Source organism: Streptomyces sp. NPDC055239, from assembly GCF_053606205.1.
In genome coordinates this window covers 1-54,854 of the sequence record NZ_JBSGRD010000015.1, presented here as the reverse complement: position 1 = coordinate 54,854, position 54,854 = coordinate 1, and the positions used below count along the sequence as shown (strand labels likewise).

General features: G+C 69.8%; 55 protein-coding genes, 1 rRNA gene, 2 pseudogenes and 1 riboswitch (1 of these 59 running past the window's edge). Of the genes and pseudogenes, 22 read left to right on the top strand and 36 right to left on the bottom strand.

Features of this window, described 5'->3' with window-relative positions; translation table 11 throughout:
- Positions 1–325: the end of an MFS transporter gene (locus ACWFRJ_RS36455; RefSeq protein WP_453541057.1), read on the top strand. 1,052 nt of this gene lie to the left of the window's left edge; 325 of the gene's 1,377 nt are visible here — the last part of the coding sequence; its start codon lies off the left edge, out of view; the stop codon is at positions 323–325.
- On the opposite strand, the gene ACWFRJ_RS36450 is transcribed toward ACWFRJ_RS36455, so the two are convergent.
- From ACWFRJ_RS36450 to ACWFRJ_RS36440, 3 genes are all read right to left on the bottom strand, one after another.
- Entirely contained in the window at positions 287–1,120 is an 834-nt protein-coding gene (locus ACWFRJ_RS36450) for a spermidine synthase (RefSeq protein WP_453541573.1), read from the bottom strand. The genes ACWFRJ_RS36455 and ACWFRJ_RS36450 overlap by 39 nt on opposite strands.
- Positions 1,121–1,210: 90 nt before the next feature.
- Positions 1,211–2,389, bottom strand: coding sequence for an elongation factor Tu (gene tuf / locus ACWFRJ_RS36445; protein WP_453541054.1), 1,179 nt, complete (start codon positions 2,387–2,389; stop codon positions 1,211–1,213).
- Between the two features lie 378 nt (positions 2,390–2,767).
- Positions 2,768–3,466, bottom strand: coding sequence for a DNA alkylation repair protein (locus ACWFRJ_RS36440; protein ID WP_453541051.1), 699 nt, complete (start codon positions 3,464–3,466; stop codon positions 2,768–2,770).
- A gap of 49 nt (positions 3,467–3,515) precedes the next feature.
- Here ACWFRJ_RS36440 and ACWFRJ_RS36435 point away from each other — a divergent pair, with 49 nt between their 5' ends.
- Entirely contained in the window at positions 3,516–4,220 is a 705-nt protein-coding gene (locus ACWFRJ_RS36435; RefSeq protein WP_453541048.1) for a TVP38/TMEM64 family protein, read from the top strand.
- Between the two features lie 194 nt (positions 4,221–4,414).
- On the top strand, positions 4,415–5,290 hold the full coding sequence (locus ACWFRJ_RS36430; RefSeq protein ID WP_453541045.1) for an undecaprenyl-diphosphate phosphatase: 876 nt from the start codon (positions 4,415–4,417) through the stop codon (positions 5,288–5,290).
- 55 nt (positions 5,291–5,345) lie between these two features.
- Here ACWFRJ_RS36430 and ACWFRJ_RS36425 read toward each other — a convergent pair whose 3' ends face one another.
- Positions 5,346–6,242, bottom strand: a complete 897-nt coding sequence (locus tag ACWFRJ_RS36425; protein ID WP_453541043.1) for a hypothetical protein — start codon at positions 6,240–6,242, stop codon at positions 5,346–5,348.
- A 213-nt stretch (positions 6,243–6,455) separates the two neighbouring features.
- Between ACWFRJ_RS36425 and ACWFRJ_RS36420 the strand changes: the two genes are divergently transcribed.
- Complete coding sequence (locus ACWFRJ_RS36420) at positions 6,456–6,770, top strand: DUF6401 family natural product biosynthesis protein (protein WP_453541040.1); 315 nt, start codon at positions 6,456–6,458, stop codon at positions 6,768–6,770.
- A gap of 12 nt (positions 6,771–6,782) precedes the next feature.
- Here the strand turns inward: ACWFRJ_RS36420 and ACWFRJ_RS36415 are convergent, their stop codons facing one another.
- A complete protein-coding gene (locus ACWFRJ_RS36415) occupies positions 6,783–7,622 on the bottom strand; it encodes a mechanosensitive ion channel family protein (protein WP_453541037.1) in 840 nt (279 codons plus the stop codon).
- A gap of 260 nt (positions 7,623–7,882) precedes the next feature.
- On the opposite strand from ACWFRJ_RS36415, the gene ACWFRJ_RS36410 reads away from it, so the two are divergent.
- The 3 genes from ACWFRJ_RS36410 (at position 7,883) to lnt (ending at position 10,781) form a co-directional block, all read left to right on the top strand.
- Positions 7,883–8,062: a hypothetical protein gene (locus ACWFRJ_RS36410; protein WP_453541034.1), complete on the top strand. Its 180-nt coding sequence runs from the start codon at positions 7,883–7,885 to the stop codon at positions 8,060–8,062.
- 330 nt (positions 8,063–8,392) lie between these two features.
- Positions 8,393–8,935, top strand: coding sequence for a nuclear transport factor 2 family protein (locus ACWFRJ_RS36405; protein WP_453541031.1), 543 nt, complete (start codon positions 8,393–8,395; stop codon positions 8,933–8,935).
- A gap of 133 nt (positions 8,936–9,068) precedes the next feature.
- Positions 9,069–10,781 (top strand): apolipoprotein N-acyltransferase, encoded by a 1,713-nt coding sequence (gene lnt / locus ACWFRJ_RS36400; RefSeq protein WP_453541028.1) that lies wholly within the window; start codon positions 9,069–9,071, stop codon positions 10,779–10,781.
- Here lnt and ACWFRJ_RS36395 read toward each other — a convergent pair.
- Entirely contained in the window at positions 10,705–11,610 is a 906-nt protein-coding gene (locus ACWFRJ_RS36395; protein WP_453541570.1) for a Gfo/Idh/MocA family protein, read from the bottom strand. The genes lnt and ACWFRJ_RS36395 overlap by 77 nt on opposite strands.
- 77 nt (positions 11,611–11,687) lie before the next feature.
- Entirely contained in the window at positions 11,688–12,908 is a 1,221-nt protein-coding gene (locus ACWFRJ_RS36390; protein ID WP_453541026.1) for an FAD-dependent monooxygenase, read from the bottom strand.
- Between the two features lie 120 nt (positions 12,909–13,028).
- Here ACWFRJ_RS36390 and ACWFRJ_RS36385 point away from each other — a divergent pair, with 120 nt between their 5' ends.
- The 3 genes from ACWFRJ_RS36385 to ACWFRJ_RS36375 all read left to right on the top strand — a co-directional run bounded on the left by ACWFRJ_RS36385 (position 13,029) and on the right by ACWFRJ_RS36375 (position 14,841).
- Positions 13,029–13,655, top strand: a complete 627-nt coding sequence (locus ACWFRJ_RS36385) for a TetR/AcrR family transcriptional regulator (RefSeq protein WP_453541023.1) — start codon at positions 13,029–13,031, stop codon at positions 13,653–13,655.
- Between the two features lie 64 nt (positions 13,656–13,719).
- Positions 13,720–14,274, top strand: coding sequence for a DinB family protein (locus ACWFRJ_RS36380; RefSeq protein WP_453541567.1), 555 nt, complete (start codon positions 13,720–13,722; stop codon positions 14,272–14,274).
- 105 nt (positions 14,275–14,379) lie between these two features.
- Positions 14,380–14,841, top strand: coding sequence for a hypothetical protein (locus ACWFRJ_RS36375; RefSeq protein ID WP_453541020.1), 462 nt, complete (start codon positions 14,380–14,382; stop codon positions 14,839–14,841).
- On the opposite strand, the pseudogene ACWFRJ_RS36370 reads toward ACWFRJ_RS36375, so the two are convergent.
- The 7 genes and pseudogenes from ACWFRJ_RS36370 to ACWFRJ_RS36340 form a co-directional block, all read right to left on the bottom strand.
- A pseudogene (locus ACWFRJ_RS36370) lies at positions 14,829–15,382 on the bottom strand (hypothetical protein). The gene ACWFRJ_RS36375 and the pseudogene ACWFRJ_RS36370 overlap by 13 nt on opposite strands.
- A 302-nt stretch (positions 15,383–15,684) precedes the next feature.
- On the bottom strand, positions 15,685–16,368 hold the full coding sequence (ung, locus tag ACWFRJ_RS36365; RefSeq protein WP_453541017.1) for a uracil-DNA glycosylase: 684 nt from the start codon (positions 16,366–16,368) through the stop codon (positions 15,685–15,687).
- A 129-nt stretch (positions 16,369–16,497) separates the two neighbouring features.
- Positions 16,498–18,105 carry an ABC transporter substrate-binding protein gene (locus ACWFRJ_RS36360; protein WP_453541564.1) on the bottom strand — a complete coding sequence of 536 codons (1,608 nt, stop codon included), beginning with the start codon at positions 18,103–18,105 and terminating at the stop codon, positions 16,498–16,500.
- Positions 18,106–18,272: 167 nt separating this feature from the next.
- Positions 18,273–19,028 (bottom strand): SDR family oxidoreductase, encoded by a 756-nt coding sequence (locus ACWFRJ_RS36355; RefSeq protein WP_453541014.1) that lies wholly within the window; start codon positions 19,026–19,028, stop codon positions 18,273–18,275.
- Positions 19,029–19,104: 76 nt separating this feature from the next.
- Positions 19,105–19,866, bottom strand: a complete 762-nt coding sequence (fabG, locus tag ACWFRJ_RS36350; protein WP_453541011.1) for a 3-oxoacyl-ACP reductase FabG — start codon at positions 19,864–19,866, stop codon at positions 19,105–19,107.
- 135 nt (positions 19,867–20,001) lie between these two features.
- Positions 20,002–20,427: a DUF3037 domain-containing protein gene (locus ACWFRJ_RS36345; protein ID WP_453541008.1), complete on the bottom strand. Its 426-nt coding sequence runs from the start codon at positions 20,425–20,427 to the stop codon at positions 20,002–20,004.
- Complete coding sequence (locus ACWFRJ_RS36340; protein WP_453541005.1) at positions 20,424–21,215, bottom strand: HipA family kinase; 792 nt, start codon at positions 21,213–21,215, stop codon at positions 20,424–20,426. Before ACWFRJ_RS36340 ends, ACWFRJ_RS36345 begins: the two co-directional genes overlap by 4 nt.
- Before the next feature lie 90 nt (positions 21,216–21,305).
- Between ACWFRJ_RS36340 and ACWFRJ_RS36335 the strand changes: the two genes are divergently transcribed.
- Positions 21,306–21,821, top strand: a complete 516-nt coding sequence (locus tag ACWFRJ_RS36335) for a Rieske (2Fe-2S) protein (protein ID WP_453541002.1) — start codon at positions 21,306–21,308, stop codon at positions 21,819–21,821.
- Here ACWFRJ_RS36335 and ACWFRJ_RS36330 read toward each other — a convergent pair.
- Positions 21,808–22,455 (bottom strand): cysteine hydrolase, encoded by a 648-nt coding sequence (locus ACWFRJ_RS36330; protein ID WP_453540999.1) that lies wholly within the window; start codon positions 22,453–22,455, stop codon positions 21,808–21,810. The two genes, ACWFRJ_RS36335 and ACWFRJ_RS36330, sit on opposite strands and share 14 nt — an antisense overlap.
- A 197-nt stretch (positions 22,456–22,652) precedes the next feature.
- Between ACWFRJ_RS36330 and ACWFRJ_RS36325 the strand changes: the two genes are divergently transcribed.
- Positions 22,653–23,132: a pyridoxamine 5'-phosphate oxidase family protein gene (locus ACWFRJ_RS36325; protein ID WP_453540996.1), complete on the top strand. Its 480-nt coding sequence runs from the start codon at positions 22,653–22,655 to the stop codon at positions 23,130–23,132.
- A gap of 31 nt (positions 23,133–23,163) precedes the next feature.
- Here ACWFRJ_RS36325 and ACWFRJ_RS36320 read toward each other — a convergent pair whose 3' ends face one another.
- Complete coding sequence (locus ACWFRJ_RS36320) at positions 23,164–24,066, bottom strand: LysR family transcriptional regulator (RefSeq protein WP_453540993.1); 903 nt, start codon at positions 24,064–24,066, stop codon at positions 23,164–23,166.
- Between the two features lie 74 nt (positions 24,067–24,140).
- Between ACWFRJ_RS36320 and ACWFRJ_RS36315 the strand changes: the two genes are divergently transcribed.
- Positions 24,141–25,121, top strand: a complete 981-nt coding sequence (locus ACWFRJ_RS36315; protein ID WP_453540990.1) for a DMT family transporter — start codon at positions 24,141–24,143, stop codon at positions 25,119–25,121.
- 21 nt (positions 25,122–25,142) lie between these two features.
- On the opposite strand, the gene ACWFRJ_RS36310 is transcribed toward ACWFRJ_RS36315, so the two are convergent.
- Complete coding sequence (locus ACWFRJ_RS36310) at positions 25,143–26,474, bottom strand: aminotransferase class I/II-fold pyridoxal phosphate-dependent enzyme (protein WP_453540987.1); 1,332 nt, start codon at positions 26,472–26,474, stop codon at positions 25,143–25,145.
- Positions 26,475–26,509: 35 nt separating this feature from the next.
- Between ACWFRJ_RS36310 and ACWFRJ_RS36305 the strand changes: the two genes are divergently transcribed.
- Together ACWFRJ_RS36305 and ACWFRJ_RS36300 are read left to right on the top strand one after the other, a co-directional pair.
- Positions 26,510–27,232 (top strand): pyridoxamine 5'-phosphate oxidase family protein, encoded by a 723-nt coding sequence (locus ACWFRJ_RS36305; RefSeq protein WP_453540984.1) that lies wholly within the window; start codon positions 26,510–26,512, stop codon positions 27,230–27,232.
- Positions 27,232–27,867, top strand: a complete 636-nt coding sequence (locus ACWFRJ_RS36300) for an FMN-binding negative transcriptional regulator (RefSeq protein ID WP_453540981.1) — start codon at positions 27,232–27,234, stop codon at positions 27,865–27,867. Before ACWFRJ_RS36305 ends, ACWFRJ_RS36300 begins: the two co-directional genes overlap by 1 nt.
- A 57-nt stretch (positions 27,868–27,924) precedes the next feature.
- Here the strand turns inward: ACWFRJ_RS36300 and ACWFRJ_RS36295 are convergent, their stop codons facing one another.
- From ACWFRJ_RS36295 to ACWFRJ_RS36285, 3 genes are all read right to left on the bottom strand, one after another.
- Positions 27,925–28,875 (bottom strand): DMT family transporter, encoded by a 951-nt coding sequence (locus ACWFRJ_RS36295; RefSeq protein WP_453540979.1) that lies wholly within the window; start codon positions 28,873–28,875, stop codon positions 27,925–27,927.
- A 197-nt stretch (positions 28,876–29,072) separates the two neighbouring features.
- Positions 29,073–30,035 carry an EamA family transporter gene (locus tag ACWFRJ_RS36290; RefSeq protein ID WP_453540976.1) on the bottom strand — a complete coding sequence of 321 codons (963 nt, stop codon included), beginning with the start codon at positions 30,033–30,035 and terminating at the stop codon, positions 29,073–29,075.
- A gap of 106 nt (positions 30,036–30,141) precedes the next feature.
- Positions 30,142–30,759, bottom strand: coding sequence for a Clp protease N-terminal domain-containing protein (locus ACWFRJ_RS36285; RefSeq protein WP_453540973.1), 618 nt, complete (start codon positions 30,757–30,759; stop codon positions 30,142–30,144).
- 226 nt (positions 30,760–30,985) lie between these two features.
- On the opposite strand from ACWFRJ_RS36285, the gene ACWFRJ_RS36280 reads away from it, so the two are divergent.
- Complete coding sequence (locus ACWFRJ_RS36280) at positions 30,986–31,174, top strand: hypothetical protein (protein ID WP_389905351.1); 189 nt, start codon at positions 30,986–30,988, stop codon at positions 31,172–31,174.
- A 40-nt stretch (positions 31,175–31,214) separates the two neighbouring features.
- Here the strand turns inward: ACWFRJ_RS36280 and ACWFRJ_RS36275 are convergent, their stop codons facing one another.
- Entirely contained in the window at positions 31,215–32,030 is an 816-nt protein-coding gene (locus ACWFRJ_RS36275) for a putative protein N(5)-glutamine methyltransferase (protein WP_453540970.1), read from the bottom strand.
- Positions 32,031–32,334: 304 nt separating this feature from the next.
- On the opposite strand from ACWFRJ_RS36275, the gene ACWFRJ_RS36270 reads away from it, so the two are divergent.
- On the top strand, positions 32,335–32,763 hold the full coding sequence (locus ACWFRJ_RS36270) for a type II toxin-antitoxin system Rv0910 family toxin (RefSeq protein ID WP_453540966.1): 429 nt from the start codon (positions 32,335–32,337) through the stop codon (positions 32,761–32,763).
- Positions 32,764–32,864: 101 nt separating this feature from the next.
- Here the strand turns inward: ACWFRJ_RS36270 and ACWFRJ_RS36265 are convergent, their stop codons facing one another.
- Positions 32,865–33,494, bottom strand: a complete 630-nt coding sequence (locus tag ACWFRJ_RS36265) for a PadR family transcriptional regulator (protein WP_453540963.1) — start codon at positions 33,492–33,494, stop codon at positions 32,865–32,867.
- Positions 33,495–33,885: 391 nt separating this feature from the next.
- Here ACWFRJ_RS36265 and ACWFRJ_RS36260 point away from each other — a divergent pair, with 391 nt between their 5' ends.
- Positions 33,886–34,707, top strand: coding sequence for a PhzF family phenazine biosynthesis protein (locus tag ACWFRJ_RS36260; protein ID WP_453540960.1), 822 nt, complete (start codon positions 33,886–33,888; stop codon positions 34,705–34,707).
- Positions 34,708–34,782: 75 nt separating this feature from the next.
- Here the strand turns inward: ACWFRJ_RS36260 and ACWFRJ_RS36255 are convergent, their stop codons facing one another.
- The gene (locus ACWFRJ_RS36255) at positions 34,783–35,583 is read right to left on the bottom strand and encodes a CPBP family intramembrane glutamic endopeptidase (protein ID WP_453540957.1); all 801 of its coding nucleotides are present in this window, start codon (positions 35,581–35,583) and stop codon (positions 34,783–34,785) included.
- Positions 35,584–35,749: 166 nt separating this feature from the next.
- On the opposite strand from ACWFRJ_RS36255, the gene ACWFRJ_RS36250 reads away from it, so the two are divergent.
- On the top strand, positions 35,750–37,522 hold the full coding sequence (locus tag ACWFRJ_RS36250; protein ID WP_453540954.1) for a substrate-binding domain-containing protein: 1,773 nt from the start codon (positions 35,750–35,752) through the stop codon (positions 37,520–37,522).
- Positions 37,523–37,569: 47 nt separating this feature from the next.
- Here the strand turns inward: ACWFRJ_RS36250 and ACWFRJ_RS36245 are convergent, their stop codons facing one another.
- On the bottom strand, positions 37,570–39,087 hold the full coding sequence (locus ACWFRJ_RS36245; RefSeq protein WP_453540951.1) for a glutamate--cysteine ligase: 1,518 nt from the start codon (positions 39,085–39,087) through the stop codon (positions 37,570–37,572).
- A 486-nt stretch (positions 39,088–39,573) separates the two neighbouring features.
- Here ACWFRJ_RS36245 and ACWFRJ_RS36240 point away from each other — a divergent pair, with 486 nt between their 5' ends.
- Both ACWFRJ_RS36240 and ACWFRJ_RS36235 read left to right on the top strand, forming a co-directional pair.
- Positions 39,574–40,158 carry a hypothetical protein gene (locus ACWFRJ_RS36240; protein WP_453540948.1) on the top strand — a complete coding sequence of 195 codons (585 nt, stop codon included), beginning with the start codon at positions 39,574–39,576 and terminating at the stop codon, positions 40,156–40,158.
- A gap of 304 nt (positions 40,159–40,462) precedes the next feature.
- Positions 40,463–40,669 carry a DUF5999 family protein gene (locus ACWFRJ_RS36235; RefSeq protein WP_323178639.1) on the top strand — a complete coding sequence of 69 codons (207 nt, stop codon included), beginning with the start codon at positions 40,463–40,465 and terminating at the stop codon, positions 40,667–40,669.
- A gap of 109 nt (positions 40,670–40,778) precedes the next feature.
- Here the strand turns inward: ACWFRJ_RS36235 and gcvP are convergent, their stop codons facing one another.
- Positions 40,779–43,664, bottom strand: a complete 2,886-nt coding sequence (gene gcvP / locus ACWFRJ_RS36230) for an aminomethyl-transferring glycine dehydrogenase (RefSeq protein WP_453540945.1) — start codon at positions 43,662–43,664, stop codon at positions 40,779–40,781.
- Positions 43,665–43,860: 196 nt separating this feature from the next.
- Positions 43,861–43,958, bottom strand: a riboswitch (glycine riboswitch).
- Between the two features lie 144 nt (positions 43,959–44,102).
- Between gcvP and ACWFRJ_RS36225 the strand changes: the two genes are divergently transcribed.
- On the top strand, positions 44,103–44,486 hold the full coding sequence (locus tag ACWFRJ_RS36225) for a PRC-barrel domain-containing protein (protein ID WP_453540942.1): 384 nt from the start codon (positions 44,103–44,105) through the stop codon (positions 44,484–44,486).
- On the opposite strand, the pseudogene ACWFRJ_RS36220 reads toward ACWFRJ_RS36225, so the two are convergent.
- The 11 genes and pseudogenes from ACWFRJ_RS36220 to rrf all read right to left on the bottom strand — a co-directional run.
- Positions 44,399–45,962, bottom strand: a pseudogene (locus ACWFRJ_RS36220) (DNA polymerase IV). The gene ACWFRJ_RS36225 and the pseudogene ACWFRJ_RS36220 overlap by 88 nt on opposite strands.
- A gap of 84 nt (positions 45,963–46,046) precedes the next feature.
- Positions 46,047–46,682, bottom strand: coding sequence for a MerR family transcriptional regulator (locus tag ACWFRJ_RS36215; RefSeq protein ID WP_453540939.1), 636 nt, complete (start codon positions 46,680–46,682; stop codon positions 46,047–46,049).
- Between the two features lie 183 nt (positions 46,683–46,865).
- Positions 46,866–47,339 carry a bifunctional nuclease family protein gene (locus ACWFRJ_RS36210; protein ID WP_006123076.1) on the bottom strand — a complete coding sequence of 158 codons (474 nt, stop codon included), beginning with the start codon at positions 47,337–47,339 and terminating at the stop codon, positions 46,866–46,868.
- 53 nt (positions 47,340–47,392) lie between these two features.
- Complete coding sequence (ftsR, locus tag ACWFRJ_RS36205) at positions 47,393–48,136, bottom strand: transcriptional regulator FtsR (protein WP_453540936.1); 744 nt, start codon at positions 48,134–48,136, stop codon at positions 47,393–47,395.
- 16 nt (positions 48,137–48,152) lie between these two features.
- Positions 48,153–49,121, bottom strand: a complete 969-nt coding sequence (locus tag ACWFRJ_RS36200) for an FHA domain-containing protein (RefSeq protein WP_453541561.1) — start codon at positions 49,119–49,121, stop codon at positions 48,153–48,155.
- 82 nt (positions 49,122–49,203) lie between these two features.
- Complete coding sequence (locus ACWFRJ_RS36195) at positions 49,204–50,058, bottom strand: DUF881 domain-containing protein (protein WP_453541558.1); 855 nt, start codon at positions 50,056–50,058, stop codon at positions 49,204–49,206.
- A gap of 5 nt (positions 50,059–50,063) precedes the next feature.
- Positions 50,064–50,396: a small basic family protein gene (locus ACWFRJ_RS36190; RefSeq protein ID WP_344529508.1), complete on the bottom strand. Its 333-nt coding sequence runs from the start codon at positions 50,394–50,396 to the stop codon at positions 50,064–50,066.
- Entirely contained in the window at positions 50,393–51,292 is a 900-nt protein-coding gene (locus tag ACWFRJ_RS36185; protein WP_453540932.1) for a DUF881 domain-containing protein, read from the bottom strand. Before ACWFRJ_RS36185 ends, ACWFRJ_RS36190 begins: the two co-directional genes overlap by 4 nt.
- An 88-nt stretch (positions 51,293–51,380) precedes the next feature.
- A complete protein-coding gene (locus ACWFRJ_RS36180; protein WP_453540929.1) occupies positions 51,381–53,876 on the bottom strand; it encodes a sugar phosphate nucleotidyltransferase in 2,496 nt (831 codons plus the stop codon).
- Between the two features lie 114 nt (positions 53,877–53,990).
- Positions 53,991–54,599: a CDP-alcohol phosphatidyltransferase family protein gene (locus ACWFRJ_RS36175; protein ID WP_453540926.1), complete on the bottom strand. Its 609-nt coding sequence runs from the start codon at positions 54,597–54,599 to the stop codon at positions 53,991–53,993.
- 161 nt (positions 54,600–54,760) lie between these two features.
- Positions 54,761–54,854 (bottom strand): 5S ribosomal RNA (gene rrf / locus ACWFRJ_RS36170); the annotation flags it as partial.

The following is a 54,854-nucleotide window of genomic DNA, read 5'->3' as shown; positions in this document are numbered from 1 at the left end:
CGACTGGTTCGGCTCGGTCGCGATGGTCCCGCTCGCCACGGCGCTCGCGGGCCCCACGGAGCTCGCCTTCGGCCGTTCGGCCTCGCTGTGGGGCTGCGCGGCGCTCGTGGTCGTGGTGACGGCGCTCGTGCTGTTCGTCCCTGACGTACGCAATCTGACGCGGCGCACGGCGTCGACGGAGATCGCCAAGGCGACCGCTTCTCCCCCCGCTACTTCCCCCGCTACTTCCCCCGCTTCTTCCCCCGCTTCTTCCCCCGCTTCTTCCCCCGCTCCCCCGGTCGAGCCGTCAGCCGATACTGAAGGCCCCGTCGGGCGGCTCGGGTGACGCGACCGCGTCCTCGTCGCGCACCGGCTTCGCGTCACCTATGAACAGGCGCAGCGCCGCCCCGTGCTCGACACGCGCCGGAAAGACGTCGGCCGCCGCCCGCCGGGCAAGGGCCTCGATCTCGATCTCCTCGCGCGAGGCGACGAGCACCGCGTTGCCGAAGCGGCGTCCGCGCAGCACGGTCGGTTCGGCGATCAGCACGACCTGCCCGAACACCTCGGCGAAGGTGGCGAGCTGGGAGCGCAGGAAGCCGAACGGCGCCCCGTCCGCGAGGTTCGCCGCGTAGATGCCGCCTGCGCGCAGGACCCGGTCGGCGGCGCGCGCGTAGGCGAGCGACGTCAGATGGGCGGGCACCCGTGAGCCGCCGAACACGTCGGCGACGAGTACGTCGGTGCTGTCGGGCGCCGCGGCTTCCAGCCACTGCCGGGCGTCCGCGCCGTGCACGGTGATCCCGGAGCCCGTCGGCAGCGGCAGGCGCTCGGCGACCAGTTCGAGCAGCCCCCGGTCCGCCTCCACCACGTCCTGGCGCGAGCCCGGCCGGGTCGCGGCGACATAGCGGGGCAGGGTGAGCGCGCCACCGCCGAGGTGGATCACGTCCAGCGGACGGTCGGGATCGTCGGCGGTGTCAAGGACGTGGGCGAGCCGCTGCGCGTACTCGAACTCCAGATGCTTGGGCGCGTCCAGATCGACGTAAGACTGCGGCGCCCCATCGACCGTGAGCAGCCAGGCGCGAGGCCGGTCCACGTCCGGCATCAGCTTGGCTGTGCCATGGTCCACGTCCTTGATGACGGCCATGGTCTCGTCCGCGCGTTCGTCGTCGGTCACCGCTCCATTGTGCCCGCCTCCCCCGGGGCTGGATCCCCCGAGGGAGGCGGGCATCGGGCGTCAGCCGACCTCGGTCACCGTGCCCGCGCCGACGGTGCGGCCGCCCTCGCGGATCGCGAAGCCGAGCCCCGTCTCCAAGGGCATGTCACGGCCGAGCTCGACCGTCATGGTGACGGTGTCGCCGGGCCGGGCCACGGCGGTGTCGCCGAGGTCGACGTCGCCGACCACGTCCGCGGTGCGGAGGTAGAACTGTGGCCGGTAGCCGGTGGCGATCGGCGTCGACCTGCCGCCCTCCTTGGTCGAGAGGACGTACACCTGAGCGGTGAAGCGGCGGCTCGGACTGACGCTCCCCGGCTCGGCGACGACATGCCCGCGGCGCACGGCGTCGCGTGGCACACCGCGCAGGAGCAGCGCCACGTTGTCGCCCGCCTGCGCGGACTCCATGGGCTTGCCGAAGGTCTCGAGCCCGGTGACGACGGTCTCCGTCTCCGCGCCGAGGACCTCCACCCGGTCGCCGATCCGTACCGTGCCGCGCTCGACGGCTCCGGTGACGACGGTTCCGCGCCCGGTGATGGTGAGCACGTTCTCCACCGACAGGAGAAAGGGCGCGTCGACGTACCGCTCGGGCATGGGCACATAGGTGTCCACCGCGTCGAGCAGCGCCTCGATGGCGGCGGCCCACCGCGGGTCGCCCTCAAGCGCCTTGAGACCCGAGACCCGTACGACGGGGACGGAGTCGCCCCCGTACCCGTGCGCGGAGAGCAGCTCACGCACTTCGAGCTCGACGAGGTCGGTGAGCTCCTCGTCGCCCGCGTCGGCCTTGTTGAGGGCCACCACGATGTGGTCGACGCCGACCTGCCGGGCGAGCAGGACGTGCTCGGCGGTCTGCGGCATGATCCCGTCGAGCGCGGAGACGACGAGGATCGCCCCGTCCAGCTGCGCGGCGCCGGTGACCATGTTCTTGATGTAGTCGGCGTGGCCCGGCATGTCCACGTGCGCGTAGTGCCGGGTGTCCGTCTCGTACTCGACGTGCGAGATGTTGATGGTGATGCCGCGCTGCGCCTCCTCGGGGGCGCGGTCGATACGGTCGAAGGGAACGTACTGGGTACTGCTGCCGGTGCCGCGCTCGCTGAGGACCTTGGTGATGGCGGCGGTCAGGGTGGTCTTGCCGTGGTCGACATGGCCCATCGTGCCGATGTTGAGGTGCGGCTTCGTGCGGATGTATGCCGTCTTGGACATGGCGGTTCCTTCTGGGGAACTCGAAGCTGAAGTCCTGGGCGTACGTCGTCGCGTGCGCGCTCGGGACGGGGACCCCGGGGCCGAACCGACCCTCCCCCTATGGGGTCCGCCGGAGTGTCCGGGGAGGGTCAGCGTCGGGCGCCGTCGACAGAAAGTGCGGCGCAGAGGAGGACGGCAGCCTTCGCAGCGCCCGCGACCGCGGGCGGAGCTGTGTGGAAGGCGTACCGGAACATGTGGCAGATCTTCGCCGACGGGCGGGGGTACGTCGAATGGTTTTCGCCGGGTGGTCCGTGAAGTCCGGTTCGGCGTGCAGTGCAGTGCGGTGCGGTGCAATGTAAGGCGGTGCGGTGCGCCCAGTGGTCGTGAAGTCCAGTGGACTCAGAGGTTCTTCGTGGCCTCGCGCGCCGAGAGCGGTGCGAGCCGCCCGCGTTCCCGCTCGACGAAGTCGCGTACCGCGTCCGGATCGGTCTTGGCGTACTCCCGCAGACACCAGCCGATGGCCTTGCGGATGAAGAAGTCGGGGTGTCCCGACTGGCGCAGGCAGTAGGCGAAGAGGCGTTCGATGTCGGTGGCGTCCTTGTACCGGAGCTGGTGGAGGAGGGCGGTGCGGGCCACCCACAGGTCCTCGTCCCCGATCCAGGCGTCCATCTCGGCCTTGAGTCTCGGGTCGGCGGCGACCAGGCCACCGACGACGTGCGCGGCGAGCGCGTCGACCGTGTCCCACCAGGGGACCGTCGTCACGAGGTGGCGGACGACCGGCAGGAAGCCGGAGGAGCAGCGCTTCACGTGACGGCGCAGATAGTCGACGGCGAAGTAGGCGTACTCGCGCTCCGGCAGCTCCCAGCAGCGCAGCGCGATCGCCGTGCAGTCGCTCTCGTCGGGGCGAGGGAGCCCGGCGAGGACCGTGCGGGACAGTTCGCGGCGCAGCGGTGTGGGAACGCCGAGGAAGGGAGCGACGTTCTTCATGTACGCCCGCGCCCCCACGGCCCGCTCCGGATCGGCCGCCGTGGGGTAGGTCGTGGTGAGCCGTTCCATGACGCTGTCCGCCAAGTCGCTGCGCGGGACTGTGACGTTCATGAGACGCACCATACGGCGATCACACACATATGTCGGTTAGTCTCCCCGGATGCTCGACACCGCCGCCGCCCGCCCGCAGGGCTTCGCCGTGCGCTGCTCCAGGGTGCTGCTCTCGCCCTGGTCGCGGCTGTCTCTGCTGGTCATGCTGCTCGCGGCCGCCGGTACGTGCGTGCTGCTCTTCGAGCCGCAGCGGCTCCTTTCCGACGGGGGCCTTCGCCAGCTCGGCGGCGCCGCCGCCGTGATGGTGTTCGCCGCCGCGTACGGCCTGTGCACCGCCGCGTTCGTACCGCGTCCGCTGCTCAATCTGGCGGCGGGCGCCCTGTTCGGATCGCAGGCGGGGACGGTCGCGGCGCTCGCGGGCACGGTCCTGGGCGCCGGGATCGCCTTCGGGCTCGGCCGGATGCTGGGGCAGGACGCGTTGCGCCCGCTGCTCCGCGGGCGCTGGCTGAAGGCGGCCGACGGGCAGCTGAGCAAACACGGCTTTCGGTCGATGCTGGCGGCGCGGCTGTTTCCCGGGGTGCCGTTCGCGGCCGCCAACTACTGCGCGGCGGTCTCCCGCATGGGCTGGCTGCCGTTCCTGCTCGCCACCGGCCTCGGCTCGATCCCGAACACCGCCGCGTACGTCATAGCGGGCGCCCGCGCCTCGACGCCGACGTCTCCCGCCTTCCTCGTCGCGATGGGCTTCATCGCGGTGACGGGTCTGGCGGGGGCGGTGGTGGCGTGGTGCAAGCGCCACCACCTGCGCGGTCACTGAGGACTCGCCCTCGGCACCGCCGCTTCTTGTCCTGTCCGCCGCTCGCGGACAGCGGCCCTGCCACTGTCTCGTAACCAAGTGGCGCTACGCTGCCCCACGGCAGGGGAGTGATCACCCCTCGCGCTCACTTTCCCTATCCCCATCACATGACCGCACCCGCAGCCCATGATCCGTACTTGGACGGCGCAGTTTCCATGTCTTGGCTTGAATCCTTCATCCTCGGGCTCGTCCAGGGACTGACCGAGTTCCTCCCGATCTCCTCCAGCGCGCATCTTCGGCTGACCGCGGCGTTCGCGGGCTGGCACGATCCGGGGGCCGCGTTCACCGCGATCACCCAGATCGGTACCGAGGCCGCCGTGCTGATCTACTTCCGCAAGGACATCGCGAGGATCCTCTCCGCGTGGTTCGGCTCGCTCTTCGGCAAGGTCCCGCGCTCGGACCACGACGCGCAGATGGGCTGGCTCGTCATCGTCGGGTCGATCCCGATCGGCGTGCTCGGTGTCACGTTCAAGGACCAGATCGAAGGCCCGTTCCGCGATCTGCGGCTCATCGCCACGACGCTGATCGTCATGGGCATCGTCCTCGGCATCGCGGACCGCCTCGCGGCCCGCGACGAGACGGGCGGCAAGCACCGCGCCATCAAGGAGCGCAAGAGCCTGAAGGAACTGGGCGTCCGCGACGGCCTGATCTTCGGCATCTGCCAGGCGATGGCCCTGATCCCCGGCGTCTCCCGCTCCGGCGCCACGATCAGCGGCGGCCTGCTCATGGGCTACACCCGCGAGGCAGCGGCCCGCTACTCGTTCCTGCTCGCCATCCCGGCGGTCCTCGCCTCCGGCGCCTTCGAGCTCAAGGACGCGGGCGAGGGCGGGCATGTGTCCTGGGGCCCGACGATCTTCGCGACGATCATCGCCTTCATTGTCGGATATGCCGTAATTGCGTGGTTCATGAAGTTCATCACGACCAAGAGCTTCATGCCGTTCGTGTACTACCGGATCCTGCTCGGCATCGTTCTGTTCGTGCTGGTCAGCATGGGTGTACTGAGTCCGCATGCGGGTGAATCAGCCGGGTGAGACGGCCGCGGAGAGGGTGCTCCGGCACAGCGCACCTTGAGTGGATCCTCCTGGATCACCGAGGTGGCGAGGTCGGTGGACCATGCCCTGGACCGGTTCGCACCTCCCGAATGGCGAACTTGTTGAGGGGAAGCAGCTCCACCCTGAGTCCGACGGCGTTGGCGTGCGGGGAGACTGCGTTGACACTGGCCGCGACCGCGTTGACGAACTCGACGTAGGAGCAGGCGGCTTGGAGGGCGTACTGCGCTTCCAGGATCTTGCCCACCTTCCGGCGGGCGACCACTGCCATGCCGACCGGGGGGAACGTGAGCGCGGTCGCCGCTATGCCCCACTTCCTCCATGGAGCGCTTCCCTCGTCGGGGGCTGCTGCAAGGACCTCGATGGCTTCGCGGGCGCAGCGGTAGCTTTCCGTCAGCCAGTGGGCGGCGTCCTCGCGCCGGTCGAGCAGCAGGCTCATCTGACCCAAGTGCATCTGGACGACCGCTCGGCTCTGTGGCGAGTCCGCCAGGCCGTACGCATCGAAGAATCGATCCCATGCCTGCTGAAGCGTGGTGACATACCGCGGATCGGACAAGCCGATACGTTCCGCCTCGTGTACCAGTAGCTGGGCCGTGCGCAGTGGACCGTCCAGGAGGAGCGAGGCCTTCTTGTCGAGCGACTCAAGCATGGCCGCTTGGGCATCTTCGACATCAGCCAGGGCGGCATACAGGCTCATGATCCCTTCAGCAGGCAGGCCGGTCTGGGAGAGGCCCAGCACGATGGTGGCGCGCCCGACCGCGCCCCACTTTCCTGCTTCCGGACCCGCGTCGCGACCGGCGCCTTCGTCGCCAGGCGCCCCGCGGGAGCGAATTTGATACCAGCGGACGAACTCCACCAGGCGCGCGTCGACTCGCTCTCCGGCCTGAGCCAGACTGTCCCTGATGCGACGGTCCGAAGGATCTGGTCGTGTCATGACTACCACCCCGTGTGGTGCGGAGCGTAGTGCTGACCGGCCGTGTCGTCACGGCCGAGTGTGGCCCTCTCTCGCGGAAAGCGTCGGCGGGCTGCGGCCCGGCCACTGCCTGGTCTCGGTCGGGCCGCGGGGGTGGACCTCAGCCGGGCCGCTGTGACCAAGGGCATGCCGAAAGGCCCTGTTCAGGGCATTTTGCCCGCCTAGGCTGAAGAGATGTCGCCCCTCGCCCGCATCAGCGCCTCGTACGCGCCGCGCTTCGCCGAGTTCGCCTTCGAGCCCGGCTTCACGGCCGCCGTGGACCAGCATGTCGCGGAAGTGCGGGAGCGTCTGGAGATGTGCGGGGCCGGGCTCGTGCCGCCGGCGCCGGACCCGGAGCTCCTCTCCGACTACGCCCTGGGGTTCCTGGACGGTCTTTCCGAGAACGGGTGGCGGGAGCCTGTGGGCCATGACTACGCGGTGTGCCGCCTCACCGCCATCTCCTGGCTGGTGAAGCGGCACGACTTGGTGCCGGAGTCCGCCGGGTCCTGAGACCCGGCCCGGTCACATGTCGTTGCGCATGTCGCGCATGTCGTTGCCCGTGTCGTCGTCGCGCATGTGGCTGCCCGAGCCGCCCGTCCCGCCACGCGTGCGCTCTCGCACGGGCTGGTTGGTCATCGCGTCCTCGCGGCCCGCCTGGTAGGCGCCGACACTGCTGCGGGCCTTGGCCGTCTCCTGCTCGGCCGTGTTCAGCCAGCGCTCCCAGCGCTCCCGCATCGGGCCGATGAGGCCACCGCCCACACCGACGATCAGGATGCCTGCACCGGCCGCGAGGGCCGCGTAGAGGACGGGCTGGGTGACCGTGGTGGCGATGCCCGCCTGACCGAGGGCCGCGATCACGCCGAGCGCGACGATGCAGGCCCAGACGATCGTGCCGATGGTCTTCCCGTACGACATCGAGGACAGGGCGCTGGTGACGATGTCGCGCACGATGTTGGCCACCGCCATGGCGACGACCATCAGGATGATGGCGACGACACCGCGCGGGATCCAGGAGACGATCCCGTTGAGCATGTCGGAGACCGGGTTGCTGCCGAAGACACCGAAGCCGATCTGCAAGGTGATCAGGAGCAGGGCGAAGTACACGACCTTGCAGACGATCCCCGTCGTGTCGTACTTGGAGTTCGCCAGCATGCGGTCCGCGCCCGCCCGCTCGGCGAGCTTCTCGGAGCCGACCTTGCGCAGGACCCGGTCGAGGACCTTGGCGATCATCTTCGACACGAACCAGCCGATGGCCAGGACGACCAGGAAGCCGATGAGTTTCGGCACGAACGTCGCGATCTTCGACCAGGCGTCGTTGAGACCTTGGGTGAAGTCCACGGAGAGGCTTATGTACTGGGACATGAGTGGTCCTCCACTCGATGGGCCCCGGGCGCCACTGCGGCGTCAGGGCGATGAATCCCCCACGACGCACGGCTTCCGGCGCGTCCCTCCTCCCTGGATACCAGGAGTCACCACCTGAGACTCCGCGGTGATGCGCCGTACGGGTGACGCACGGGTGACGGGCGCGGGAGGCGGCCTGCCGCTGTGCGAATGCTCACTTGGGGGATCTGCCCAGTAGCGGACAGTTCCGATTGTCGTAGCCATCCCCTAGGCTTGACCACATGCCCTTAAGCCCTCAGCCCCGTGGTTCCGCACGGTCTGCCGCGGAATTGAACGAGCGGATCCGCGGCTTGTGGATGCGCACCGGAGGCCGCCTCTCGGCCGAACAGCGCAGCGAATATGAACAGTTGGTGACGGAGTGGGCGGCCGCCGTCCGCGAAGAGGTCGTGAAGGCGGCCTAGTCGGTGGCCCGGCGTTTCTGTACGCCGAGCCACCCACCAGGCCGTCGACGACTACCGCGTCAGCCCTTGCCCTGACGCTCCTTCTTCGCGATGCGCCGCTTCTGGCGCCCCGTCAGCTCCTGGCGATTGCCCTGGCGTTTGTACGCTTCGATGCGCTGCTCGTTCTTCACCGGGCCTCCCGTCTCGGGGGTTCCTGTCCCCTGCGGACCGTCAACTGAGCCGTATCGTAAGGCAGTTCATCCGTACGTGACCCGTACTCGAACCGGGTGCGAACCGGGTCTTTTGTGCACGCCTCTTGGCTCGGTACTCCCCGTGCCCAACACTGACCCGATGACGCAGCGCGTGGAACTCGCCGCCGTGATGGACCGGTTGGCCATCGACTCCCTCATCACCGAGTACGCAGTGACCGTCGACGACGGCGACTGGGACGCCTACCAGCACCTCTTCACTCCGGACGGACGCGCCGACTACAGCTCGGCGGGCGGCATCGACGCGAGCGCCGCCGAGGTGGCCGGATGGCTGGCCGGGACGATGGAGCTCTTCCCGATGCGCCAGCATCTGATCGTCAACAGGAGGCTCCGGTTCGGGACGCTCGACCAGGACATCGGCGACATCGCACACGTACAGGCCGACTACGTGAATCCGATGCGCTTCGCGTCCAGCGGTGGCGAGGCGGGAAGGGGGGACGGCGAAGGCGGCACGGAACCCTCGGCTCCGGACTTCATATGCGGTGGCCGCTACGCCTTCACGGCGCTGCGTACGCATGAGGGCTGGCTGCTGCGTCAGGTGACCGTGCAGGAGAAGTGGCGCCAACTCCAGCAGCGCTCCCCCAACCACACGCCCCATCACACGCCCGATCGCACACCCAACTGAGAACCCACTGAGAACCGGCCGGGAGCCGATCGGGAGCCTGCCGGGAAACGGCTCGGCAGGCACACTGTCGTAGATCGTCCGGGGCGCGCACACTGGGGGAACGACCGGGCGTCGAGGCCGAGGGAGGCGCTGCATGGATCAACTCAGCGACGACCGGGACCGGCGGCGGCCACGCCTTTCGGCCGCCTCGACGGCGGGGCTGCTCGTTTCGGCCCGATGGCGCGGCGCACTGGCCGTCCTCGCCGGCGCCCTGCCCGCCCTCGCCTTCCCCGCCCCGTCGCTGTGGTGGTTCGCGTACGTGGCGCTCGTGCCCTGGATGCTGCTCGCGCGCTCGGCACGGACCGGGCGCAGGGCGGCGCTCGACGGCTGGCTCGGCGGCCTCGGGTTCATGGTGGCGGTGCATCACTGGCTGCTGCCGAGCCTGCATGTGTTCACCGTCCTGATCGCCGCGCTGCTCGGTCTGCTGTGGGCGCCGTGGGGCTGGCTGGTGCGGCGGCTCCTTGGCGGGGTGGCGTCACCCTGGCGGACCGCGGCCGCCCTTGTCGTGCTGCCGTCCGGCTGGCTGATGGTCGAACTGGTCAGATCCTGGGAGGGGTTGGGCGGGCCCTGGGGGCTGCTCGGCTCCAGTCAGTGGCAGGTCGGGCCCGCCCTGCGCCTCGCGTCGGTCGGCGGGGTGTGGCTGGTCAGCGCCCTGATCGTCATCCTGAACACGGGCATCACGGTGCTCGTGGTGGCTTTGGCCGTACACCGGTCCGGGACGTCAGGAACATCAAACACATCAGGAACATCAGGGACATCCCGTACGGCCGTCGCCCTGGCCGTCCCCGCCACCGCCGGGCTCGTGGCCGTGGCCGCCGTGACCACCTCCGCCTGGGCCTGGGCGCCGCGCCCCGAGCCCGCGGGCCGCATGCGCGTGGCCGTCGTCCAGCCCGGTGTCATCGACGGGGTGGGCGGCGCGGACAAGCGGTTCGCGCGCGAGGAGGCGCTGACGCGCGGCCTGGCCGGGCGGGATCTGGACCTCGTCGTCTGGGGCGAGAGCAGCGTCGGGTACGACCTCGCGGATCGCCCCGACGTCGCGCGCCGGATAGCCGCGCTGTCCAGGGAGGTCGGGGCCGACATCCTGGTGAATGTGGACGCCCGCCGCTCCGACGAGGCGGGCATATTCAAGAGCTCCGTCCTCGTGGGCCCCAACGGCCCGACCGGCGATCGCTACGACAAGATGCGGCTCGTCCCTTTCGGCGAGTACGTCCCCGCCCGCTCGCTCCTCGGCTGGGCGACGTCCGTGGGCAAGGCGGCGGGCGAGGACCGCAGGCGCGGTGAGCGTCCGGTCCTGATGAACGTCGGGAACGGCCTGAAGGTCGGGCCGCTGGTGTGCTTCGAATCGGCGTTCCCCGACATGAGCCGCCATCTGACGCGTGAGGGTGCCCAGTTGCTGCTCGCGCAGTCGTCGACCTCGACGTTCCAGTCCAGCTGGGCGCCCGAGCAGCATGCCTCGCTCGCTGCGCTGCGGGCCGCCGAAACGGGCCGCCCCATGGTGCACGCCACACTCACCGGCGTCTCGGCGGTGTACGGCGCGGACGGCGAGCGGGTCGGGGCGCCGCTCGGCACATCGGCGAGCTCGACGGCGACGTACGACATTCCGCTGGCCAAGGGCGTCACGCCGTACGTCAGGTTCGGCGACTGGCCCGTGCACGCGGCCCTCGGCGTGCTCGCGGTGCTGTGCGCGGCCCTGGGCGTGCGTTCCCTGCGAGGACCTGCGAAGGGACGGTTCAGGCGGCCTGCTCCTGAACCGCACGGACCACGCGCTCGCACAGCTCATGGGTCGCCAGCGCATCCTTGGCGCTGAGCACCTTGCCCGCGCGCACGGCGTCGAGGAAGGCGAGCACGACCTGTTCGATGCCGCGCTGCCTGGCCACCGGCACCCAGTCGCCGCGCCGCCGCACGCTGGGCTGGCCCTTGTGGTCGACGACCTCGGCGAGGTTGAGCACCTGCCGCTTGGTGTCCTGACCCGAGACTTCGAGGACCTCCTCGGTGGAGCCGCTCATCCGGTTCATCATGCCGATCGCGGTGAACCCGTCCCCGGCGAGCTGCAGCACGATGTGCTCCAGGAGGCCGTCCTGGACGCGGGCGCGCACGCCGACGTGGTCGATCGGCCCCGGCGCCAGGAAGCGCAGGGTGTCCACGACGTGGATGAAGTCGTCGAGTACCAGCGTGCGTACGTCCTCGGGCAGGCCGACGCGGTTCTTCTGCATGAGGATCAGCTCGCGCGGGTGCTCGGCGCACTGCGCGTAGCCAGGTGCGAAGCGGCGGTTGAAGCCGACGGCGAGGCTCGTCGCGCGCTCCTCGGCGAGGCGCACGAGCCGCTCCGAGTCCCCGAGTTCGTACGCGAGGGGCTTGTCGACGTAAGTGGCCACACCCGCTTCGAGCAGCCGCGTCACGATCTCCGGGTGGGCGGCGGTCGACGCGTGCACGAAGGCGGCGTCGATGCCCCGGGCGAGCAGCGCGTCCAGGTCGGTGTGGCAGCGCTCGTCGGGGATGTGGTGGACGGCCGCGACGCGCGCGAGGGTCGCGGGCGTGCGCGTCTGCAGGTGCAGCTCGACCCCCGGCAGAGTGGTGAGCACAGGCAGGTACGCCTTCTGCGCGATGTCACCGAGTCCGATACAGCCGACCTTCACCACTGTCCCCTGTCTCCTCTACCACTGTGCTTCTCTGCTGCGCGCTTCTCGACTGCGCGCTTCTCGACAGCTGTGTTCTACCGCTGTGCGAGTTCTGTTCCCGCAGCATACGGCTGCTGCGGCGGTCGCCAGTCGGCGATCGAGGCGAAGCTCCGCAGGATCAGGTCCGGGCCGAGGCGTGCCGCCGCGGCGATCAGTTCGTTGCGTACGGCGATGAGCGGGGCGCTCGTCAGATGGTTCATGCGGGCGGCGCGCGCCGCCTGCCGGACGATCGCCGTGGTGCGCGGCACCCGCACCGCGCTGTAACCGGCGAGCCCCGCGGCCAGGTCGCCGCCCGGGGCCACGTGGTGGGCGAGGACGACGCCGTCCTCGATGGCCTGGTTGCCGCCCTGGCCGAGGGTGGGCGCCATGGCGTGCGCGGCGTCGCCGATGAGGGCGACGCGGCCCCGGTGATAGTGGGTCAGCGGCGTACTCATGTGGCGCACGTCGTTGCGCAGGATGTCCTCGGGGCGTGCGGAGGCGATGATCGCGGGGATCGGGTCGTGCCAGTCGGCGAAGCGGCGCGCCAGCTCGGCCCTCTCGCCGTCGGGGCTGTGGCCGCCTTCGGGGACGGTGGCGGTGGCGTACGCGTAGATCCTGCCGTCCTTGAGCGGATGGGTGCCCCAGACTCCGCCGCGCCCCCAGGTCTCGTGGGGTTCGAAGTGGCGGCCGGGTGCGGGGACGATGAGGCGCCAGGCCGTGAATCCCGTGTACGTCGGCTGCGGATGGGCCGGGAACAGGGCCGAGCGCACGGCCGAGTTGATGCCGTCGGCGCCGACCACGAGGTCCGCGTCGATGTCACCGTCGTCGGTACGGACGACGGCCCTGCGGCTCTCCGTTCCCCGATCGGCGAGCTCGGCATGCGCTCCGGTGCGCAGGGCGTCGGCGGGCAGCGCGGAGACGAGCAGGTCGACGAGGGTCGCGCGGTGCACGAGGACGAGCGCGCCGCCGAACTCCTCCGAAGTCGCCGAGGCGCTGGTCCGCACGAGCCAGCGCCCTCCCTGTGCGCGCATCCCGCCTCCGCCCTCCCAGGCTGCGAGCTCGCGGACCCGATCGCCGAGGCCGAGGACGTCGAGGGCGCGCTGGGAGTTGGGGGCGAGTCCGATGCCGGAGCCGACGGGCTCCAGGGTGGCGGCCCGCTCCAGGACGGTGACCCGCCAGCCCGACTGGTGCAGGGCGATGGCGGAGGTGAGGCCGCCGATGCCGCCGCCGATGACGACTGCGTGGGGCGTGGGGTCCTGCTGGGGCTTTGGTGCCATGACTCCTCCTGGAGGCGAGAGGTCCGTCCGCGGGCCTTTCCGCGAGCCCTTCACTACACCTGTAGTGCGCGATACGTCGACCGTACTACACCTGTAGTGAACGGCGGTAGGCTGGACCGCATGTCCGTACGCAGCGCGGGGCCGCCCCGCACCGAACTGATCGCCGACACGGCGCTCGCCCTGCTCGCCGAGCGCGGCATGCGGGGCCTCACGCACCGGGCCGTGGACGACGCCGCGGGGCTCCCGCAGGGTTCGACGTCGAACTACGCCCGCACCCGGCTCGCGCTCCTGGAGGCAGTGGTGCGCAGACAGGCCGAGCGTGAGGCGGTGGTGCTCGATCCGGGCGAGCTGCCGGACGCCGCGGGCGGCCGCGAGCCCCTCGTCGCCTCGCTCGCCCTCGCCCTGCACCGCTACCTCGCCGAAGGCTCCCGCCACCTGCTCGTCTCCCGTTACGAGCTGGCCCTGGAGGCGACCCGCAGGCCGGAGCTGCGCGCCTACTACGACGCGGCGGGGGCGCAGTTCAGGGAGCCCTTGACGGCCATGCTGCGGGCCGCGGGGTCGACGGATCCCGATCGGCACACCCTGGCCCTGGTGGCGTGGTGCGACGGGCTGCTCTTCTCGTGCGTCGCCGGTTCGTACCACGCCGCCGTACCGAGCGAGGAGGAGCTGCGGGCCGGCTTCCGGGAGTTGCTGCGCGGGATGCTGGGGGATCCGGGGGATCTGCGCGATCTGGGGAATCAGGCCTGACGCGCTCCGGGAATCTCGCTGGCGCGGTGCCGCGCGCCGGGCGAGGATGCCCCGCATGACAACGATGCAGACACCCGAGCCGAGGCAGGGCGCGACGCTGCCCATCGACCCCGCCCACCGCGCCGAGCCGTCCCTCACCTCCGACGAACGCGCGTCGATCGAGGGCTGGCTCGACTACCACCGCGCGACGCTCCTGTCGAAGTGCGCCGGCCTCGACGACGAGCAGCTGCGGCGCGCCCCCGTCGCGTCTTCGAGCCTCTCCCTGATGGGTCTCGTGCGGCACCTGTCCGAGAACGAGCGGTACTGGTTCCGCGTCATCGCGTCCGGCGAGAACCTGTCGGAGATCTACTGCACCGAGGAGGAGCCGGAGCGCGACTTCAACCCCGCCGAGGAGGACACCTGGGCGGAGGCCGAAGCGACCTGGCAGGCGGAGATCGCCGCGGCCCGTGAGGCGACGGCGAGGTTCGGCCTCGACGACCTGTCCGTCGGCAAGAGCCTCCACCGGGGCAAACACTTCAACCTGCGCTGGATCTACACCCACATGATCGAGGAGTACGCCCGCCACAACGGCCACGCGGACATCGTCCGTGAGCTGGTGGACGGTGCGACGGGCGACTGACGCGAAGGGGCGTGGACGGCAGGACGGACGAGCCCTTCACCCATGCGGGGCATCCTGGGCCCATTCCCTTCCCGAAGGGCGATGTGACGCACCAGAGTTGCGCGAATGCACAGAACCACGACCACCGCGACGCTCCTGGTATCCGTGGCGGTCACCGCCGTTTCCGGGTGTGTCAGCGTCGAGCGGCATCCCGCACAGGGACCCACCGCCGCGCATGCCCGGCCCCCGGCGCCGCGCCCGGACGGCAGCGCGCACCCACGGGTCGTGGAGGCCCCGGCGCGGGAGGCGCTCGAGCTCATCGGGCCGCCCCGCGGTCCGGCGCCGAGCACCACGGGCAGCGCGTCGCCGGTGCCCGCGGCGCCGCCCCGCTCCCCCCGTCCCGAGCGGCCCGAGCGCGCCGACGCTCCCCCGCACCGCCACGGCGACCGCCCCGAGGCCGCCGCTCTGCCCGCGCTTCCTTCCGCGGCACCCACGGTCCTTGACGTCTGCGCCATGGGTGAGGAGTACGGCAGGTGGAAGCCGGGCAGCCCCGAGGCCACCATCTGCGAGGGAACCTACGGGCGTTGACGCGGCGCTCCCCGGCCTCCGGATCCGCCCCCGCCCTCGGTTCCGCCCCGGCTCACTCCACCTCGCTCCCCTCACCCAGCCGCAGCTCAAGCCTCCCGATGGCCGCCCGGATCCCGTCCCCGTACCCGTCGTCGCCCAGCGCCCCGATTGCCCCACGCGCCCGCCGGATGTGATTGCGTGCCGCCTCGGGGCGCCCCAGCTTCGCGTAGTCCGCGGCGAGGTTGAGGTGCAGGGAGGGGTAGAAACCGCGGACCGCGATCGAGTCGTGGTGTTCGTGCAGCCGCTCGTCCGTGAGCTCGTCCGCCGCCGACAACGCCCGCAGGTCCCACGCCAGTTCGTCCGAGGCGTCCTCCTGCGTGTCGGCCATGTAGTGCGCGAGTGTGCAGCGGTGCAGGGGGTCGCCCTCCTCGCCGATCTCCGACCACAGACCGAGGAAGCGGCCCTGAGCTTCCTCACGGTCGCCCCCGTGGTGCAGCATGACCGCCTGCCCGATCCGGGTCATCATGGCGTCTTCCGCCGACTGCTCCTGCTGCTCCGCCACCGGGTCCTCCACACTCGTACGCCCATCGTGCCCACCGCTCTCGACGCTATCGGCCCCCACTGACAATCGCGGTCAGGCGCGATGGGCCGCGAGGCGCTCACGCGTACCGCTGGGCCAGGCCGGTGACGGTCCTTGCCAGCTCGGCGTGGAGTTCGGGCGGGCCGGGCACCTCGGCCTCGAGCCCGAGCCTGAGGCGCCCCCGCCGACGAGCCCCGCACCCGCGCCGTGCCGTACACCGTCACGTACACGATCGGCTGAGGTCGGCCGAGGTCAGTCGGCCGAGGTCAGTCCGCTCAGGCCAGTCAGCCCAGGTCCGGGATGCGCCAGTCGATCGGCTCGTGCCCCTGTGCCGCCACCGCTTCGTCGATCTGCGTGAAGGGGTGCGAGCCGAAGAACTTCTTCGCGGAGAGCGGCGAGGGGTGCGCGCCCTTCACGACCACGTGCCGCTCCTCGTCGATGAGCGGCAGCTTCTTCTGGGCGTAATTGCCCCAGAGGACGAAGACGGCGGGGTCGGGGCGGTCGGCCACGGCGCGGATCACCGCGTCCGTGAACTTCTCCCAGCCCTTGCCCTTGTGGGAGTTGGCCTCTGCCGCGCGGACCGTGAGCACCGCGTTCAGGAGCAGCACACCCTGCTGGGCCCACGGCATCAGATAGCCGTTGTCCGGCACGGGGTGGCCGAGCTCCTCCTTCATCTCCTTGTAGATGTTCCGCAGCGAGGGCGGGGTCTTCACGCCGGGCCGCACGGAGAAGCAGAGGCCGTGCCCCTGGCCCTCGCCGTGATACGGGTCCTGGCCGAGGACGAGGACCTTCACCTGGTCGTACGGAGTCGCGTCGAGTGCGGCGAACACCTCGTCACGCGGAGGATAGACAGGGCCCTTCTCACGCTCTTCCTCGACGAACTCGGTGAGCTCCTTGAAGTAGGGCTTCTGCAGCTCCTCGCCGAGGACTCCGCGCCAGGACGCGGGCAGCATGGCGATGTCGGTCACGTCAACAACCTCCGGTGTGCGGTCACTTCTCACCACAGAACCTACCGGCGGCCACTGACAATCGGCTCGATCCCCGCTGCCCACGATCCCCCCGCTGTCAGCTGGTCCTGCACTACCAGCCGGTCCTGCCTACCAGCTGGTCTTGCGCTCCAGCTCCCACATCATCATGATCGCCGAGGGGTCGAGCGCACGTTCGCCGCCCGCGATCTCCTCGCTCGCCATGATGTACTGCTTCCCCTGCCACAGCGGGAGCAGCCGCGCGTCGTCGACGAGGACCTTCTGGGCCTGCTCGAAGTCGTCGGCCAGCGCCCCCCGGTCGGCCTCACGGCGTGAGCGCGGCAGCACCTCATCGGTGATCTCCCGCGACGGATACGGCGTGTTGAGCACGTTCTTCTCGCCGACGAACGGCGCGATGAAGTTCTCCGCGTCGGGGAAGTCGGGGAACCAGCCACGGCCGAAGACCGGGTACTCGCCCTTCTTGGTGCCCGCGTCGAACTCCGTCCAGGGGCGGCCCTTGAGCGTGATCTCGAAGAGGCCGGATGCCTCGAGCTGCCGCTTGATCTCCTGGAACTCCGCCTCGGTCGCCGAACCGTAGCGGTCCGTCGTGTACCAGAGCGTGAGCGGCACCGGCTTGTTGATGCCCGCGCCCTTGAGGATGCTCGCGGCCTTGGATTCGCTGGGGTCTCCGTAGTCGTCGAAGAAACCGGTGCCGTGCCCGATGAGCCCCTGGGGGACCATCGAGTACAGCGGCTCGACCGTGTCCTGGTAGATCTTGTGGGCGATGGCCGGGCGGTCGATGACCTGGGCGAAGGCCTGCCGGACCGCCTTCTTCCTGGCCCAGGGGTCATCGGGGTTGAACACAAGGTAGCGGATCTCGGTGCCCGAGCCCTCGACGAGCTGGATGCCCTCCTGCTCGTGCTTGTTCGCCTGCATGTCGACGATGTCCTGGGCCGCGAGCCCACGGAAGGTGACGTCGATCTGCTTGTTCCGCAGCGCCTCGACCATGGTCGAGGACTTCTTGAAGTAGCGGATCGTGACGGCGTCGTTCTTGCGGTCGGCCGCACCCTTGTACTGGGTGTTCTTGACCAGCTCCGCCTTCTCACCGGCTCTGTACGACTGCAGGGCGTAGGGCCCGGAACCCGCGATCGAGGTGCCGTCGCGGAGCTTGTCCGCCGGGTACTCGCGGGGGTCGACGATCGACATGGCGGGCGTGGAGAGCACGAACGGGAAGGTGGCGTCCGGCTTCTTGAGCCGGAACGTGACCGTCCGGTCGCCCTTCGCCTCGACCGAGTCGAGCGATCCGAGCAGTCCCGTCGGGCCGCCCTTCACATCGATGCGCCGCATCCGGTCGAAGGTGTACTTGACCGCATCGGCGTCGAGCTCGTGGCCGTCGGAGAACTTGAGATCATCCCGCAGCTGACAGGTATAGACTTGGTTCGCCGCGTCGGTGAACTTGCAGGACTCGGCCGCGTCCGGTTCGGGCTCGGCCGCCCCGCTGGGGAAACTCAGGAGCGTCTGGAAAACGTTGCGGTAAAGCTCCCAGGAGCTGTCCCATGCGGCCGCGGGATCGAGAGTGCTGGGAGCACTCATCGTGCCGACGGTGATCTGCTTGTCCTCGTCGGAATCGTCCGACGAGATGGCTCCGCACCCCGCGAGCAGGGATACGGACACCAGCGCCGCCGCCGGTCTCAGGCCACGGCGGGGCAGCCCGGCCAGGCCACGGGCACCCGCCGACATCACCAGGCGAACATCACTGAACACGCGCACGCTCCTCGCTCGTCCATGCCATGGGTCGGCAGACCCTACCGCAATGCCCCGCCAGGCCAACTTGCGGCGCCGACGGGGCACTTGATGCGTATGTACGTCCCTCTAGATGGTCGTACCTGGCGATTGCGCGGCCTTCGTCAGCTCACGCCCGCATTGAGGAAGATGCCGCCATCGACCACGAGTGTCTGGCCCGTGATCCAGTCGGACTGGCCGGACGTGAGGAACGCGGCGGCGCCCCCGATGTCCTCGGGCACACCGAGCCGCCCCAGGGGGTACGCGGCGGCGGCCTCCTCCTCACGGCCCTCGTACAGCGCCTTGGCGAACTGGGTCTTGACCACGGCCGGCGCGATCGAGTTGACCCGCACCTTCGGCGCGAACTCGTGCGCGAGCTGCAGCGTGAGGTTGACCATGGCGGCCTTGCTCATCCCGTACGCGCCGATGAACGGCGAGGGAGCGACACCCGCGACGGAGGCGATGTTCACGATCGCACCGCCGTTCTGACTCTGCCAGGCCTTCCAGGTCTGCTGGGCGAAGCCGAGCGCCGAGATCACGTTGGTCTCGAAGACCTTGCGCGCCACATTGAGGTCGAGCTCCGCCATCGGCCCGAACACCGGATTCGTACCGGCGTTGTTGATGAGGAAGTCGACCCGCCCGAAGGCCTCCATGGCGCGCTCGACGGCGACCGCCTGGTGGGCCTCGTCGTGTGCCTTGCCCGCCACGCCGATGACGCGGTCGGCGCCGAGCTTCTCGACGGCCTCCTTGAGCGCGTCCTCGTTGCGGCCGGTGATGCACACACGGTCACCGCGGGCGACGAGCGCCTCCGCGACGCCGTACCCGATGCCGCGGCTCGCGCCCGTGATGAGCGCGGCCTTTCCACTGTCCTGCACTGCCATCTCCGCAACCCTCCGGAACAGAACTACCGGGCCGGAACTACCGGACCGGAACTCGTCGAGAACTAGTCGAGCGGAACTAGTTGAGCGGCCCGCCGGCCACGTACATGACCTGACCCGACACGAAGCCCGCGGCGTCGCCCGTGAAGAAGGCGATGGCGTTGGCGATGTCCTCGGGGCGACCGACGCGCTGCACCGGGATCTGCGTGGCGGCAGCGGCCTGGAAGTCCTCGAAGCCCATGCCGACGCGGTCGGCGGTGGACTTGGTCATCTCGGTGACGATGAAGCCGGGGGCCACGGAGTTGGCGGTGACGCCGAACTTGCCGAGCTCCTTGGCCAGGGTCTTGGTGAAGCCCTGCAGGCCGGCCTTGGCCGCCGCGTAGTTGACCTGGCCGCGGTTGCCGAGCGCGGAGGACGAGGAGAGGTTCACGATCCGGCCGAACTTGGCGTCCACCATGTGCTTCTGGATCGCGCGGGACATCAGGAACGCACCGCGCAGGTGCACGTTCATGACCGTGTCCCAGTCGGTCGCGCTCATCTTGAAGAGGAGGTTGTCGCGGAGCACACCGGCGTTGTTCACGAGGATCGTGGGCGCGCCGAGCTCGTCGGCGATCCGGGCGATGGCCGCCTCGACCTGAGCCTCGTCGGACACGTCGCAGCCGACGGCGATCGCCTTGCCACCGGCAGAGGTGATCTGCGCGACGGTGTCCTTGCAGGCGGCCTCGTCGAGGTCGATCACCGCGACGGCGCGGCCTTCGGCGGCCAGACGCACGGCGGTCGCCGCGCCGATGCCTCGCGCTGCTCCGGTCACGACCGCGACGCGCTGCTCAGTGGTGGACATGCTGGTTCTCCTCGCCCTTGGGATGCGGCTCTACGGTACGCCCCGATGGTGAGCGACCGCTTAGTACCTTCAGCTGAACGAGACGCTAGAAGCCCTGGCACCCGGTGTCAACGGCGCACAGGGGGCTGTGATTCTTTACCTCACCAGGAGGTCGAGGAGCCGGTCCACCTCTGCGACAGGATCCGCCGTGAGACCCGTGTGCACAGGCCCCGGCTGCACCACGGTCGAGCGCGGCGCGATCAGCCACCGAAAGCGCCGCCCCGCATCGTCCCGCTCGGCCTGACCTGCGCCTTCGCCACCCGCGCAGATCCGCTCGACGGCGCCTAGCGCGGCCCTGATGCCGGGCAGGTCGGCCGCCGGGTCCAGGGCCCGCAGCTTGTTCTCGTCGAGATGCGTACGGGCGGATACGAAGGACTTGGCCCGGCAGTAGACCACCACGCCCGCGTTGAACTGCTCACCGCGCTCCACACGCGGCACGACACGCACCAGGGCGTACTCGAAGACGTCCCGCTCTATGACGTCGTGCTCGATGACGTCGTGCTCGATCGGCTGCTCGGTCACTGTCCTGCGCCCTTCCGCTGCGGCTCGGGCAGCTGGATGCGTTCGTGGATGGTCTTGGCCCTCGGAAGGAGTGCCGCCACATAGGCGCGGCGCACGGCGTCGGGGCTCTCGAAGCCCGGCTCGTCCACCAGCCATACGTCGGGCACGTCGGCCGCGGCGGCGGCGAGGAGCTCCTCGGTGACGAGCGGTGCGAGCTCGGCGGCGGCCGTGGCGACATCGGGGCCGAACGGGGCGAGGGCGTGGTCGGAGGCGTCGTACGGCTTGGTGGCCGCGGTCTCGGCGGTGCGCCAGTTGTGGTGCCAGATCATGCTCGCGCCGTGGTCGATGAGCCACAGGTCGCCGCCGACCACGAGCATGTTCGGGTTGCGCCAGGAGCGGTCCACGTTGTTGATGAGCGCGTCGAACCACACGACACGGCCCGCCTCGGCCGGATCGACGTCGAACGCGAGCGAGTCGAAGCCGAGCGCCCCCGAGAGGTACTCCATCCCGAGGTTCAGCCCGCCGCTCGACTTGAGCAGCCCCTGCACCTGCTGGTCGGGCTCGCCGAGGCCGAGCACCGGATCGAGCAGGACCTGCGTGAGCCCCGGCACCCGCAGCCCCAGGCCACGCGCGAGCTGCCCGCAGATCACCTCGGCGACGAGCGTCTTGCGGCCCTGTCCGGCCCCGGTGAACTTCATGACGTACGGCGCGTACGTTCCCCGGCCGTCGGCGGCCTCGACGAGGCCGGGGAGCGATCCGCCCTCCCGCAGGGGCGTGACGTAGCGGACCGCGGTGACTTCGGTGAGCATTGCCCCAGGTTAATGCCGGTCCGAACGCGGCTCGCGCAAGAAGTGCTTGAGCGTTTGAACATATCGGCGCGCGGCCTCGTACCACCGGTCATGACCATCTCGAAGGAACCCTCGAAGGAACTTCTGCCCGTCTCCAGGGAACCGCTGCCCGCGCTCTCCCGCCGTTCGGTCGTCGCGGCCGCAGGCGTCGTCAGCCTGGCCGCCGCCCTCGTGGCCTGCGGTGAGAGCGGCGACAGCGGCGGCGACAACTACGGCTCCGCTCCGGACGCGAAGAAGACTCCCGACGACTCCAAAGCATCCGGTGGCGGGGGCGCCGCCGGGGCCGTGCTCGCCAAGACATCGGAGATCCCGGTGGGCGGCGGCAAGATCTTCAAGGAGGAGGGGGTGGTGGTGACCCAGCCGACCAAGGGCGAGTTCAAGGCCTTCTCGAACCGCTGCACCCATAAACAGTGTCCGGTGACGAGCGTCGAGGGCGGCACCATCAACTGCCCCTGCCACGGCAGCAAGTTCGCCATCACCGACGGGAGCGTGAAGGCCTCTCCGGCGCCGAAGCCACTGCCCGCCGCACAGATCAGTGTGGACGGGGACTCGATCAAGCTGGCCTAGGGGGCTGCCGCTTCCAGCTGCCGAGGACGTCCTCGGTGGTGGCGATGGTGGCCACCAGGGCGAGCGTGTTGCGGATCATCGCGGGGGCGTAGTCGGAGGGGACTCCCGCGATGGCGTCCGACGGCACGACGGCGGTGTAGCCCAGGTTCACGGCGTCGAAGACGGCGTTCGGTATCGCCACGTTCGCCGAAACGCCGGCCACCAGAAGGGTGCGGCACCCCAGGTTGCGAAGGAGCGGGTCGACGTCCGTGCCCGCGAGCGGCGAGAGCCCGTGCAGCCGCCGTACGACGAAGTCCTCCTCGGCCACCTCGATGGGCGGCGCGATCCGCACGGCCTTCGTCCCGGAGAGCTGCTGCACGGGCAGCCGTCCCGCGGCACGGAAGAGGCGGGCGTTGTGGTTGGCCCCGCGCCCGTCGGGCCGCCGTTCGGCGACGGCGTGCAGAACCTGGACCCCGGCCTGGTGGGCGGCGGAGACGAGCCGCGCGACATTGGCGAGCGCGCCCGACGAGCGGGCCTCGGCGGCGAGTTCGGGCAGCGCGCTCTCCGTCCCCACCACACCCTGCTGGCACTCGACGGTCATCAGTACGGTGGTGGCGGGATCGAGGAGTTCCCTGAGCTGTTCGTACGACGGCATCGCTCCCCCTGTCCGATTCATTCGGGTCGGCGGGGTCGTCCGGGACAGCGAAGGCGACCGGCGACGACCGGGATGCGCGGAGGTTAGCGGCCATTGCGCCACGGCGGAAGAGACCGCATGCTTTCCTGACGGACAGATCTGACGGCTTGTCAGTTCTGGCCGTGCGCCCACTGTTTCCACTTGTCGCGGGAGGACCGATGGCCGTCACACAGCGCCGGGGCCGCAGGATCATGATGTCGCCGGACGAGCTCGACGCGTTCCTCGGCGCCGAACGCACCTGCCGGGTCGCGACCGTGTCCGGGGACGGCGCCCCGCACGTCAGCGCGCTCTGGTTCGCCTGGGACGGCACGTCCTTGTGGCTGTTCTCGATCACTCGCAGCAAGCGCTGGGCGGACCTTCGGAGCGACCAGCGGATCGCCGTGGTGATCGACTCGGGCGTCGAGTACGGGGAGCTGCGGGGCGTGGAGCTCTCCGGGACGGCGGTCTTCGTGGCCGAGTCGCCGCGCGTGGGCGAGCCCTGCCCCGAACTCGACGTACCCGAGAGGCTGTTCACCCAGAAGTACTTCGGGATGGACACGATGCCGTACGACGGGAAGCACGCGTGGATCCGGCTCACGCCCGACGCGATCGCGTCCTGGGACTTCCGGAAGCTGGCGGAGCTGCAGGCCCGCCCCTGAGCGGGGCGGATGCGCACCCCTTCTCCGAGCGCTAGCCCAGCCCGGCCCCCGCCCCCTGGAGCGCCTCGACCGCCGCCCTGATCGAGGGCCGGCGGTCGGCGTCCGCGCGCCACACCGCGTACACATGACGGTGCACCCGATGCCGCACCGGAACCGTCCTGACCCCGGCAGGCATCGGATCGCGCCCCAACTGGGGCGCCACGCACACGCCGAGACCCGCTGCCACCAGGGCGAGCTGCGTGTGATGCTCCTCCGCGCGGTGCGCGATCCGCGGCTCGATGCCCTTGGCGCGCAGCGTGAACATCAGCCACTCGTGGCAGAACTCCCCCTCCGCCCAGGCGATCCACTCGTCGTCCGCGAACTCCTCCAGGTCCACTTCGACGCGGTCGGCGAGGGGGTGGGCCGCGGGCATGGCGACATCGGCGGGGTCGTCCAGGAGGGGCGCCCTGACCAGGCCTTCTGGCATCGGCAGCGGCTTGTTGTACCAGTCGAGGACGACCGCCATGTCGATGTCGCCGCGCACCACGGCGGCCACCCCGGGCTGGGCCTCCATCTCCTGGGATCGGACGCGCAGGCCGGGATGGTCGCCGCGCAATGCGCTGAGCGTGGCGGGCAGCAGGCCGCGCATCGCCGTGGGGAAGGCTGCGATACGCAGCTCCCCGACGGCCTTGCCGCGCTGCTCCTCCAGGTCGGACTGCGCGAGCTCCACCTGGGAGAGGATGCGCCCGGCATGCTCGGCGAGCAGCCGTCCGGCATCGGTGAGGCGCACGCCCCGGCCGTTCTTGGCGAGGAGCTGCTGGCCCACCTCGCGCTCCAACTTGGTCATCTGCTGCGAGACGGCCGACGTCGTGACATGCAGGCCCGCCGCGGCGCCGCTGACCGAGCCGTGCCGGGCCAGTGCGTCGAGCGTGCGCAGGCGTTCCAGGTTCAACACATAAGCAATGCTACGCGATACCAGGCAGTTTATTTCGCTTGTTCTACGACGTCTGCGGCCTCAAGGTGACGTACATGAGCGTCACCTCCACCCCTCAGGGCTCCCTCGCCGCTGCTTCTCCCCCGCCCGCCCCCGTCGATCCGAAGCCCCGCCGCGCCCTCGGCTGGCGCCTCCGCTTCGGCCTCCTCTCGCTGATCTGGGGCTTCAGCTTCCTCCTCATCAAGGTCGGCACGGAGAGCTACGCGCCGTTCCAGGTCACCTTGGGGCGCCTGTTCTTCGGCACCGCGGTCGTCGCGGTCGTCCTCGTGGTCAAGCGCGAGCGGCTGCCGCGCGGGGCGCGGACGTGGGCGCATCTCGCGGTCGCGGCGCTCCTGCTCAACGCCCTGCCGTTCTCGCTGTTCGCGTACGCGGAGCTGACGATTCCGTCCACGCTCGCCGGTATCTGCAACGCGACCTCGCCCCTGTGGGGCATGGCGCTCTCCCTGGTCGCGCTCTCCGAGGACCGCCCGACGCGGCGCAGGGTCGCGGGACTCGGCATCGGGTTCCTCGGGGTGCTCACGGTCCTCGGCGCCTGGCAGGGCTTCAGCGGCCTCGACTTCCGCGGCACGTCGATGGCACTGCTCGCCGCGCTGTGCTACCCGATCGGCTGGATCTACGTGCGCCGCACTCTGGCCGGCTCCGGTCACTCCAACCTCTCGCTGACCGGCGCCCAACTGCTGATCGCGACCGTCGAACTGGCCGTGGTGACGCCGCTGTTCACGTCGCTCCCCACGCACTTCCCCGTCGTGCCGCTCCTCGCGATCGTGGCACTGGGTGCCGTCGGCACCGGGCTCGCCTTCCTCATGCAGTACGACCTCGTCTCCGAGGTCGGGCCGACGACGGCCCAGATGGTCACGTACTTCGTCCCGGTCATCGCCACCACGGCGGGCGTCGCCGTGCTCGGCGAGTCCCTGAGCTGGTCGACGCCGGTCGGCGCGGTGATCGTCCTGGCAGGCGCCGCACTCACGCAGTCCAAGCCGCGCGAACGCGCGCGAAACCGCCCCGGTCACCCATAGCGCCGCGCGAAGCCGGCCCGATCACTCATAGCGCCGCGCGGGAGCGGGCCCGGTGGCGGAGGCGACGGCGTCCGCCACCGCCTCGATGTCACCGTCCCCGAGCGTCGACACCGTGATCCGCACCCCGGGCCGCGCACCCATCCGGAAGCGCGCCCCCGGCGCTACGGCCCACCCCGCGTGCAGCAGCCTGGCGACCGCGCCGGTCTCGTCCGGCACGGGCACCCATACGTTCATGCCGCTGCGCCCGTGCGCCGCGACACCCCGCTCGGCGAGTGCGGCGATCAGCGCGTCACGTCGCTTCCCGTACGACGCCGACACCTCGGCGGTGTTCACCGCCCCTTCCGTCCACAGCCGCACCACGGCGCGCTGCGACAGGTGGCTCACCCAGCCGGGGCCGAGCCGCTGCCGCCCCTGTACGCGATCGACGGTGACGGAGTCCCCGGTGAGGAGGGCCAGTCGCAGGTCAGGGCCGTATGCCTTGGCCGTCGAGCGGATGAAGGCCCAGCTGCGGGTCACGCCCGCAAGCGGGTGCAGCGGCAGGTCGACGATGGCGTGGCCGTGGTCGTCCTCCACGAGAAGCACATCCTTGTGCGCGGAGAGCACTTTTCGCAGCGCACGCGCGCGTGGAGCACTGATCGCGGCGCCCGTCGGGTTCTGGGCGCGGTCGGTGACGATGAGCGCCCTGGCTCCGCCGCGCAGCGCCACCTCCACGTCGGCGGGCAGCGGCCCGTCGTCGTCGACGCCCACCGCGACCGTGCGCAGCCCGAGCACCGGCATCAGATCGAGCAGGCTGCCCCAGCCGGGGTCCTCGACCGCCACCGCGTCGCCGGGCTTGAGATGCGCGGCGAGCACACGCTCGATGGCGTCGAGAGACCCGGAGGTGACGGCGACAGGGCCGTCCGGCACGCCGTCCTCGTCGAGGGCCACGCGCGCGTGGCGGGTCATTCCGGGGTCCACGGCCTCCTCCCCGTACAGCACAGGGCGCAGGTCGCCCTCCGCGGCTGCGGCCGCGAACACCCCGGCGAGCGGCGGAAGCAGCGCCGTGTCCGGATTGCCGTTCGACACGTCACGCACACCGGCCGGCACGTCCACGCGGATCAGCTCGCGCACGGTCGTCGCGGGCTTGGGGCGCACGCGACTGCCGCGCCGCCCCGCCGTCTCGATGACGCCGCGTTCACGCAGCGTGCGGTAGGCGGCGGCCACCGTATTGGGATTCACCCCGAGCTGCTCCGCCAACTCACGCATCGGCGGGAGCAGTTGACCCGGCTCCAGGTCTCCGCCACCCACCGCGCGCTCCACGCTGGCAGCGATCTCAGCTGCACGTCGGCCTTCGATCCGATACTCTCCTAGCACAAAGCAGATTATGCACTAGTGCAATGGAGAAGGCAATGAGCGTCGCATCCGAGTCCGGCATCGAGACCGGCGTCGAGACCGCCACCGACACCGCCTCGTACGCGCCGACCGACCTGACCGTGCCCACCCGCGGGCGGGACCGTGCCGCGTACGACCAGGAGTTGGTGCACGCGATACTCGACGAGGCCTACGTCTGCCACCTCGGTTTCCTGCGGGACGGAGCTCCGATCGTCCTGCCGACGCTGTACGGCCGGGTGGGCGAGCGCCTCTACGTGCACGGCTCGACGGGGTCCCGGCCACTGCGGATGGCCGCCGACGCCCGGAAGCAAGAGGAGGACCCGGGCCTGGCGGTCTGCCTGACCGTCACCCACGTCGACGGCCTCGTCCTCGCCCGGTCGGCCTTCCACCACTCGATCAACTACCGCTCCGTGGTGATCCACGGCACCGCACACCAGGTCACCGACCTCGAGGAGAAGCGCGCCGCCCTCGACGCACTCGTCGACCACGTCGTGCCTGGCCGCTCCGCCGACTCGCGCCCCGCGAACGCCAAGGAACTCGCGGCGACCGCCGTGCTCAGCCTCGACCTCGCCGCGGTGTCCGCCAAGGTGCGCACCGGCGGCCCGAACGACGACCCCGAGGACCTCGACCTGCCCCACTGGGCCGGCGTCGTCCCCCTGCGCAAGGGCCACGACCCGCTCGTCCCTTCGGCCGACCTGGCCCCCGGCATCGAGACCCCCGACTACCTGATCGAGCTGTGATGCTGATCCATCCCTGGGACGCGCCCCGCTCCGACGCCGAGTGGCAGCAGTGGCTCGCCGCCCACGACTTCGGGCAGCTCGCTGTGAACGGCCTGCCCGGAGAGCCCCCACACGTACAGCCAGCACACTTCGCCTACGAGACCGGCCACGGCCCGTACGGCCGGGTGATCACCCACCTGGCGCGCCCCAACCCGCTGTGGCCCGCGCTGGAAGCCGACCCCGAAGTACTGCTGAGCGTGGTGGACGACTACGTCTACGTGCCGGGCCCCTGGCAGGCGCCGCCGGACACGTTGCCCGAGCACGGCGTGCCGACCAGCTTCTACGCCGCCGTACAGCTGCGCTGCACCGCCCGCGTCGTGGACGACCCGGCGGAGAAGGCCGAGCTCCTCAACCGCCAGGTCGCCCACTTCCAGCCGGAGGGCGGCTCGGTCCCCGCCACGGTGGGCGAGGCCCCGTTCGGCCGCATGCTCTCCGGCATCCGCGCCCTGTGCCTCGAAGTGACGGACGTACGGGCAAAGTTCAAGTACGCGAGCCACAAGCCGCAGGAGGTCCAGGACCGGATCGTGGCAGGTCTGGCGGAACGCGACGGCCCACGCGACGAGGCGGCGCAATCTCATCAACTGCGCCGACGCTGAGCGCCCCTTAAGGGGCGCGGGGCGCGACCACACAGGCCGCGCCGCACAAGCCGCCCCTCACACCAGCACCGCCCCCCGCCGCGCAGCGACCGTCTCGGCGACCGCGAGCCCCGTCACCGCGGCCAGCATCATCAGCGTGCCGAGGACCGTCGACACGGTCAGCTCCTCGTCAAGGAGCACGACGGCGATGACCGCAGCGCTGAGCGGCTCCAGGAGCGTGATCACGGAGACGGTCGCGGACCGGATGACGGCGGCGCCCGCGAAGTACAGGGCGTAGGCGACCGCCGTCGGTATCACGACGATGTACAGCACGTAGAGGCTCATCCGCGCCGGGTCGGCGGTATGCGGCACGAGGCCCTCCACCGCGGCGAGCGGCAGCAGGCAGACGGAGACCACGGCGAACGACCAGACCGTCGTGTCGGCCGAGTCGGCACCGCCGTCCCGCCCCCACCACCGCGTGAGCAGCGTCATCGTGGCGTACGCGGCCGCCGAGAGCAGCCCCCACCCGACGCCCTCCGGACGCACGCTCGCACCGCCGCCGCCCAGGACGAGCACCACGAGCCCGGCAAGCGCCCCCGCCACGGCGACGACCCCGCCGCGCCCGAGCCGCTCGGCCATGGTGAACCGCGCCCCGAGGGCGATGAGCACGGGCCCGGCGCCCATCGTGACCACCGTGCCGACGGCGAGGCCGGTCGACTCGACGGCCGCGAAGTAGGCGGTCTGGAACACGGCGAGGGCCACGCCGGTCACCACGATCCGCGGCAGCCGCTGCCGCAGCGGCGCACTGACGGCGGCGTACGCGGACCGTCGGCGCGCCCGCATCAGACGGACGGCGAACAGCAGCACGAAGCCGCCCGCGCAGCGCCAGAAGGACAGGCTGACCGGCCCCATGTCACTGGCGTTGAAGACCAGCGCGGCGGCGGCACCGGCGGTGCCCCAGGCCGTACCGGCGACGATCAGATAGAAGAGGCCACGTCCGACGGACAGACCGGAGGCAGCCGTCGACACAGTGGACACAGTCGACACATTCGACACGTGAGTTCTCCGCAGAAAGAAAGAAGAAGGAAGGTCCCAGGAAGGTCCCTGGCTCCGTCTGCGGGCAGCGCCGTTCCACCCGGCCACCGGCCGGGTGTGATCCAGAAGGTGCCCGCGCCTAAGCGGCGGGGGGCGGAAGAACGAGCGCGCGTGAATGCATGATCAACACCCTAGACGGCGGTGCCGGTTGACGACAACCGCTGCTCCGGCTCCGGAAGGCCGCCCGCGGCAGGCCCCTCGTGGGGCTTCGCGGGCGTGGACGACTGCGCGATGAACGCCCCCGCGAGCACCACCGCACCCCCGATGATCTGCGGCGCCGACAGGTGTTCGCCCAGCATGACCCAGGCGAGCACGGTCGCTATGACCGCTTCCAGACAGGCGACGACCCCCGCCACCTGCGGCGAGAGCCGACGCACAGAGAGCACCCCGGTGACGTACGCCACGACGGTCGCGAGGAGCACGATCCAGCCGATGAGCAGCCACGCGGGAACGGCCGAGCCGTCCATGTCCGCGCTGCCCGCGAGCACCGAGAAGTCCATGCCCCAGGGACGCGCCACGACGGTAAGCACCGCGGCACCGATCAGCAGCCCGTACGCGATGACGCCGAGCGGGTCGGGAGCGTCGTCCCCCGCGTCGCTGCCCTGGTCGGACAGGACGAAGTAGCCGACCTGGCAGCACGCGGCACCCAGCGCGAGCAGCAGCCCCACGGCATCGAAGCTCAGCCCGGCCCACACCTCGACGACACAGGCGAGCCCGCCGACCGCGAGCACCACGCCCACCGCGGCCGACCGCGTCACGGGCCGCCGCTGCACGAAGCGCACCCAGCCGAGGACGAGCGCGGGCGCGAGGTACTCGACCAGGAGCGCGACGCCGACGGGGATGCGGGAGATCGCCGCGAAGTAACAGGCCTGGACACCGGCCACGGCGAGCAGGCCGAAGCCGAGCAGCAGGGCGGGCCTGCGGAGCAGCAGGGCGCGGTGGCGCCAGGCGACCGGCAGCATCACCAGGGCTGCGCCCGTCACCCGCAGCCACACCACGTGCAGCGGGTCGAGACCGGCCTCGATCAGCGGTTTGGCCGCGACTCCCGAACCGCCGAAGGCGATCGCAGAGCCCAGGGCGAGCCCCAGGCCCATGCCTCTCCCGCGGCTCAGCCGTGAGCCTGCCCGATTCCCCTCAGACGCTTGCACCGGCACAGCATGCCAGGGCGCGTCATGAGCGTCACCTTCGATAGCCCCTGTCTCAATCGGCGGACGTCTCGGCGGGCATCTCGGTGTACGGGTCCGCGTAGGGGTCCGCGTGCGGATCCGCGAACGAGGCGCCGGTCGACGGATCCTTCTCGATGCGCCGGACGATCACCTTCGGGTCGGCCCCGGCCCGCCCGAGGACCTCGACCGCGCGATAGTCCGGATCCGAGATGAGCGCCACCAGGAGGTCGATACCAAGGGCGCGCGGTTCGCCGCGCCCGTCGGCCCGCTCGATGGCCGTCTCCATGGCCGCCGTCGCGGACGGCGACCAGCGCTTCTCCTTGGCGGGACCGAAGTCGCCCACCTTCACCAGCGGCACCGATCCGGAGTCCTCGACCGTCCCCTGCCACTGCAGGCCGTACCCGATGCTGCGCTGGACGAGATAGCCGAGCAGCCGCACCACTTGCGCCCCGTCGTCGAAGGCCGCCCGCACATCGGGGTCGGTCTCCAGGAGGGAGTGCAGCAGATGCGCGGTGTCGATCTGCCGGTCCCCGTCCCGTACCGCACGTCGGCGCGCACCGGCCACCACCGATGCCAGCACTGCGCTCAGTCGGGAGTCGGTCTCTGTTCGGGTGAGGCCGGGCTCGGCGCCCGGCGGGGTACGGCTTTGCACACCTCCCACCCCATCAGTCCCCTGTGGGTGGTGTCATCGGCGGAGGGAAGCATCTTCGCGTCCGACACAGGTTGGGTACGCATGTGTGGCTTCTCCTCCTTACGGATGAGATCCGACTTTTCTTCCCCCAGGGGCGCGCGGCGCCTTGATTCACGCCCGGAACGCAACCACGGCACACACGTCACTCGTCTTTCAGGCATGGGGCGCGGGTGATGGGGTGCAGGTCATGGAGTGCAGGTGCTGGATGGTCTCGCTGTCGGCGAGCGACGGCAGGCAGTACGTGTACCGGGTGTACGCACCCGATGACGCACTGCCCGCCGACCTGTTCTGGGAAGCCTGGCACTGCCACGACGAAGGCCCCTTCCCCAGGGCGTGCGACCTGTTCGACGCGGCGGTGATACGCAGGGTCGGCTGATCCCCGGCCGCACGGGACCCGCTCGGCTCACGTACACGACTCAGACGGGCCGCGTCCCGATGACCACGGTCGCGTACATCTCCTCGTCGCTCACCGACCGCGGCACAAGACCGCCGTCGGCGACCGCCGCGAGCGCGTACGGCACCTGCCGCTCGCTCGTCTCGAACAGCAGTCGGCCGCCGGGAGCCAGCCAGCGCGCCGCATCCCCGGTCACCCGCCGCAGGACGTCGAGGCCGTCAGCGCCGCCGTCGAGCGCCACACGCGCCTCGTGGATACGGGCTTCCGGCGGCAGGAGACCGACCTCCTCGGTGGGTACGTAGGGGACGTTCGCCAGCAGTACGTCGACACGGCCCCGGAGCGCGCCGGGCAGCGGCGCGTAGAGATCGCCCTCGTAGACCCTTCCCCCCACGTCGGCGACATTGCGCCGCGCGCACCGCACGGCGGCGGGGTCGATGTCGGCGGCGTGCAGCTCGATCCGGCCGACTGCGGCGCCGAGCGCGGCCCCGAGCGCGCCGGAGCCGCAGCACAGGTCGACCACGACCGCCCCGGGTCGGGCGAGGGCGGCGGCCTCCTGCACGAGGAACTCGGTGCGCCGCCGTGGCACGAAGACCCCGGTGTCCACGGCTATCCGCAGACCGCGGAACTCCGCCCAGCCCAGAACGTGTTCGAGCGGCCGGCCGGTGGCGCGCAGCTCCACCATGGAGGCGAGTTCGGTGCGGTCACGCGCGGTGGCGACGAGCAGCCGCGCCTCGTCCTCGGCGAAGACACAGCCGGCGGCGCGCAGCCTGATGACGATGGCGGAAGGGGTGAGGGACGTCATCGGTGACGACGCGGGTGACGAAGGTGAGGCCGACATGAGAAGAGGAACCTTTCGGGACGCCTGTGGGGCTCCCTCGGTCACCTATGCCGGGTGAACCGCGCGGTCGTGAAGGGGGAGCACCCGACCTGCTGCAGCGGTAATGGGTCTCACCTCCCGGGTCCGTCTGCCCGCGTCCGTCGCGGGGGAGGGCAACAGTACCCGACCGGGTTTCGGGCGGCGCCGCCGGAGCGCCGTCAATACCTGACGGTTCATCAGTATTGAATGTTCCGGGCCCTGCGGCTACGTTCCGCGACACCACAGCTGCGCCCCGCCGCAGCACCCAACGAAAAGGGGTCGTCGCATGGCCGAAGTCAGCGCGGAAGCACGGATCGAGGCTCCCGTCGAGAAGGTCTGGGCCCAACTCACCGACTTCTCCTCGTACGGCGAGTGGAACGCCACGCACACGAGCTTCCCCAAGGGCGGCCCCACCACGCTGGAGGTGGGCGGCACGTTCCTGGAGAACATGAAGCTGATGGGCTTCCCCGCCGAGGTCAACTGGACGATCGAGGAGCTTCAGAGCGAGCGCACCCTGGCGATCAGGGGCAAGGGCCCGATGGGCGTCACGGTCGGCACCCGCTACTCGCTCTCCCCCGACGGGGACGCGACGACCGTACGCATAGAGGGCGAGTTCACGGGCGCGGCGGTCTCCTTGATGGCGGGCAAACTGAAGGACTCGGCGACGGCCGCGCTGAACGAGTCGCTGCGGAAGCTGGCGGGCCTTGTGGCCTGACCCTCCCCCACGCCCAGGCAGGCACCCCGACGCAAAGAGGCGCCCCACACGTGAAGTGCGGGGCGCCTCAGTGGCACTGGGGGCTGTCGCCCCCTGCTGCCTCAGTCCTCATCGGCGAGGATCAGGTACAGCTTCTTGCGGGCGTCGTTGATGACCGTGACAGCCTTCTCGCGCTGCTCCTTGCTGCCGGTCTTCCAGACCTGGCCGAACGCCTCCATCAGCCCGAAACCGGCCTGGCGGATCTCGTTCAGCGTGTCCCAGTCGACCCCGCGCCCGGCCTCTTCCCAAGGTGCGTCGGGACCTTCGTCGGCCGCGGTGGCGCCGGCCTCGGTGAGCGAGAAGAGCTTCTTGCCGCCCTCGCTCGCGCTGCTGATCAGGCCCTCGTCCTCCAGGAGCTGGAGGGTCGGGTAGACCGAACCGGGGCTGGGCTTCCACGCCCCGCCACTGCGCTCGGCGATCTCCTGAATCATCTCGTAGCCGTGCATCGGCCGGTCCTTCAGAAGGGCCAGGATCGACGCGCGTACGTCGCCGCGCCGGGCCCTGCCTCGCGGACCGCCGCCCCGGCCGCCGCGTCCGCCGCCGCCCCAGGGGCCGCCGGGTCCACCGGGACCGCCGAAGCCGGGGCCGAAGGGGCCGAACGCGCCGCGCCGCCCGTCGAAGCCGCCCCGACCCTCGTGGCCGTGGCCGCGCTTTCCATGTCCGTGCTCGTGTTCATGTCCGTGGGAACGCATAGCAATCACTCCTTTGGTGATCTTGATTTCGTAGGTGATCTATCGCGCCATCGTTGATCTGTCGCGATGCGTCAACGATATATCGGAACCGTTCGCATGGCAAGCCTCTCCGGAGATGAGAGAGGCATGGACATCGCGGATCAACTGGTGCGGTCTGCGATGCTGGTGCCAGCATCGGCGCCCAGGGCCGGATCGGCGCTGCCTTCTGATGCTCCACGTCCGCAACGGAGTGATCACGCGGGTCCGCGACTACATGGACGGCTTGGGAGTCCCCCAGCGCCCGAGCGTGAGGCCTGGAGGGGGCCAACCATCGACACAGCACCCCTGATCGGGCCACTCACCCCCGATTGGCCTTGTTACAGCCCCGCATTGGCCCACTAGCGTCATCGGTATGCCGACTTCTCACCGCATCCGCATCGTCGACGCCTTCGCCGACCGCCCCTTCACGGGCAACCCCGCTGGCGTCCTGCTCCTCGACGCCTTCCCTGATGACGCCTGGCTCCAGAACGTGGCCGCAGAGGTCAACCACGCCGAGACCGCGTTCGCCCACCGCCTCCCCGCGGACAGCGAGGCCGACTGGGCGCTGCGCTGGTTCACGCCCGCCACCGAGGTCGACCTCTGCGGCCACGCCACGCTCGCCACCGCCCACGTCCTGCAGGTCACCGGCTCCGCCGAAGGGCCCGTACGGTTCGCCACCCGCAGCGGCGTCCTGACCACGACCGCGCACGCCGACTCCACCGTCACCATGGACTTCCCGACCGCCCCGCTCACCCCGGCCGACGTCCCCGACGGCGCGGCCGAGGCACTCGGCGCCGAGCCGCTCGCGGCGTACGACACCGGGGCGCACCTCGGCGACCTCCTGGTCGAGCTCGCGGACGAGAAGACGGTGCGCGCGCTCACCCCGGACCACAAGGCCCTGGCCCAGCACTCCAAGCGCGGCATCATCGCCACCGCACGCGCCGAAGACCCCGCCCGTGGCTACGACTTCGTCTCCCGCGGCTTCTTCCCGCGCGTCGGCATCGACGAGGACCCGGTGACCGGCAGCGCCCACACGGCCCTGGCCCCCTTCTGGTCCCAGCGCCTGGGCCGCGCGGAGCTCACCGGATTGCAGGCCTCGGCCCGCAGCGGCCTGGTCCGCACGGAACTGCGCGGCGACCGCACCCTCCTGACGGGCCGCGCGGTCACCGTCATCGAGGGCGATCTGTACGCCTGACATCACTGTGGGGACGTACGACCAGGTCATGGCCGTACGTCCCCACCGCCACGCCCGCACCCGCCTGCCCGCCGCCTAAGGCGTGGGCAGCCACCCCACCTTCCCCGCGAGCAGCGCGTACCCGACGAACGCGCCGATATCGAGCAGCGAATGGGCCACCACCAGCGGACCGACCCGCCCCCACCGCCGGTACAGGAGCACGAAGACCACCCCCATCGCCATGTTCCCGATGAACCCGCCGATGCCCTGGTAGAGGTGGTACGAGCCGCGCAGCACCGAGCTGCCGACGAGCGCGGCCATCGGCGTCCACCCCAACTGCCCGAACCTGCGCAGCAGATAGCCGACGACGATCACTTCCTCGAGCACCGCGTTCTGCACCGCGGACAGCACGAGCACCGGGAACTTCCACCACACGTCGGGCAGGTCCTCCGGCACCACCGTCAGGTTGAACCCGAGCCCGCGCGCGGCCAAGTAGAAGGCGATCCCGGTACTGCCGATCACCGCCGCGATCGCCGCCCCGCGCCCAAGATCCGGCCATGGGCGGGTCCGGTCGAAGCCGATCGTGCGCAGCCCGGCGCCCTCCCTGATCAAGAAGTGCGCGACCAGCGCCACCGGCACCAACGCGGTGCTGATGGAGAACAATTGCCACGCCAGATCAAGCCATGGTCGCCCCGGAGCGGCCGACGCGTTCATGGTCGCCGCCTGGTCCTTCAGACCGCCAGGTTTGGTGACCGACCCGACAAAGCTGATCAGCGCGGACACACCGCTCGCACCCAGTGAGACCGCGAGGACGAGCAGCGTCTCGTCCCTCAGGATCCGTCGCGATGGCCCCTCACCCCGAAAAGAACCGGCCAACGGCCCGGACTCCGCTTGCACTGCGCCTCCAGTTGAGTAATCCCGCCTCATCCCCATCCTCGTCCCACTAGGGTCTCGAAAGAAGTTACGAAGATCGTGCGCGACAGGCCGAGGGGGACGGACGCCGATTGCGGTCATGCCACCCCCTCTTCCCTTGCTTCATCGCTCAAGGAGGGGCACCACCGCCATGGGACGTCACAGCTTGCCCGATGAGTACGGGACGGGCGCACCCGACCCACGACCGCGCACCCGTGGCCGCACCGTGGCCATCGCGACGGCGCTCGTCCTGACGGTCGCGGCGGGCACGGCGTTCGCCGTCCGCAGTGACCTCCTCGACTTCGGCGGCTCGTGCCGCGACGACGCGGTGCGCCTTGACGTCGCCGCCGCCCCCGACATCGCCCCCGCACTGCGCGCGGCAGCCGACGACGCGCGCGAGAGGGAGGTCACGTCCGACGGGTCCTGCATCGACGTACGGGTCACCGCCCGCGATTCGTACAAGGTCGCCGACGAGCTGCGGACGGGCAAGGGCGCCCCGGACTACGACGTATGGGTGCCGGACTCCGAACTGTGGCTGCAACGCGTCGGCCTGGGCGACAAGCGGGACAAGGTGACGCCCGCGGGGAACATAGCCTCCTCACCGGTTGGCATGGCCATGATTCCCTCAGCCGCCGAGACCCTGGGCTGGCCCGAGAAGACGTACAGCTGGCCGAAGTTGACAGGCGCGGCGGTGAAGGGCGACAAGCTGCGGCTCGGCGCCGCCGATCCCGCGCGCAGCGCGACCGGCCTGCTCGCGCTCGCCAAGCTGAGCGCGTCGGCGAAGGAATCGGGCGGCAAGGACGGCGACACCCAGGCCGCCGCGATGGCCAAGGCCCTTTCCGCGCGCACGTCCGACAGCGACAGACAGCTCCTCGACACCCTCGCCCGCGACTCCTCCGGAACCGAGCAGGGCAACCCGCGCCGCAACCAGGCGCTGATCCTCTCCGAGCAGGCCGCGTTCAGGCACAACGCGTCGGCGGGCGAGGAGAACAGCCTCGCCATGTTCTATCCGAAGGACGGCTCTCCGCGCCTCGACTATCCGTACACGCTGGTCCAGGAGGACAAGCTGTCCACGGACCAGAGCCGGGCCGCCCTGCGCTTCATGACGCTGTTCAGCGACGACGGGGGGCGCGCGATCCTGGAGAAGCACGGCTTCAGGACCGGCACCGACGCCCCATCGGCGAAGCTCGTCACGGCGGCCGGCGGCCGCACCCCCCAGCCGTACGCCGACGAGGCGAGCGAGCCTCCCACCGAGAAGGAGCTACAGGAGACGCTCGGCATGTGGACGATCACCGTCCAGAGCGCCAGGATCAGCACGGTCGTCGACGTCTCGGCCTCCATGGGCGAGTACGTGCCGGGCCGCGACCGGTCCCGGATGGAGGTCACCAAGTCCTCGCTGCTCCAGGCGCTCGCCGGGTTCACCGACGAGGACGAGATCGGCCTCTGGGAGTTCGCCACGCTCCTGGACGGCGAGCGCGACTACCGCAAGCTCGTGCCGACCCAGCGGCTCGGCGACCACAAGGGCGAAGGCACCCAGCGGGACAAGGTCTCCAAGGCCTTCAGCGACCTGGCGCCCATCCCGGGCGGGGCGACCGGCCTGTACGACACCACGCTCGCGGCGTACAAGGAGGCCACGGCCGGCTACGCGAGCGGAAAGTTCAACGCGCTCGTGGTGCTCACGGACGGCGCGAACGAGGATCCCGGATCCATCTCGCGCAGCAACCTCGTCTCACAGCTCGAGAACCTCTCCGACCCCAAGCGCCCGGTGCCGCTCATCGCGATCGCGGTCGGCCCGAACGCGGACAAGGAGGAGGTCGTGCAGATCGCTCAGGCGACCGGCGGATCGGGCCACCAGGTCGACGACCCGGCGCAGATCCACGCGGTCATCCTCAAGGCCATCATGGAGGCGGGAAGCCACGGCTGAGACCGTCGCGGCGGGTCGTGGAGCAGGACGTCTGGGATCAGGACGGTTCAGCTCAGGACGGCAGGTTCGGGCAGCCCCACCGGCCACGTGTGCACCGGCGCCCCCGCGTGCATCAGCTCGGCATAGCGCCGGGTGGTCGCGGCGAGCGCGTCCTCGCGTTCGAGCCCGGTCTCCAGGGCCTGGTGGTACGTCGCCGCCTGCCAGGAAGCCCCGTTCACCCGCCGCCTGCACCGCTCCTCGATGACGCCGAGATAGAAGTCCCGGTCGGCGGGCTCGACACCCCACGCGTCGAGCCCCGCCGCGGCGAGCGGCAACAGCTCGTCGCGTACGAGGGCTACCGCGGGCACCTCCACGAGCCCTCCGTACCGGCCGCGCCGCGGCCACCGCAGCCGGGCCTCGATGCCGTCGCGGCACGCGGTGTCGAAGTTGCGGGCCGCTTCCTCGAAGGGCAGCCGGGTCCACACGGGCCGGGACTCCTCGGCCAGGGCGCGTACGACGCCGTAGTAGAAGGCGGCGTTCGCGATGACGTCGGTGACGGTGGGGCCCGCGGGCAGGACGCGGTTCTCCACGCGCAGGTGCGGGACGCCGCCCGCGATGCCGTACACGGGGCGGTTCCAGCGGTACACGGTGCCGTTGTGCAAAACGAGTTCGCCCAGCTGCGGCACCCGGCCGTCGTCGAGCACCTCCAGCGGGTTCTCGTCGTCGACGAGTGGGAGCAGCGCGGGGAAGTAGCGCAGGTTCTCCTCGAAGAGCTCGTACACGTCACTGATCCAGCGCTCCCCGAACCAGGTCCGCGGACGGACGCCCTGCGCCTGGAGCTCGGGCGGGCGGGTGTCGGTGGACTGCAGGAACAGCGGTGGGCGGGACTCGCGCCACAGCTCACGCCCGAACAGGAACGGCGCGTTGGCGCCGACGGCGATCTGCGCCGCGGCGACGGCCTGCGCCGCGTTCCACACGTCGGCGAACCTGCCCGGCGTGACCTGGAGGTGCAACTGCACCGATGTGCAGGCCGCTTCGGGCGCAATCGACGCGGAGGTGCAGGTCAGCCGCTCGACGCCCTCGATGTCCAGGACGAATTCCTCGCCGCGGGCCGCCACGATCTGGTCGTTGAGCAGTGCGTAGCGGTCGACGTCGGAGAGGTTTCCCGAGACCAGGTCGTGGTGCGCGAGTGTCGGCAGAATGCCGATCATCACGATGCCCGCGTTCACCTCGTTCGCTTTTCGGTGGGCATAGGCGAGGCCAGTGCGCAGCTCCTCGGCGAGACGGTCGAGAACGCGACCGCCCAATCGGTGCGGAGCGATATTGACTTCAAGATTGAACATTCCGAGTTCCGTCTGGAAGTCTCGGCTCGCGATGCGTTCGAGAACTTCAGCATTCAGCATTCTCGGCATCCCGTCGGGCCCCGCGAGATTCAGTTCGATCTCCACACCCATCAGATTCTTGGGCCGATCGAACCGCTCCTCTTCCAACAGCCTCCGCAGTCCCGTCAGACACTCCCTGAGCTTGCTCCGGTACCGGCGCCGCTCGGCCAGGTCAAACGTTCCTGCTACGACCTTCTCGCCCATTCGAAGCGTCCCCTCCTCTGATGGGCAGCCAATGATCCGGCCGCTGCGTCTCGGTGGATGATGCCCTGCAATGTGATCGATAACGCCCCGCGCAGGCCGCCGGACCAGTAGGCTCTTCGCCGTGTCCGCACGCGTCATTCACCAATAATGATGTTCGCCGGGAGAATCCACTCCCCGAACCATGGTGAAAAACGCCGATGAGATTCGGCCGTCCGCTCCTCCGAAGGGAGCCGAGGTCAAACGTCCGGGCTCATCCGGAATCGGGTTAAAGCCCGCAAAATAGCGACCGGATAACGTCTTGCGGCCAATATCGAGTGCGGTTAGCCGAAACACGGCCTGAACACGTGTCGTATAAACTCCGCGAACGAGGCAGAGAGTTGGCGCTCGCGGTCCCCTGCCCCCGCCCCCTCTGTCCCCGGAGCAGACAGCGACGTCCGCACCTGTCCTCGTTCCACCGTGCCTGTCGAATGAGAGAGGCGACCCATCATGCCGCTGCAAGTCCCCCCGGCTCCCGCGCCCGCCCTGCGCAGCGTCCTCGCGGCACTCGGTTCACCCACCGCCGTACACGAAGCCCGCACCCCGTCCCTGCGCGCCGCCCAGGGACCGGCGAGCCCCGAACTCCCTTTGCCCGTACACGTCCTGGACCGGATCACCCCGTCGAGCCCATCGCCCACCCGGCTCGCGGGGTGGCGTTTCCTGATCCGCTGCGGCGAGCGCGCCGTCGCCGCGGCGGACACGATGCTGACGCCTGACGGGTGGACCTTCTCCCACTTCTTCGAGGGCCCGTACATCGCGGCCACCGAACGCGCCCTGCGTCATGCCGAGGCGATGCAGCTGCCCTACCAACCACGACTGTTGTCCATACCCGAGCTCTACATGCTCACACTCTGGCTGCACGGCGACTGCACGGCGGACGGCGCGAGCGGCGACCTCGCGCCGTCCGACATCCTCGTACCGCTCGCACCCGCGCCTCCCGGCATCGCGGCGCACCGCCCACACCGCGCCGCGGAGCTGCTCAAGGTCCTCACCCACCGCATGACCCCGGCACCGCTGCTCACCTCGCCCGCCTGACCTCGCCGTACGTCCCGTGCCCCGCCGCCGATTCCGGCCGCGGGGCTCGGCGCGTCCTGTGCCCATACGGACTAGCCCGGTATGACCACCCCGAACCACCCGAGAAGACAGTCGAGTTGGGCTGAACCGTCCGGGCGGGTGATACGTCATTAAGCAGTAGGAAGCGCTGCCGCTAAATCCCTGCGGATTGACGTCCGTAGGGCAACACTGGGATCGGACCGACTTAACGGGGGGCGGCATGAACACCGCATCGAGCCGCAAGGCAGACGTCACAGCCATCACACCGCAGCGAAAGAACCCTTCCATGTGCCAGCATCAACCACCGTGCCCGACAGCCGACTCCGCAGACCGGGAAGCCGCGCTCCTCACGGCGAGCCACCCGGAGCAGGGCTGGAGCCTGCTGTGCAACGGCGTCCTCCTCTTCGAGGACACCGGTGAGCTGCTGCCGGACGGCCAGATCATCGCCCCGCACCGACCGCTGGGCACGGACGAGATCATGACCGCCGCCTGACGCCGCAGCGCCGCGGCAACACGCGGCAGCACCACGGCACGGACAACAAAGGGGCCGACCCGGAGCAACAACCTCCGGACCGGCCCCCACGCATGTTCTGGACGCGATATCAGTCCTCGTACGCATCCAGCGGCGGGCAGGAGCAGACCAGATTCCGGTCGCCGTACGCCTGGTCGACGCGGCGGACCGGCGGCCAGTACTTGTCAGCGGCCACGACGCCGGGCGGGAAGACGGCCTCCTCGCGGCTGTAGGCGTGCTCCCACTCACCGCCGAGCGCGGCAGCGGTGTGCGGCGCGTTGCGCAGCGGGTTGTCCTCGGCGGTCCACTCGCCGCCGACCTTCTCGATCTCCGCGCGAATGTTGATCATCGCCTCGCAGAACCGGTCGATCTCGACCAGGTCCTCGCTCTCGGTCGGCTCGATCATCAGCGTCCCCGCGACCGGGAACGACATGGTCGGCGCGTGGAAGCCGTAGTCGATGAGCCGCTTGGCGATGTCGTCGACGCTGACACCGGTCGCCTTGCTCAGCGGGCGCAGATCGATGATGCACTCGTGCGCGACGAGGCCGCCGGGACCGGTGTAGAGCACCGGGTAGTGCGGCTCGAGGCGCTTGGCGATGTAGTTCGCGGAGAGCACGGCGACCTGCGTGGCGCGCTTGAGGCCCTCGCCGCCCATGAGGCGTACGTACGCCCAGGAGATCGGCAGGATTCCGGCGGAGCCCCACGGCGCGGCGGAGATCGGTCCGACGCCGGTCTCGGGACCCGCGGCGGGCTGCAGCGGGTGGTTGGGCAGGTACGGCGCGAGGTGCTCGCGCACTCCGACCGGGCCGACGCCGGGGCCACCGCCGCCGTGCGGGATGCAGAAGGTCTTGTGCAGGTTCAGGTGCGAGACGTCGCCGCCGAACTTGCCGGGCTGGGCGAGGCCCACCAGGGCGTTGAGGTTCGCCCCGTCGACGTACACCTGGCCGCCCGCCTCGTGCACGGAGGCGCAGATGTCGGCGACGTGCTCCTCGAACACTCCGTGCGTCGACGGGTAGGTGATCATGAGCACGGAGAGCTCGTCACGGTGCTTCTCGATCTTGGCGCGCAGATCCTCGACGTCGATCTCGCCGTCGTCGCTGGTCTTGACGACGACGACCTTCATGCCGGCCATCACGGCGCTCGCGGCGTTGGTGCCGTGCGCGGAGGACGGGATGAGGCAGACGGTGCGCTGGTCGTCACCGTTGGCACGGTGGTAGCCCCGTACGGCGAGCAGTCCGGCGAGCTCGCCCTGCGAACCGGCGTTGGGCTGCAGCGAGACCTTGTCGTACCCGGTGACCTCGGCGAGCCGCTCCTCCAGCTCACGGATGAGCGTCAGGTAACCCTGTGCCTGCTGGGCGGGCGCGAAGGGGTGCAGCTGTCCGAACTCGGGCCAGGTGACCGGCTCCATCTCCGTGGTCGCGTTGAGCTTCATGGTGCAGGAGCCCAGCGGGATCATGCCGCGGTCGAGCGCGTAGTCGCGGTCGGCCAGCTTGCGCAGGTAGCGCAGCATGGCGGTCTCGGAGCGGTACTGGTGGAAGACGGGGTGCGTGAGGTACTCGTCCTCGCGCAGCAGACCGGCCGGGAGCGTGTCCCCGGTCTCCGCGTCGAGCGCCTCGACGTCCGCCTCGACCTTGAACGCGGTCCAGATCGCGGTGAGCTGCTTGCGCGTGGTCGTCTCGTCGCAGGCCAGGGAGACGTGGTCGGCGTCGATCTGGTGGATGTTGACGCCGCCCTCGCGGGCCGCGGCGACGAGCTCCTCGGCCTTGCCGGGCACGCGCACGGTCAGGGTGTCGAAGTACGCGCCGTGCACGACCTCGACGCCGCCCGCGGTGAGACCCGCGGCGAGCACGGTCGCGTAGCGGTGGGTACGGCGCGCGATGGCCTTGAGGCCCTCGGGCCCGTGGTAGACCGCGTACATTCCGGCCATCACGGCGAGCAGCACCTGAGCGGTACAGATGTTGCTGGTGGCCTTCTCACGGCGGATGTGCTGCTCACGGGTCTGCAGCGCGAGCCGGTAGGCCTTGTTGCCGTCGGCGTCGACGGAGACACCCACGAGCCGCCCCGGCAGGCTGCGTGCGAACTTCTCGCGCACCGCCATGTAACCGGCGTGCGGTCCGCCGAAGCCCATCGGCACACCGAAGCGCTGCGTGGTGCCGACGGCGATGTCGGCGCCGAGCTCACCGGGCGAGGTGAGCAGCGTCAGGGCAAGGAGGTCGGCGGCGACGGAGACGATGGCACCGATCTCGTGCGCCTGCTCGATGAGCGGCTTTATGTCGCGTACGGCACCGGAGGCGCCCGGGTACTGGATCAGTACGCCGACGACACCGCGCTCGGCGACCTCGGCCGGGATGCCCTCGCTCAGATCGGCGACGACGATCTCGACACCGGTCGGCTCCGCACGGGTCTGGATGACGGCGATGGTCTGCGGCAGCGTGTCGGCGTCGACAAGGAAGACGCCGTTCTTGACCTTGCCCATGCGCCGCGACAGGGCCATGGCCTCGGCGGCGGCGGTCCCCTCGTCGAGCAGCGAGGCACCGGAGGTGGGAAGGCCGGTCAGCTCGGCGACGACGGTCTGGAAGTTGAGCAGGGCCTCGAGGCGACCCTGGGAGATCTCCGGCTGGTAGGGCGTGTACGCGGTGTACCAGGCCGGGTTCTCCATGACGTTCCGCAGGATCACGGGCGGCGTGAAGGTGCCGTAGTAGCCAAGGCCGATCATGGAATCGAGAACCTGGTTACGGTCCGCGAGGGAGCGCAGCTCGGCCAGGACCTCGGCCTCGGTGCGCGCCCCGGGCAGGTTCAGCGCCTCGGCGTTCTTGATCACATCCGGTACGGCGGCGGCGGTCAGCTCGTCGAGCGAGCCGTACCCGACCTGCGCGAGCATCTTGGCCCGTGCTTCCACATCAGGGCCGATGTGCCGCTGCTCGAAGGGGATGCCCTGTTCGAGCTGGGAAAGCGGGATGCGAGGGGTGGCGGTCATTGCGGAGGCCTCCTGGTCTGACGCGACCTGCGAGGGGCACCACGGCGCGGGTACCCGGACGGCCTCCCCCTCTGTCATCTCAACCTGAGAGTTTCACCGGTCCACGCCCCACGAGGGAGCCGTCCCGGCTTTCACCGTCGGTGAGGAAGGGTTTCGAACGTGCCCGCCCGACGCCCGCCCTACTTTCCAGAGTGACCTCGTCCGTGCGGTACAGGGGCCTGAGAGATTCCGGGGAGGAGTTGCTCCTTCGGCGCCCCCGGTGTGTCCACCGGAGAGCTCTCCCGCACGGGGTCAGCAGCCATGCGCCAGCCTACCAGCGAGGTCTGCGGCCGATCCCTCGAGTGGCCGCCTGCCCCGAAGTGCTCTTTCGTAGTGATTACGAACGAACAAGGATGAGTTGTGCCCCACTTCGACAAGTCTCGACCAGTTGGAGGGCCCGTGCAGACCGATATCGATCCGCGCAACCTGATCGGCCGGAAGGCGTTCGACCGGAACGGGGCCAAGATCGGCACGATCGACGAGGTCTATCTCGACGACGCCACCGGCGCCCCGGAGTGGGCGGCCATACGCACGGGTCTTTTCAGCAGGGACGCGTTCGTGCCCCTGGAACCCAGCGAGCTCACGAGCGACGGCACCCTGCGCATCCCCTTCGAGCGCTCCCTGATCAAGGACGCTCCCGATTTCGGCGTGGGCCGCCATCTCTCCCCCGAGCAGGAACTGCAGCTCTACCACCACTACGGCCTGGACATCGCGCCCCCACCACAGGCACCGCCACCACCGGACCAGGACTTCGGCACCATCGCGGGCCAGGAGGCGCCCTGACCCTCGCCGGTCACCCCGGCGACTCCACAGGTATTGGCATCACTGCGGCTCCGGTTCCGGCTCCGGCTCCTCTGGAGCGGCCACCAATGGCAAGGGCTCCGCGGGCTCGAGCTCCGGATCATCGGTCCTGAACGTCCGCACCCGCCCCGGCACCGACGACTCCGGCGTCTCGAAGCGGACCGTCACCCGCCCCAGGCCACTCCCCTGCACCCACCCGTGCCCGAACGCGGCATGCCGCACATCGTGCCCGGCAGCCCACCGCCGCTCGGTCGGCACCACGGGCACGACGGCCACGACGGGCGTCACGACCGGCACCTCCACCGCGTCACCCACGGCCTGCGCCGCGATCTCCCCGGCCGGCTCCCTCTCCGCTTCGGCCTCAGCGGCCTCGGCGGCCTCAGCCGCCTGCGCCTGCGCGAAGAGGTCCTCCTGCGTGTAGTCGGCGAGCCCCGTGACGCCCACGCCGAGGAGCCGCACGCCTCCGGTGGTGTCCACGGCCTCGAGGAGCCGCGCGGCGGCCTCCCGCACCACCCCGGCGTCGTCCGTCGGCCCGCGCAGCGTCTCGGAGCGCGTCAGCGTCGAGAAGTCGAACCGCCGCACCTTCAACACGATGGTCCGCCCCGAGTGCCCCGCCGCCCGCAGCCGCTCCACACACCGGTCGGCGAGCCGCGCCACCTCGCCCCTGACCCGAACCCGGTCATGGATGTCCACGTCGTACGTGTCCTCGACGCTGACCGACTTGGATTCCCGCTCCGCCACCACGGGCCGCTCGTCCCGGGCAAGGGCCATCGCGTACAGCGCGCTCCCGTGCGACTTCCCGAGGAGTCGTACGAGCTCGTCCTCGCCCGCCTCGGCGATCTCCCCCACCGTGGTGATCCCGCCGCGCCGCAGGTGGTCCCCGGTGGCAGGACCGACACCGGGCAGGGTCCGCACCGACATCGGCGCGAGCAGCTCCCGCTCGGTGCCCGGCACTATCAGCCGCAGACCGTCCGGCTTGGCCTCCTCCGAGGCGATCTTCGCCAGCATCTTGGACGCGGCGAGCCCGACCGAGCCCGCGAGGCCGGTCACCGCCTTGATGTCCGTACGCAGCCGCTCGCCCACGGCAAGGGCCGACTCCTGGTCGTCGGCCACGCCGCCCGCCTCCAGGTCGACGAACGCCTCATCCAGACTGAGCGGCTCCACCAGCGGTGACAGCTCCCGAAGGAGCGACATCACCTGGTCGCTGATCCCGCGGTAGAGCCCGAAGCGCGGCACCAGATAGGCGGCATTGGGCGCGAGACGCCGCGCCTGGCCCATGGGCATCGCCGAGTGCACGCCGAACTTGCGCGCTTCGTACGAGGCGGTGGCCACCACACCCCGTGGTCCGAGGCCGCCCACCACCACGGCTTTCCCGCGCAGACTCGGCTTCGCGGCCTGCTCGGCAGACGCGTAGAAGGCATCCATGTCGAGATGCAGGATCGTGGGCGCGGTTCTCACACCCCTGATGCTGCCCTACGCCACTGACAACGCCCCGAGAACGCCACCCCGTCTCCCGAACCGGCCCCGGCGGTCACGGCCGCCTCACACGGCCCTGTTGCGCCGCCTCGCGAGCTCGTCGGCGGGGTTCTGCCGCAGCAGCGTCTCCCCGGTGTCGATCCGCTCGCCGTGCAGCTGCGAGAGCGCCGCGTCCACGTCCCGCCACACGACACCCACGGCGATCCCGAAGACTCCCTGGCCGCCCTGGAGCAGATCGTGGACCTCGTCGGGCGACGTGCACTCGTACACCGTCGCGCCGTCGCTCATGAGCGTCATCCGCTCGAGGTCCTCGAACCCGCGGTCGCACAGATGCTGGACCGTGGTCCGGATGTTCTGCAGGGACACGCCTGTGTCGAGGAACCGCTTCACGATCTTCAGGACGACGACGTCCCGGAAGCTGTAGAGCCGCTGGGTCCCCGACCCGCCCGCGGCCCGCACAGTGGGCTCGACGAGGCCCGTACGGGCCCAGTAGTCGAGCTGTCGGTACGTGATACCAGCAGCCGCACACGCGGTCGGCCCCCGGTAACCGATCTGTTCCTGTTCGGACTGTCCGGACGTGGCGTCCCCGCTCCCCTGAACGCTCCCCTGAACGGCCATCGGCCTCTTCGGAGAGTGACTGGCCGCGCTGCTGTGAAGCGGATACGGACTGCCCATCGCCGTATCGTCGCCGCTGCTTCTCACGCCGACCTCCGTCCTTGACCTGCCTTCTCGACGGTAGGCAGTCACCAGGGGCTCGTCAACGATCGCCACACTCGGCACGCCGAGTGATAATCACCCTAAGAGTGGTTTGCCGTACCGCACCGCCGGGAAAGGCTAGCCGAATGGCCCGCCGGGACCATTCGGAAGCGACTCGGAAGCGACGGACTACTGGCTGTTGGTACCGAAATCCTCGGGCGAGATCTGGTCGAGGAACTCGCGGAACTTCTCCACTTCGTCCTCCTGCTCGTCCGGAATGGCGATACCCGCGTCGTCGAGGACACCGTCGCTGCCGTAGATCGGCGTTCCGGTGCGCAGTGCGAGCGCTATGGCGTCGGACGGCCGGGCGCTCACCTCGACTCCGCTGGCGAAGACCAGCTCCGCGTAGAAGACCCCTTCTCGGAGGTCTGTGATGCGCACTTCGGTGAGCTCCTGTCCCACCGCCTCCAGCACGTCCTTGAACAGGTCGTGGGTCAGCGGCCGTGCGGGCGCCATCCCCTGCTGTGCGAAGGCGATCGCGGTCGCCTCCCCTGGTCCGATCCAGATGGGGAGGTAGCGATCGCCTCCCACTTCACGCAGGAGCACGATCGGTTGGTTGGAGGGCATTTCCACCCGGACACCTACGACGTCGAGCTCGTTCACACAGCAACCCTAGGACGTGCCCGGCCGGTTTGGGTAGTCGGGCACCTCTCGAGTCAGGGCAACCGCACCCCGAGCGCCGTCTGTACCAGTGCAGAATGCAGCTTTCCGGTCAGCCCCGCGAGCTCTTTCGTACGGGCTTCCGCATGGGCTCTGGTCTGCGGGTTACGGTGCCGGCGCAGCGGCGCCACGACCTGATCGACGAGACCGGCCTCGCGCTCGGCCGCCGACTTCATGGCGCGCAGATGTCGCGGTTCGATACCGAACCGCCCGAGTTCGACGACGAGCGCGGCGACCGTCACGGCCTCCGCGTCATACCCGCCGTCCGGCAAGGGTGCGATGAGCCCGTACGTCTCCCACTCGGCGAGCTGCTCCGCCTCGATCTCCGCGGCGGCAAGCAGCTCGGCACGGCCCACACGGGCCGCTGTGGGCCCCTCGGCGTCGCTCACGCCCCAGGCGTCACCCGGTTCGCGTGGTTGCCCCGGAGAGGGCAGTGGAGCCCGCTCTCCGCGCTCCAGGGCCTCCAGGTGCTCCCGGATGACCTTGAGCGGCAGATAGTGGTCCCGCTGCATCCTCAGGACGTTTCCGAGCCGCTCGACGTCCTCGGGACTGAACTTCCGGTAACCGGACGGCGTGCGCTCCGGCTCGATGAGCCCTTCCGACTCCAGGAAACGGATCTTGGAGATCGTGACCTCGGGAAACTCGTCACGCAGCGCGTTCAGCACGGCGCCGATGCTCATCAGCCGACGGTCCTCGGCGGCGGTGCCGTTCCCGGCACCGCCCCTCGGTGTTTGAAGCATGGACCTTCCCTACGGGTCAGATACCGATGCCCCGCTGGCTCGCGTAGAAGACCAGTCGGTACTTGCCGATCTGCACCTCGTCGCCGTTCGACAGCGCGACCGAGTCGATGCGCTCCCGATTGACGTACGTGCCGTTGAGGCTGCCCACGTCGGCGACGGTGAAGGAACCGTCCCCGAGGCGACGGAACTCCACGTGGCGGCGCGAGACGGTCACGTCGTCCAGGAAGATGTCGCTCTGCGGGTGACGCCCCGCCGTGGTCAGCTCGCCGTCCAGGAGGAAGCGGCTGCCCGAGTTCGGCCCCCTGCGCACCACGAGGAGCGCGGAGCCGAGCGGCAGTGCGTCAACGGCGGCCTGGGCCTCCGGCGAGAGGGCGGGCGAGGCGGTCTGCCCCGTCACCTCCGCGTCGTAGGCCTCCAGGCCCGAGATGGAGATGGTGGAGGTCGTCTCGGAGGGACGCTCCGGCGCGGCCCCGGCCCGCAGCGGCGCGCCGCAGTTGGAGCAGAACCGGCTCGCCTCCGCGTTGCGGTTCCCGCACCTCGTACACACCAGGGCCATGGACGGATCCTCCTGCCGCGGCTGCCCCGCGGGGGCATTCGATGCGTACGGATCGGGGGTAAACCCTCCACCCGTACTTGAGGTTGACGGTTCTCCGAAACCTATGCGGCCCGCACCGGCGGGGTCAACAGACGACGCGCCCTGCGCGCCCGAATTGTCACCGCCTGGCCCACCGACCTGGTCGCGGAACATCGGGCGCTCTCCGCCCTGCTCCTCGGCATCTCCATGGCGCGTGGCACGGTGCCGGGCAGTGGCGGGGTTGCCGCTGTCCTCACGTGCACTCTTGCCGAACAACTTCGCAAACAACTTCACGGGCGATTCCCCTTGACCGAAACAGACCCGCCCGTGGGGCAGGACGAACCCTGATTGCACACACCGGCGTACATCGGCAACACAGACATCCTCACAACGTCCGCATCCACCAAACAGTTTCCACCACGCACCACGCTTACAGTGCGCCGACCCCCCGCAACCTCATGCCCTCGACCGGCGGCCCCCATGCGCCCCCGCCTCACTGGGACGACGACCGAGCGTAGTCAGGCCGCTTCGCCGCTCGCAAGGCGTCCACCACGATCTTCTCCGCTCGCGTCACGGTGACGGTGGCCTGCTCCTTCTCCAGAGTCTGCACCACACCACCTGGGATGTTCAGCGCCGGCTCCAGGTCCTGCGGCTTGCCGATCACCTTGAACCGGTAGGGCTTGCCGACCTTGCGGCCGTCCACCCGGACACCACCACTGTCCGTATCCGACAGATAGGTGTTGGCCACTACGCGTACGTCATTGATCTGGATGGCCTCGGCCCCCGCGGCGCGCAGCTCCTGAATGGCGTCGAGCAGCATGTCCGCCTCAACCGAACCCTTCTTGTCATCGATGGTCAGCGTGATGCCAGGACCCTGCGCTGCCACGGTGCCCGCCAGAATGCCGAGTTGACGTTCCTTCTCGACAGTCTGCTTGCGGGCCTCCTCGGCCTGGTCCGAGCTGTTCTCGAGCCCGGTGCGCTGATCCTCCAGACGCTGCTTCTCACCTTCCAGACGCTGTGTACGGTCATCCAGTTCATCGAGAATGCGTACGAGATCTTCCTGACGTGCGCCACGGAGCGCGCTGCTGTCGTTGTTGGAGCGCACCTGGATGGCAAGGCCGAGACCCAGCACGAACAGAAGCAGGGCGACGATGAGTTGGGGACGCGTGACGCGAGGCGGCCACAGCCCCTCCTTCAGCCGCTGACGGCCGCGCGGTGAAGGCGCCTGCTCGCCGTCCTGCTGCTTGCCCTGCGGTTCGCCCTCCACGGGCTCCACCGGCGCGCTGTGCACCTCGGCGGGAAGCTCCCTGCCCCGGTGGTCGCCCCCGGGCGTCTCGTCCGTACCCATGCGCGTCACGCCCTGAAGATGTGTCGGCGGATGGCGGCGGCGTTGGAGAAGATCCGGATTCCGAGGACCACCACGACACCGGTGGAGAGCTGGGCGCCCACGCCCAACTTGTCGCCGAGGAAGACGATCAGGGCGGCCACGACCACGTTCGAGAGGAACGAGACCACGAAGACCTTGTCGTCGAAGATCCCGTCGAGCATCGCGCGCAAGCCTCCGAACACCGCGTCGAGTGCCGCCACCACGGCGATCGGAAGGTACGGCTCGACCATCGCCGGAACCTCGGGCCGAACCAACAATCCAGCCACGACTCCCACGACGAGGCCCAGTACGGCGATCACGATGTGCCCTTTCCTGCCTTCGGCTCTGCTGTACGTACGGTCACACTCGGCGCTGCCGGCAGCCGGACGTCTTCATGGACGGAAATGCTGGTCCGGACATCGAAGTTCTCCTGCAGAGCATGCAGATACTGACCGTCGCGACTGTTCTGGAATCGCGTGCTCAAGCGCTGACCGTCACCCACGGCAAGCACCGTGTACGGCGGCACCAGCGGCTTGTTGTCGACCAGTATCGCGTCTCCCGCGGCCCTGATCGCCGACAACGCCGTCAGACGCTGGTCATTGATGGCGATCGCCTCGGCGCCCGACTGCCACAGGCCGTTGACGACCCGCTGCATGTCGCGGTCCCGCACCCGTCCGGTGTCGGAGAATCCCGCACTCTCGCGGGGCCCGCCCCCGCCCGATTCGGCTTCCTTGGCATCGTCCACCACGAGCTTCACACCGCGCCCGTGGACCTTGGTGGCACCGGAGAGCAGGGACACCAACTCGCCCTGGCTGCCACCGTGTTTCTTCAGTGCCTCGCGCTGCCGTTCGCCCACGTCGTCGCGGAGCGTCTCGACGTCCTCCTCGAGCTCGTCGGCGTCCGAGGTCGCCGACTCGATCCGGTCGATGAGCTCCGCGCGCTCCTTGGCGACCACCGGAGCAGCTATCCGCGCCTGCGCGGCACCCACGGTCACCACCAGGGCCGCGAGCACGAGTCCGAGGGCCAGGCCGAGCTTCGCGCGCAGCGGACGCGGCACTCCACCAGCGCCTTCCGCCTTCTTGCGCGCCGCCGCCTCCGCATAGCCCTCGTCGAGGCTGTGGTCCATCACGGTGTTCAGCAGCGACATGGAAGCGTCCGGGCGCCGGGGGCGCGAGGGGGTGCTCCGGGTGGGGGGCTGCTGCGGCATGCCGCACATCGTCGCACGTCGTGTGCCCTACCTCCGAATGGCCCCACCGGCGTGCCGGACGGCACCTCTGAGAGGTGCCGTCCGGTCCTGCGACCGGTCAGCGACCGGCGCTGTCCACCACGGCGGACCACTCGTCGAGCAACGCCTGAGCGGACGCGTCGTCGGGACCTTCGGCCCACAGATGAGTGACGGCCTCCGCGGGGTCGGGCAGCACCAGCACCCACCGCCCATCGCTCTCGACGACGCGAACCCCGTCGGTCGTGTCCACCGACCGCTCCCCCGCCGCCTCCACGACGGTGCGCATCACGAGCCCCTTGACCGCCCAGGGCGTCGCGAGGTCACGCTTGAGCACATGGGCGCGCGGGATGCGTGCGTCGATCTGGCTCAGCGTGAGCTGCGTCCGCGCGACGAGACCGATGAGCCGCACGAAGGCGGCCGCTCCGTCGAAGACACTGCTGAACTCGGGGACGATGAATCCACCGCGGCCGTCTCCACCGAAAATGGTCGACTCATCGCGCCCCACACGCGTCAGATCGTCGGGCGACGTGGTCGTCCAGTCGACCTGCGTGCCGTGGTACGCCGCCACCTGCTCGCCGATGCGCGTCGTCGTCACCGGCAGCGCCACCCGCCCGCTGCGGCGTTCCGCGGCGACCAGATCGAGCATGACGAGAAGCGCGCGGTCGTCCTCGATGATCCGCCCCTTCTCGTCGACGAGCGAAAGCCGCTCACCCACAGGGTCGAACCGCACACCGAAGTCGGCACGCGAAGAAGCCACGATCTCGCCCAACCGCACCAGACCCGACCTGCGCGCTTCACGGGTCTCGGTCGGACGCGACTCGTCCAGGCCGGGGTTGATGGTCAGCGCGTCGACGCCGAGGCGGCCGAGCAGGCTCGGCAGCACGAGGCCCGCACTGCCGTTGGACGCGTCGACGACCACCTTCAGGTCCGACTCGGCCACACCTGTGGTGTCGACGTTGCGCAGCAGCGAACCCGTGTAGGAGTCGAAGACGCTGGACGGGAAGTGCAGATCCCCGATCTCCCCGGGGAAAGCCCGCCGGTACTCCTGGCGCGCGTAAACCCGGTCCAGCTTCCGCTGGCTCCCCTGCGACAGGTCGGCCCCGCGCGCGTCGAAGAACATGATGTCGACGGAGTCGGGCGCCCCCGCCGTCGTCCGGATCATGATCCCGCCGGCACTGCCCCTGGCAGTCTGCTGCCGCGCCACAGGCAGCGGTACGTTCTCCAGGTCGCGTACGTCGATGGCGCTGGCCTGCAAGGCCGAGATGACCGCTCGCTTCAGCGCACGCGCGCCTCGCGAATGGTCACGGGCCGTGGTGACGGTCGAGCCCTTCTTGAGGGTCGTGGCGTACGCCCCCGCGAGCCGTACCGCCAGCTCCGGCGTGATCTCCACGTTCAGGATCCCGGAGACCCCACGCGCACCGAAGAGATGGGCCTGGCCCCGGGATTCCCAGATGACGGACGTGTTGACGAATGCGCCGGCCTCGATCGTCTTGAACGGGTAGACCCGGACGTTGCCCTGAATAATCGATTCCTCACCGACGAGGCACTCGTCGCCGATGACGGCGCCGTCCTCGATGCGGGAGGCCCGCATGATGTCGGTGTTCCTGCCGATCACGCAGCCGCGCAGGTTGCTGTGCTGGCCGATGTACACGTTGTCGTGCACGACGGCCTTGTGCAGGAACGCCCCGGTCTTGACCACCACGTTCGAGCCCACGACCGTGTGCTCACGAATCTCGGCGTCGGCCTCGACCTTCGCGTAGTCGCCGATGTAGAGCGGCCCGCGCAGCGTGGCGTCGGGGTGCACCTCGGCGCCTTCGGCGACCCACACGCCCGGTGAGATCTCAAAGCCGTCGAGTTCGACGTCGACCTTGCGCTCAAGCACGTCGGCCTGGGCCTTGACGTAGCTCTCGTGCGTGCCGACGTCCTCCCAGTAGCCCTCGGCGATGTACCCGTAGACGGGCTTGCCTTCCTTCATGAGCTGGGGGAAGACATCGCCGGACCAGTCGACCGACACATCGGCGTCGACATAGTCGAAGACTTCGGGCTCCATGACGTAGATGCCCGTGTTCACCGTGTCGGAGAAGACCTGCCCCCAGGTCGGCTTCTCCAGGAAGCGTTCGACCTTTCCTTCTTCGTCCACGATGGTGATGCCGAATTCCAGCGGATTGGGGACGCGCGTCAGACAGACGGTGACAAGCGCACCCTTTTCCTTGTGGAAATTGATCAGCTCGGTGAGATCGAAATCAGTCAGAGCATCACCGGAGATCACGAGGAACGCATCGTCCTTCAATGCTTCCTCGGCGTTCTTCACACTCCCGGCAGTGCCGAGTGGCTTCTCCTCATTGGCATAGGTGAGCTCCATCCCGAGCTCTTCACCATCGCCGAAGTAATTCTTGACCAGGGAAGCCAAGAACTGGACTGTTACTACGGTCTCGGTGAGCCCATGCCTCTTGAGCAGCCGCAGCACATGCTCCATGATGGGCCTGTTGGCCACAGGCAGGAGCGGCTTGGGCATGCTCGAGGTCATAGGGCGAAGGCGCGTGCCTTCGCCTCCGGCCATTACGACGGCCTTCATGTCGGAAGCGTCCTCCTCAATAGACGACGATCGAGCCGACTTAGCCCGCCAAGATAGACCCGTTATATGTCGCTCACGGGACTACAAGCCTCTACAGCTGCCTAATCGGCAAGCTCAATCGGCCGTGGCGTCCGCACGGACAAGCCGGCGAACCTGAACCACGTAGAGGATCCCTGCCCACCAGTACAGAGTTGTACCCCATCCGGCGAACGCCCATCCGAAAATAGCAGCGAGTGTGCTGATCCAGCCACTTCCGTCACTGAGGAGCAGCAGCGGAAAGGCGTACATCAGGTTGAAGGTGGCGGCCTTGCCGAGGAAGTTCACCTGCGGCGGCGGATACCCGTGACGTCTGAGGATGCCGACCATCACCAGCAGAACCAGCTCGCGCAGGAGCAGCAGCGAGGTCAGCCAGAGCGGGAGAATCTCCCGCCACGTGAGTCCGACCAAGGTCGACAGAATATAGAGCCGGTCAGCGGCCGGGTCGAGCAGCCGCCCGAGGTTGCTGATCTGGTTCCAGCGGCGGGCAAGTTTGCCGTCGAGATAGTCGCTGATGCCGCTCAGCATCAGCACGAGCAGCGCCCATCCGTCGCTCTTGGGCCCGCCGAACTCCGGCCTCAGGATCAACCACAGGAAGAGGGGTACGCCGAGGAGACGCGCCATGCTGAGGATGTTCGGGATGGTGAGGACCCGGTCCGTCTGGACGCGAGTCTCCTGGACCTCCACCCGGGGGCCTCCTGTGGGAAACGAGCCAATGATGCCTCCTGACCTTACCCTCAGTTGTCAGTCGGCGGTGCAGAGGGGTGGTCAAGGGCCGGAAGGGGTCCAGAAACACAAAAAGCCGTGGTCCCTGGACAATAAGTCCAGGGACCACGGCTATAAATTGAGTTCGGCGGCGTCCTACTCTCCCACAGGGTCCCCCCTGCAGTACCATCGGCGCTGTGAGGCTTAGCTTCCGGGTTCGGAATGTAACCGGGCGTT

What these genes read in the sequence shown, in the direction of transcription:
- ACWFRJ_RS36450 (WP_453541573.1), bottom strand. Translation starts at nt 1,120, where the DNA reads ATGGCCGTCATCAAGGACGTGGACCATGGCACAGCCAAGCTGATGCCG.
- tuf (WP_453541054.1), bottom strand. Translation starts at nt 2,389, where the DNA reads ATGTCCAAGACGGCATACATCCGCACGAAGCCGCACCTCAACATCGGC.
- ACWFRJ_RS36440 (WP_453541051.1), bottom strand. Translation starts at nt 3,466, where the DNA reads ATGAACGTCACAGTCCCGCGCAGCGACTTGGCGGACAGCGTCATGGAA.
- ACWFRJ_RS36435 (WP_453541048.1), top strand. Translation starts at nt 3,516, where the DNA reads ATGCTCGACACCGCCGCCGCCCGCCCGCAGGGCTTCGCCGTGCGCTGC.
- ACWFRJ_RS36430 (WP_453541045.1), top strand. Translation starts at nt 4,415, where the DNA reads ATGTCTTGGCTTGAATCCTTCATCCTCGGGCTCGTCCAGGGACTGACC.
- ACWFRJ_RS36425 (WP_453541043.1), bottom strand. Translation starts at nt 6,242, where the DNA reads ATGACACGACCAGATCCTTCGGACCGTCGCATCAGGGACAGTCTGGCT.
- ACWFRJ_RS36420 (WP_453541040.1), top strand. Translation starts at nt 6,456, where the DNA reads ATGTCGCCCCTCGCCCGCATCAGCGCCTCGTACGCGCCGCGCTTCGCC.
- ACWFRJ_RS36415 (WP_453541037.1), bottom strand. Translation starts at nt 7,622, where the DNA reads ATGTCCCAGTACATAAGCCTCTCCGTGGACTTCACCCAAGGTCTCAAC.
- ACWFRJ_RS36410 (WP_453541034.1), top strand. Translation starts at nt 7,883, where the DNA reads ATGCCCTTAAGCCCTCAGCCCCGTGGTTCCGCACGGTCTGCCGCGGAA.
- ACWFRJ_RS36405 (WP_453541031.1), top strand. Translation starts at nt 8,393, where the DNA reads ATGACGCAGCGCGTGGAACTCGCCGCCGTGATGGACCGGTTGGCCATC.
- lnt (WP_453541028.1), top strand. Translation starts at nt 9,069, where the DNA reads ATGGATCAACTCAGCGACGACCGGGACCGGCGGCGGCCACGCCTTTCG.
- ACWFRJ_RS36390 (WP_453541026.1), bottom strand. Translation starts at nt 12,908, where the DNA reads ATGGCACCAAAGCCCCAGCAGGACCCCACGCCCCACGCAGTCGTCATC.
- ACWFRJ_RS36385 (WP_453541023.1), top strand. Translation starts at nt 13,029, where the DNA reads ATGTCCGTACGCAGCGCGGGGCCGCCCCGCACCGAACTGATCGCCGAC.
- ACWFRJ_RS36380 (WP_453541567.1), top strand. Translation starts at nt 13,720, where the DNA reads ATGCAGACACCCGAGCCGAGGCAGGGCGCGACGCTGCCCATCGACCCC.
- ACWFRJ_RS36375 (WP_453541020.1), top strand. Translation starts at nt 14,380, where the DNA reads ATGCACAGAACCACGACCACCGCGACGCTCCTGGTATCCGTGGCGGTC.
- ACWFRJ_RS36360 (WP_453541564.1), bottom strand. Translation starts at nt 18,105, where the DNA reads ATGTCGGCGGGTGCCCGTGGCCTGGCCGGGCTGCCCCGCCGTGGCCTG.
- ACWFRJ_RS36355 (WP_453541014.1), bottom strand. Translation starts at nt 19,028, where the DNA reads ATGGCAGTGCAGGACAGTGGAAAGGCCGCGCTCATCACGGGCGCGAGC.
- fabG (WP_453541011.1), bottom strand. Translation starts at nt 19,866, where the DNA reads ATGTCCACCACTGAGCAGCGCGTCGCGGTCGTGACCGGAGCAGCGCGA.
- ACWFRJ_RS36340 (WP_453541005.1), bottom strand. Translation starts at nt 21,215, where the DNA reads ATGCTCACCGAAGTCACCGCGGTCCGCTACGTCACGCCCCTGCGGGAG.
- ACWFRJ_RS36335 (WP_453541002.1), top strand. Translation starts at nt 21,306, where the DNA reads ATGACCATCTCGAAGGAACCCTCGAAGGAACTTCTGCCCGTCTCCAGG.
- ACWFRJ_RS36330 (WP_453540999.1), bottom strand. Translation starts at nt 22,455, where the DNA reads ATGCCGTCGTACGAACAGCTCAGGGAACTCCTCGATCCCGCCACCACC.
- ACWFRJ_RS36325 (WP_453540996.1), top strand. Translation starts at nt 22,653, where the DNA reads ATGGCCGTCACACAGCGCCGGGGCCGCAGGATCATGATGTCGCCGGAC.
- ACWFRJ_RS36315 (WP_453540990.1), top strand. Translation starts at nt 24,141, where the DNA reads ATGAGCGTCACCTCCACCCCTCAGGGCTCCCTCGCCGCTGCTTCTCCC.
- ACWFRJ_RS36305 (WP_453540984.1), top strand. Translation starts at nt 26,510, where the DNA reads ATGAGCGTCGCATCCGAGTCCGGCATCGAGACCGGCGTCGAGACCGCC.
- ACWFRJ_RS36300 (WP_453540981.1), top strand. Translation starts at nt 27,232, where the DNA reads ATGCTGATCCATCCCTGGGACGCGCCCCGCTCCGACGCCGAGTGGCAG.
- ACWFRJ_RS36290 (WP_453540976.1), bottom strand. Translation starts at nt 30,035, where the DNA reads ATGGGCCTGGGGCTCGCCCTGGGCTCTGCGATCGCCTTCGGCGGTTCG.
- ACWFRJ_RS36280 (WP_389905351.1), top strand. Translation starts at nt 30,986, where the DNA reads ATGGAGTGCAGGTGCTGGATGGTCTCGCTGTCGGCGAGCGACGGCAGG.
- ACWFRJ_RS36275 (WP_453540970.1), bottom strand. Translation starts at nt 32,030, where the DNA reads ATGTCGGCCTCACCTTCGTCACCCGCGTCGTCACCGATGACGTCCCTC.
- ACWFRJ_RS36270 (WP_453540966.1), top strand. Translation starts at nt 32,335, where the DNA reads ATGGCCGAAGTCAGCGCGGAAGCACGGATCGAGGCTCCCGTCGAGAAG.
- ACWFRJ_RS36265 (WP_453540963.1), bottom strand. Translation starts at nt 33,494, where the DNA reads ATGCGTTCCCACGGACATGAACACGAGCACGGACATGGAAAGCGCGGC.
- ACWFRJ_RS36260 (WP_453540960.1), top strand. Translation starts at nt 33,886, where the DNA reads ATGCCGACTTCTCACCGCATCCGCATCGTCGACGCCTTCGCCGACCGC.
- ACWFRJ_RS36250 (WP_453540954.1), top strand. Translation starts at nt 35,750, where the DNA reads ATGGGACGTCACAGCTTGCCCGATGAGTACGGGACGGGCGCACCCGAC.
- ACWFRJ_RS36245 (WP_453540951.1), bottom strand. Translation starts at nt 39,087, where the DNA reads ATGGGCGAGAAGGTCGTAGCAGGAACGTTTGACCTGGCCGAGCGGCGC.
- ACWFRJ_RS36240 (WP_453540948.1), top strand. Translation starts at nt 39,574, where the DNA reads ATGCCGCTGCAAGTCCCCCCGGCTCCCGCGCCCGCCCTGCGCAGCGTC.
- ACWFRJ_RS36235 (WP_323178639.1), top strand. Translation starts at nt 40,463, where the DNA reads ATGTGCCAGCATCAACCACCGTGCCCGACAGCCGACTCCGCAGACCGG.
- gcvP (WP_453540945.1), bottom strand. Translation starts at nt 43,664, where the DNA reads ATGACCGCCACCCCTCGCATCCCGCTTTCCCAGCTCGAACAGGGCATC.
- ftsR (WP_453540936.1), bottom strand. Translation starts at nt 48,136, where the DNA reads ATGCTTCAAACACCGAGGGGCGGTGCCGGGAACGGCACCGCCGCCGAG.
- ACWFRJ_RS36195 (WP_453541558.1), bottom strand. Translation starts at nt 50,058, where the DNA reads ATGGGTACGGACGAGACGCCCGGGGGCGACCACCGGGGCAGGGAGCTT.
- ACWFRJ_RS36185 (WP_453540932.1), bottom strand. Translation starts at nt 51,292, where the DNA reads ATGTGCGGCATGCCGCAGCAGCCCCCCACCCGGAGCACCCCCTCGCGC.
- ACWFRJ_RS36180 (WP_453540929.1), bottom strand. Translation starts at nt 53,876, where the DNA reads ATGAAGGCCGTCGTAATGGCCGGAGGCGAAGGCACGCGCCTTCGCCCT.